The organism is Streptomyces sp. NPDC059443 (genome assembly GCF_042750105.1).
Lineage (GTDB): Bacteria > Actinomycetota > Actinomycetes > Streptomycetales > Streptomycetaceae > Streptomyces.
On the sequence record NZ_JBHYVM010000031.1, the window covers coordinates 33,245 to 80,855 of the forward strand.

Genomic DNA, 47,611 nt, shown 5'->3' on the forward strand with positions numbered 1-47,611 from the left:
TTTTTTGTTTTTTTTCCATTTTTTTTTTTTTCCTCTTGGGCCTCAGGTCGTCGCGGGGGTGGGCGGTCCCCGGGTCGCTCCCCTCCCCCGGCGCGGGCGCGGGGGGGGGCCCGCCGCCCCCGACCCCGCGCGGCGGCCGCCACGCGAAGCGCTAGGCGCGCACGCGGCTCCGTACGCCGGACGCCCCGTGGACCCGAACCGGTCCACGGGGCGTCCGCGTGTACGGGGCCGCGTGCGGCCGCTAGAAGCCGCGGGTGCGCTTCGCCGCGCCGCGTTTGGCGGCGCTGGCCGCGCCCGGGATCCGCATGAACAGGCGGGACATTTCCGAGCCGAGGTTGACGCCGATCGCGATGGCGAGGGCGATGGCCACGGCGTTCGTCAGCGAGGCCAGCCCTTCGTTCAGCCGGTTCTCGGCGATCAGCAGCAGCCCGTAGTACGTCGCCGAGCCGGGCAGCAGCGGGCCGATGGCCGCCGTGACGAAGGGCAGCGCCGAGGAGAGGCGGTGGCGGGACAGGAGCTGTCCGAAGAGGCCCACCAGCCCGGCCGCGATCGCGGTGGACGGCACCGCGGGGATCTTGCCGGCGTAGTGCAGGGCCCCGTAGACCACCCAGGCGATCCCGCCGTTCAGCGTCACGAACCACACGGTGGAACGTTCCTGCTGAAGCAGGATCGCGAACGTGAACACCAGAACCATCGAGGCGGCGATCTGGAGCACCGGCCGCTGGGCGATCTGGAGCACGTCCTCGGGCTGCGGATTGGAGCCGAACTGGAGGCCCATGTAGAGCACCACCAGCACGCCCATGATGATGCCGATGAAGAGGTACATCACCTCCAGCAGCCGGGCGGAGGCGGTGATGTAGTAGCCGGTCAGCCCGTCCTGCACGGCCGCGACCAGGGCCCGCCCCGGCAGCAGTGCGAACAGCCCACCGGTGATCACGGCGGAGGAGCGCACGTCGAGGTCGGTCAGCTTCAGGGCCACGCCCATCGCCGCCGGCGGCATCGCCGCGACCACGAACTGGTAGAACTCCGGCAGCCCGCGCCCCGCGCAGAACCAGGCCAGCCGGTCGCCGAGGATCGCGCCGAGTGCGGCTGCGAAGAACACGAGGACCCCGCCGCCGACCAGCGTGGAGGCCGCCCCCGCGAGCAGCCCGGCCGCGGCGGTGAGCATCCAGCCGGGGTACGGGTGCCGGTTGCGGCGGATCTCGGCGAGACGGCGGTACGCGTCCTCCAGCGAGATGTCGACCTCGTGCGCGCTGATGTCGTTGACGAGGCGGAAGACGGCCGAGAGCCGGTTGTAGTCGGTGCCGCGGCGCCGGACGGTGCGGTTCGCCGAGACCGGGTCGTCCACCAGGGAGGGCTGATAGGTGATCGACAGCATGGTGAAGGTGACGGTCGGCTCGCACCGGTCCAGCCCGTAGCTGCGGGAGACCGCGAACATCGCGGCCTCCACGTCCTCGGCCGCCTCACCGCCCGCGAGCAGCAGCTCGCCGATGCGCAGGGTCAGGTCGAGCACGCGGCCCACGGCGGGCCCGGTCTCCACGGCCTGCTTCTGCGAGACCTCCGGGACCGGCCGGACGTCGACCGGCATGCGCAGCATCGTGCGCATCCGGTCCTGCCACAGGGACTCGTTCATCCGGGTGACGGGGAACCCGGAGCCGGTGTAGGCCGGCGGGGACTGCGAGGCGCTGTAGGTGTGCGGGGTGGCGAAGGCGGAGCCCCCTTCGGGCTCGGGCTGCACCGGCTCCGCGGCCGCCGGACGGGCGAATTCCGAGGTGGGCTGGTCCTCCTCCGGGATGTCCGGCTCCATCCCGGGCGGAGGCGTGAAGGCGCTGCGCGCCTCGTCGGACTGGGGCTTCCTGTCCTCTGCCCCGTCGGCCTCCGCCACGCGTCCTCCAGTTCGTGATCACCCGGGTATCAGTATGCGGAACGCTTTGATCCGCGGCGATGCCGAGCCAAATCCAGCCTCGCCGGCGTTTGAGGCGCGGGGGTCCGGGGGCTGGCCCCCGTGCAGCGGACCCGCACCGGGACACGACAGCGGGCGGCACCCCCGAAGGGATACCGCCCGCGGTGTCAGGGAGGGCCGACGGGACTTCCCGCCCGCCCCGTTGCCCGGCGGAGCCTAGTGGTGGCCGCCCTGCGCCTCAAGACGCTTGAACGAGGCCTCGATCTCGGCCTCGGCCTCGGTGCGGCCGACCCAGTTCGCGCCCTCGACGGACTTGCCCGGCTCCAGGTCCTTGTAGACCTCGAAGAAGTGCTGGATCTCCAGGCGGTCGAACTCGGACACGTGGTGGATGTCGCGAAGGTGCTCCACGCGCGGGTCGGAGGCCGGCACGCACAGAAGCTTGGCGTCGCCGCCCGCCTCGTCCGTCATGTTGAACATGCCGATGGCGCGGCACTTGATCAGGCAGCCCGGGAAGGTCGGCTCGTCAAGGATGACCAGCGCGTCCAGCGGGTCGCCGTCCTCGCCGAGGGTGTTCTCGACGAAGCCGTAGTCGGCCGGGTAGCTGGTCGAGGTGAAGAGGCGACGGTCCAGGCGGATCCGGCCGGTCTCGTGGTCCACCTCGTACTTGTTCCGCGAACCCTTGGGGATCTCGATGGTGACGTCGAACTCCACGTCCTGCTCCTCCATGATCAGCTTCATTGCTTCGAGACTGCGTTGGTTCCACCGCGTGCGCGGCCGGCCCAGCCCTGTCGGGTGGGGTGCCATGCTCGCGGCGAGACGCAGTGGTTAAGTGTCCCTCACGCATATGTGTGATCGCGAAAGGGGCTGGTCCGAGGTGCCATTGGCCAAGACGTGGCAGCTCATCGCGGTGTCGGCCGTTACCGGCCTCGCCCTGTCGGCCGCGACGGTCGCCGCCGCCGGTCCATGGGACTCCGGTCAGCGTAAGGCCGAGCGGGACAGGGCCGCCTCCTGGAGCCGTACGGGTGGCGCAGATCACGGTGGGGACGGGGCCCGCGACCTGCCGCGGGCCGCCCCCAGCGCCCCCGGAGTGCTCGCCGCGGTCCGCTCCGCCGGAGCCGGCTCCGACGGTCAGACCGGAGCGGTGGACTCCGGGCCGCTCGGCGCCGCGCTGCGACCGCTGCTCGCCGACCCCGCGCTCGGGACCGTCCGCGCCGCCTCGGTGATCGACACCGCCACCGGCCGGGTGCTGTACGAAGCCGGGGCCGACCAGGCGATGACCCCCGCCTCCACCATCAAGATCGCCACGGCTTCGGCTGCGCTCGCCGCCCTCGGGCCCGACCACCGGATCCCCACCACCGTGGCCTCCGGAGCGGGCCCCGGCCGGATCGTCCTGGTCGGCGGCGGGGACCCCTCGCTCACCGCCAGGAAGAAGGCCCCGGCCGGCTCCGGCGGCAGCCTCGTCGCCCTGGCGGCCGACACCGCCCAGGCGCTCAAGGCCGCCGGCACCGACTCGGTGGTCCTCGGCTACGACGACTCCCTCTACACCGGCCCGGCCCGCCACCCGATCGGCGCCAACGACAACATCGCCCCGGTCACGGCCCTGACCGCCGATGAGGGCCGCACCGACGACTCCTTCTCCGGACCGGCCGGCCGCACCGACGACCCCTCCGGGGACACCGCCCGCGCCTTCGCCGCCCTCCTCAAGGAGCGCGGGATCCAGGTCACCGGCGAACCCGCCAAGGCCAAGGCCCCGGCGGGCGCGGCCCCGCTCGCCGTCACCCTCTCGACCCCGCTCGCCGGGCTCGTCGAGCGGATGCTGACCAACAGCGACAACGACATCGCCGAGGCGCTGGCCCGCCACACCGCCCTCGCCTCCGGGCAGCCCGCGAGCTTCGAAGGCGTGGAGAACGCCCTCGGCGCCAAGCTCGCCTCGCTCGGCATCGACACCTCCGGTACCCGCTTCGCCGACGGCAGCGGCCTCAACCGCGCCGACAAGGTCAGCGCCGGCCTGCTCACCGCCCTCCTCGCCAAAGCCGCCGACCCGCAGCGGCCCCAGCTCCGGCCCGTCCTCACCGGACTGCCCGTCGCCGGATTCACCGGGACCCTGCGCACCCGCAACGCCGGAACCTCCCCGGCGGCCGGCCTGCTCCGGGCCAAGACGGGCACCCTGACCGGCGTGAACTCCCTCGCCGGGACCGTCGTGGACCCCTCCGGCCGACTGCTGGCCTTCGCGTTCCTGACCGCGAACGCCGCCGACCCGGGCGCCGCCGAGAAGGGCCTCGACAAGCTCGCGGCGGCGGTGGCCACCGCCTCGTAGCCGGACCGCGTCCGTCTCCTAGGGGCTCCGCCGGCGCGCGAGTCCACGTACGGTTGACGCATGACGAGCATCGGTGGTGCGGAGATGGTCGACTGGAACCTCGCGGTGGCGACCGCGACCCGGCTGGTGCGGCCCGGCCCGGAGGTCAGCCGGGACGAGGCCCGGGCCGTCGTCGCGGAACTGCGCAGGCACGCCAAGACCTCCGAACGGCACGTGCGCGAGTTCACCCGGATGATGCCGGAGGGCATGACCCCGCCCGACACCCCCGTCCTCGTCGTGGACCGGGCCGGCTGGGTCAAGGCCAACGTGGCCGGCTTCCGCGAGCTCCTGGCCCCGCTGCTCGGCAAGATGCAGGACCGCCGCGCCGGCACCCCCGGCTCCGCCGTCCTCGGCGCCGTCGGCGGCAAGGTCACCGGTGTGGAGCTGGGCATGCTGCTGAGCTTCCTGGCCTCCCGCGTGCTCGGCCAGTACGAGACCTTCGCGCCCCCGGCCCTCGACCTGCCGGGCGCGGCGGGCGGCGGCCGGCTGCTGCTCGTCGCGCCGAACATCGTGCACGTGGAGCGGGAGCTGGAGGTGGACCCGCACGACTTCCGGCTCTGGGTCTGCCTGCACGAGGAGACGCACCGTACCCAGTTCACCGCCGTCCCGTGGCTCCGCGAGCACATCGAGGGCGAAATCCAGACGTTCCTCGGCGCCACCGAGATCGACCCCGCGACCGTGCTGGAGCGGCTGCGCGAAGCCGCCCAGTCCTTCGCCGGGGCCCGCCCCGAAGCGGAGCGCGGCGACGAGGGCCGCTCGCTGGTCGAGCTCGTCCAGACCCCCGAACAGCGCGAGGTGCTGGCCCGGCTCACGGCCGTGATGTCCCTGCTGGAGGGCCACGCCGACTTCGTCATGGACGGGGTCGGGCCCGCGGTGGTGCCCTCGGTCGCCGAAATCCGGGAGAAGTTCCAGCAGCGCCGGGCCAGCGGCGCGGGCCGCCTCGACGCCGCCCTGCGCAAACTGCTCGGCCTCGACGCGAAGCTGCGCCAGTACCGCGACGGCGAGCGGTTCGTGCGCGGGGTCGTCGGCCAGGTCGGCATGGAGGGCTTCAACCGGGTCTGGACCTCGCCGAACACCCTCCCCACCAAGGCGGAGATCGCCAAGCCCGCGGACTGGGTGGCCAGGGTGCACCGGAAGGGGAGCGAACCGAGCGAGCGGAGCGAACAAGCGTGACGCGAGAGGCGTGAAGATGTCCCTCTGGGGGAAACAGCGTCACCCGTCCGAGGGACCGTGGGGCGTGGAAGGGCGTGCGATGCTCAGGGAACGGCTCGGTTCTGTCACCATCATCGCACTCTGAGTGACAACCCCCGTTCTGCTCATGGACCGGGCCGGCCGGGCAGCAGCCCAGTGCACCACCCTCCCCCAACTTCACCGAAGGGCACCGGACATGGGTCCCCATCCTGCGGTCGCGGCGATACGCCTGGCGGTCCGCCGCGTACTCCACGACGTCCTCACCGACCTCACCGACCGTCCCGCCTCCGCCCCCGCTCCCCGAGTCGGCGGCGACCGCGGCGAACGGGGCCCCCGCGGCCTCCGCGGCCTTGAGGGGGGCGCCTTCCGCGACGGCCTCCCCGACAGTGCGCCGCTGGTCCTCGTCGCCTGCTCCGGCGGCGCCGACTCCATGGCGCTCGCCTCCGCCCTCGCCTTCGAGGCCCCCAAGCTCGGCATCCGGGCCGGCGGCATCACCGTCGACCACGGGCTCCAGGCCGGCTCCGACCTGCGCGCCGCCGAGGTGGTCACCCGCATGACCGCCCTGTGCCTCGACCCGGTCGAGGCCGTCGCCGTGCGCGTGGGCCGCGAAGGCGGACCCGAGGCCGCCGCCCGAGACGCCCGCTACGCGGCCCTGGACGAGGCCGCCGACCGCCTCGGCGCCGCCGCCGTGCTGCTCGGCCACACCCGCGACGACCAAGCCGAAACCGTCCTGCTGGGCCTCGCCCGCGGCTCCGGCATCCGCTCGCTCTCCGGCATGCCCGAGGTGTCGGGAGGTCCGGGCGCCTCCGGCCGCCGCCACCGCTACCGCCGCCCCTTCCTGCAAGTCGACCGGCAGACCGCCCGCAAGGCCTGCATGGTCCAGTCCCTCGCCGTCTGGGACGACCCGCACAACGCCGACCCCGCCTACACCCGCTCCCGGCTGCGCCACGAGGGACTGCCCGCCCTGGAGAAGGCGCTCGGCAAGGGAGTCGTGGAGGCGCTCGCCCGCACCGCCCAGCTCTCCCGCGACGACGCCGACGCCCTGGACGCCTGGGCCGCCGAGGCGGAGGGCCGCGTACGGGACGAGGACGGCCGCCTGGAGTGCGCCAAGCTGTACGCGCTGCCCCCGGCGGTACGCCGCCGGGTACTGCGCCGGGCCGTCGTCGCGGCCGGGTCTCCGGCCGGCTCCCTCTTCGCCCGCCACATCGAGGAAGTCGACCGGCTCATCACCGGTTGGCGCGGTCAAGGTGCCATCAACCTGCCCGGCCGGGTCGAGGCCCAGCGGCAGGGTGGCAGACTGGTCATCCGGCAGGGCTGATTGGTGCTGAAACACGGCTGAGTCCTCCGGGGTCACCCCCGGAGCCCCGGCCGCAAACGAAAGTGATGCGGGTGGACGAGAAGGACATGGGCAACGACCTCCAGTCGGTGCTCATCACCAAAGAAGAGATCGACGCGAAGCTGGCCGAGCTGGCCGCGAAGATCGACGCGGAGTACGCGGGCAAGGACCTGCTCATCGTCGGCGTCCTCAAGGGCGCGGTGATGGTGATGGCGGACCTGGCGCGCGCCTTGTCCACCCCGCTCACCATGGACTGGATGGCGGTGTCCTCGTACGGCGCCGGGACCCAGTCCTCGGGCGTGGTCCGGATCCTCAAGGACCTGGACACCGACATCAAGGACAAGCACGTCCTGATCGTCGAGGACATCATCGACTCCGGTCTGACGCTGTCCTGGCTGCTGTCGAACCTGGGCTCCCGCCAGCCGGCCTCCCTGGAGGTCGTCACGCTGCTTCGCAAGCCCGAGGCAGCGAAGGTCGCGATCGACGTGAAGTGGGTCGGCTTCGACATCCCGAACGAGTTCGTCGTCGGCTACGGCCTCGACTACGCGGAGAAGTACCGCAACCTGCCGTTCGTGGGCACGCTCGCCCCGCACGTCTACGGCGGCTGAACGCCCGTACCCGGCCGGGGTTCCGGCCGGATCCCGGCGGAGGAACTCTCCGCGCCGGGGAACCCTGGAACGATTCCCGCCGTTGGAGCATGGAAAGGCGGGTCTGTCAGCCGTCCCACGAGGCCGCGGGTGACAATACAGGGGTACATTCCGAAGAACAGTCTTTACTCACAGCAGCATTTACCTACGGGCAGGAGGGACGGGGTGCCTAGCGCCCCGTATGGATGGACGTGAAGCGATACTTCCGTGGGCCGGTCATGTGGATCGTGCTGGCCGTCCTCGCCGTGGTCGTGTTGATGAACGTCGTCGGCTCCGGCGGCGGCTACAAGTCGGTGGAGACCAGCGAGGTCATCAAGGCGATCAACAGTGGCCAGGTGCAGAGCGCCAAGCTCACCACCGGCGACAGCCAGATGGTCAAGATCGAGCTGAAGAAGGACCAGAAGCTCGGCGACAACGACGGCACCAAGTTCCAGGCCAACTACATCGGGGACCAGGGCGTACAGCTCGCCCAGAACCTCCAGACCAAGTACGAAGCCGGTCAGATCCCTGACGGATACTCCGTCACTCCGGACAAGACCAGCCCGTTCCTGAGCGTGCTGCTCTCGCTGCTGCCGTTCGTGCTCATCGTGGTCGTCTTCCTGTTCCTGATGAACCAGATGCAGGGCGGCGGCTCCCGGGTCATGCAGTTCGGGAAGTCCAAGGCCAAGCTCATCACCAAGGACACCCCGAAGACGACCTTCGCGGACGTCGCGGGCTCGGACGAGGCCGTCGAGGAACTCCACGAGATCAAGGAGTTCCTCCAGGAGCCGGCGAAGTTCCAGGCCGTCGGCGCCAAGATCCCCAAGGGTGTGCTGCTGTACGGCCCGCCCGGCACCGGAAAGACCCTGCTCGCGCGTGCCGTCGCGGGCGAGGCCGGTGTCCCCTTCTACTCGATCTCCGGTTCCGACTTCGTCGAGATGTTCGTCGGTGTCGGTGCCTCGCGCGTCCGCGACCTGTTCGAGCAGGCCAAGGCCAACGCGCCGGCGATCGTCTTCGTCGACGAGATCGACGCCGTCGGCCGGCACCGCGGTGCGGGCCTCGGCGGCGGTCACGACGAGCGCGAGCAGACCCTCAACCAGCTGCTGGTCGAGATGGACGGCTTCGACGTGAAGGGCGGCGTCATCCTGATCGCCGCCACGAACCGTCCGGACATCCTCGACCCGGCCCTCCTGCGCCCCGGCCGCTTCGACCGCCAGATCGCGGTCGACCGTCCGGACATGCAGGGCCGTCTGGAGATCCTCAAGGTCCACCAGAAGGGCAAGCCGGTCGCCCCGGACGTCGACCTCTCGGCCGTCGCCCGCCGCACCCCCGGCTTCACCGGTGCCGATCTGGCGAACGTCCTGAACGAGGCGGCCCTGCTGACCGCCCGCTCGGACATGAAGCTGATCGACAACCACATGCTGGACGAGGCGATCGACCGCGTCGTGGCGGGTCCGCAGAAGCGGACCCGGATCATGTCGGACCGGGAAAAGAAGATCACCGCGTACCACGAGGGCGGCCACGCCCTGGTCGCGGCGGCTTCCCCGAACTCCGACCCGGTCCACAAGATCACGATCCTGTCCCGCGGCCGGGCCCTGGGCTACACCATGGTCCTGCCCGACGAGGACAAGTACTCGACCACGCGCAACGAGATGCTCGACCAGCTGGCGTACATGCTGGGTGGGCGTGCGGCCGAGGAACTGGTCTTCCACGACCCGACCACGGGCGCCGCGAACGACATCGAGAAGGCCACGGCAACGGCCCGCGCGATGGTCACCCAGTACGGCATGACCGAGCGCCTCGGCGCGATCAAGTTCGGCGGGGACAACACCGAGCCGTTCCTGGGACGCGAGATGTCGCACCCGAGGGACTACTCGGAGGAGGTCGCGGCGCTGGTCGACGAAGAGGTCAAGAAGCTCATCGAGACCGCGCACAACGAGGCCTGGGAAATCCTGGTCGAGAACCGCGACGTGCTCGACAACCTGGTCCTCGCCCTCCTTGAGAAGGAGACGCTCAACAAGGAGCAGATCGCCGAGGTCTTCTCGACGATCGTGAAGCGCCCGGCCCGCCCGGCGTGGACCGGCTCCTCGCACCGCACCCCGTCGACCCGTCCGCCGGTGCTCTCTCCCAAGGAGCTCCAGCTGACGAACTCGGCGAACGGCACGTCGGCGGCGTCCTCGACCGCCGTGTCGGTGGAGAAGGCCCCGGAGCCCTCCCCGGAAGACCGTTCCGAGTAGTTTGCGGACGACCCTCCCGGAATGGATGCCGCGCCCCCCAGGTTCTAGCCTGGGGGGCGCGGCACTTTCACGTGCCCGCGTGTAGGCACACAGGAACGAGGAAGAGATGACCGACCCAGTGACCCTGACCGGTGGCGAGGGCACGATCGGCGAGTTCGACGAGAAGCGCGCCGAGGCGGCCGTCCGCGAGCTCCTGATAGCGGTCGGCGAGGACCCGGACCGCGAGGGACTCCTTGAGACGCCGGCGCGGGTGGCGCGGGCGTACCGGGAGATATTCGGGGGTCTGTGGCAGAAGCCCGAAGAGGTGCTGACCACGACGTTCGACCTCGGCCACGACGAGATGGTCCTGGTGAAGGACATCGAAGTCATGAGTTCCTGTGAACATCACCTGGTGCCATTTGTCGGAGTTGCCCATGTTGGGTACATTCCGTCCGTTGACGGCAAGATCACTGGCCTGTCGAAGCTTGCCCGCCTGGTGGACGTGTTCGCCCGTCGCCCCCAGGTCCAGGAACGGCTGACCACCCAGATCGCCGACTCCCTGATGGAGATCCTGGAGCCGCGCGGGGTCATCGTGGTCATCGAGTGCGAGCACATGTGCATGACCATGCGCGGTGTCCGCAAGCCCGGCGCGAAGACCATCACCTCGGCCGTCCGCGGCCAGCTCCGTGACCCCGCGACCCGCAGCGAGGCGATGAGCCTGATCATCGCGCGCTAGCCGGATTGTCAGACCCGCCCGATAATGTCCTTGACCAGGTGATTTCACTTGGTCAGGGGGCGGGATGGGCGGGCTGCCGAGCAAGCAAATGGTGAACGGCGTGGGTGGGGCGGCTCAGGCGAGAACCGTGAGTGTGGGCGACCGGCTCTGGACGCTGGACGGGGACAGGACAGTACACACGTCCGTCCGGCGGGTGACGGCTGTGAAGGCTCGCGAGGTCGTGGACGTGGTCACGGACGGGAAGACGTTCACCGTGGCGCCGGACCAGTTGCTGAGTACGGGCGACGGGTGGATTCCGGCCGGAGACGCCGCAGGCGGCGTCCTGGCCTGGAGCCGTCCGGCTTCCTCCAGCGCGACGTTCCCGGATTCCGGGTGCGCGTGGTCTCCTCGTACCTTGCGGACGTCCTACGGCAGTACGTGGGGGGCGACGCACACCACATGCGGCAGGGCTTTCCACGCGTCGTGCTCAGGGACCTTGCCACGTTCGAAGGTTTCCTGGACGGATATGCGGACGGCGACGGCTGCCGCATCAAACGCTGGGACGCGCGGATGATCACCAGCGCCAATGTTCCGTTCTTGGCGGAGTTGGCCACGATCATTGGCGCCCGCTTCACCCCGCTGAGCGGGAAGGTATCGCAGCTGGTCGTCACCGACCGCTGGCAGCAGCGCGGCACTTTCGTGGCGGAGGAGCATGCCACGTACCTCGTGGAGCGGCTGTCGGCGACGGTAGCCGAGGTCCGGCACCACACCGCCACCGGGGCGAAGCCCTTCACGCTCTACACCTACGGCCTCGACCCCCACCCCGGATTCCTGGTGAACGGGCACCTGGTGCGTGCCCCCGGGTGACCGGTCAGGCGCGGGCTGCGGACTCGGGGCCCGTGTCTTCGTCGTCCGGGAGTTTCAGGACGTGTTCCAGGAAGAGGGCCGCGGCGATGACGGCCGCGCCCGTCAGGACCGAGAAGCCGGCGTACCAGGTCTGGTCGCGGCGGGCCGGGACGTCCAGGGCGGTGGTCAGGAGGAAGACTCCGACGCCGCCGTAGGCGCCCGCGACCAGGGCCGCGACCAGGGCGCTGGACTGGCCGAAGACCAGCGCGCGGGCCGCCATCAGCGGCTCCACGCCCTTGGCGCCCGGCACGCGCTCGCGCTGGGCCTTCAGACGGGCGCGCAGGGAGAGGGCCGTGGCCAGCAGGACCACCGCGATGGCCCCGAGCACGATCGGTGCGGCGAGCGGGACGCCCGGCAGGGAGCCGTAGGAGTTCCACAGTCGCGCGCCGGCCCACGACAGGACCCCGGCGACCGCGAAGATGCCCGCCAGGACCGCCGGCCTCAGTTGCTTCACGTGCGCCTCTCCCCGCTCCCGCTCGCCGTCTGTACCTGGTGATCTTAAGTGTTCGGACCGGCGGGGGCCGGTTACTCCGGGAGCCGCAGTTCCAGGTCCTGGCGGCGCGTGACGCCCGTCAGGCCCACGGAGGCCAGCAGCGCGGCGACCGGCCCGTGGCCCGGGATCTGCGCCTCGGGGTCGATGTCGTGCCAGGGGGCCAGCACGAAGGCGCGCTGGTGGGCGCGCGGGTGCGGGAGGGTGAGGACGGGGTCGGCGGAGACCACGTCGGCGTACGCGATGATGTCGACGTCGATCGTGCGGGGACCCCAGCGCTCCTCGCGGACGCGGTCGAAGGCCTCTTCGATGGCGTGGGCGCGCTCCAGCAGGGAGCTGGGCGGCAGGGTGGTCTTCACCGAGATGACGGCGTTGAAGTACGAGGGCTGCGAGCCCGGGTCCACGCCCCAGGGTGCGGTCTCGTAGACCGGGGAGACGGCCTTGACCCGCAGGCCCGGGGTGTCGCCGAGGGCGTCGATGGCGCCCTGGAGGGTCTCCAGCCGGTTGCCGAGGTTCGCGCCGAGCGCGACGACGGCCCACTTGGGGTTGGACAGGGTGGTGTCCGCGGCGTCGACGGCTTCGACGACGGAGGCGGGTACCGGCTGGACGGTGGGGTCGCTCTGGGCGTTCATTCCGTTGTTCATGCGCGGCTCCGGGTGATCGTGATGGTCACGTCGTCGAAGGGCACGGTGATCGGCGCGTCCGGTTTGTGGACGACGACCTCCACCTGTGCGACGGCCTCGTGCTTGAGGCACTGCTGGGCGATCCGCTCGGCGAGGGTCTCGATCAGATCGACCGGCTCTCCCTGGACCACGTGGACGACCTCTTCGGCGACGACCCCGTAGTGCACGGTCTTCGCCAGGTCGTCGCCGGCCGCCGCCGGTCGGGTGTCGAGGTGCAGCACCAGGTCGACGATGAAGGTCTGGCCTTCCTCGCGCTCCCGGGGGAAGACGCCGTGGTGCCCGCGAGCCTTGAGGCCGCGCAGCGCGACACGATCCACGCGAATCACTCCTGCTTTTCGTAGGTTCTTCCGGTCCGGGACTCCCCGGATCCATGGGCCTACGCCGAGTGCGGTCGGCGTCGTCCATCTTCGAATTTACCTGCGAAATACTCCGGACCCCGACGGAGGGGTCAGGAGGGCTCCTCCTCTTCGTCCTCATCGGAGTCCGTGAGCACGGGAGAACCGTGGTGTGACCACAGCCGCCAGCCCTCCGATGTGCGTCGGAACACATTCGTGGCGACGACGAGCTGCCCGACGAGCGGACCCAGTTCCCCGCTGTCCTCGGCGGGCCCGCCGCTGAGGATGTTCTCCGTGCACGTCACCAGTGCGGTGTCGCCGATGACGGCGACCTTGGTGTCGGTGAGGAAGAACTGGATGTACTCGGTGTGGGACATGATCAGCGCGTACGAGCGCAGCACCTCGCCGCGTCCCGAGAGCACCGGCCAGCCCGGATGCACGCAGGAGATCTCGTCTTCGAGCCAGAGCGCCGACAGTGCGTCGAAGTCCCCCCGCTCCATGGCCTCGTAGAAGGCCGTGTTGACCTCTTCGACGGCTTCGATGTCGGTACGGCTCACCTTGCCCCTTCCTCGGTGCTACGGGTGGTACCCAGTGCCCCTTCCACGGCGCGGGCCACCCGAACCGCGTCGGCGCTCGCCCGTACCTCGTGGACCCGTACGGCCCAGGCGCCCTGGTGGGCGGCGATCGCGGTGACGGCCGCGGTGGCGGCGTCGCGTTCGCGGGCGGGCGGCGGGGAGGCGTCGTCGGCGCCGGCCAGCACCCGGCCGAGGAAACGCTTCCGCGAGGCGGCCACGAGCAGCGGGAAGCCCAGTGCGCGCAGCTCGGAGAGGTGGGCCACGAGGGCCAGGTCGTGCTCGGCGTTCTTGGCGAAGCCCAGACCGGGGTCGACGAGGATCCGCCCGGGGGAGATCCCGCCGGACACCACGGCGTCGATGCGGGAGCGCAGCTCGGCGGTGACCTCGGCGAGGACGTCCTCGTAGACGGCGAGGCTGTTCATGCCGTCGCTGAAGCCGCGCCAGTGCATGACGACGAACGGCACCTCCGCGGCGGCCACGGCCGGGATCATGCCCGGGTCGGCCAGCCCGCCGCTGACGTCGTTGACCAGCACCGCGCCGGCGGCGACGGCCTGCGCGGCGACGGAGGCGCGCATGGTGTCCACGGAGACGGCCACGCCCTCGGAGGCGAGGCCCCGCACGACGGGGACCACCCGGCGCAGCTCCTCCTCCTCGTCGACGCGGGAGGCGCCGGGGCGGGTGGACTCGCCGCCGACGTCCACGAGGTCGGCGCCCTGGGCGACGAGGTCGAGGCCGCGCTTGACGGCCGCGGTGGTGTCGAACCAGCGGCCGCCGTCGGAGAAGGAGTCGGGGGTGACGTTGACGACGCCCATGACCCCGCAGCGGTCCCATTCCGGGAGCCCTGTGACCCGGCCCCGGCCGGCGCCCGCGTGCTTCGTGTTCATGGGTCCAGGGTATGGGTTGCCCCGGATACGGCGGGGCCCCCGCAGCCGGGCGGCTGCGGGGGCCCTGGACGGCGTACGGGGGCTCGCGTACGGGGGCTCAGGCGGCCCGGACCTTGCGGTCGGCCTGGGCGGGCACCGAGTGCGCGTGGTCGTGCGTGGAGTGGTGCGCGCAGGTGTGGACCGGCTTGGGCCGACGGCGGCTGGCGAACAGGCGGGGCAGGGCCAGCGTCACGAAGCCCTCGGCCTGCATCACGGCGAAGCCGATGCGGGGCAGGTCGCGGCTGTTGCGGTAGACCATGAAGCGCGGCTCCCAGCGGGGGCGGAACTTCTCGTTGAACTTGTACAGCGACTCGATCTGGAACCAGCGCGACAGGAAGACCAGCAGGCCGCGCCACATCCGCAGCACCGGGCCGGCGCCGATCTTCTCGCCGCGGGCGAGCGCCGCGCGGAACATCGCGAAGTTCAGCGAGACCTTCTCGATGCCGAGCGCCGGGGCGGCCTCCAGGGAGGCGACGATCAGCAGCTCGTTCATGCCGGGGTCGGCGGCGCGGTCGCGGCGCATCAGCTCCAGCGACATGCCGTCCTTGCCCCACGGGACGAAGTGCAGGACGGCCTTGAGGTCGCGGTACGGGCTGGTGTCGCCCTCCTCCACGCGGTGCGCGGTGGCGATGAAGCAGTCGCCGTCGCCCTCCTCGCCGACCCGGCCCAGGGCCATGGAGAAGCCGCGCTCGGTGTCGGTGCCGCGCCAGGCCTCGGCCGCGCCGCGGACCTGCTCCAGCTCCTCCTCGGTGAGCTCGCTGACCCGGCGGACCTTGGTGGTGTAGCCGTTGCGCTCGATGCGCTTCACCATCTGGCGGACGTTGCGCATGGGCCGGCCGGCGAGGGAGAAGTCTTTGACGTCGACGATCGCCTCGTCGCCGAGCTCCAGGGCGTCCAGGCCGGTCTCGCGGGTCCAGACCTCGCCGCCGGTCTCGCTGCAGCCGACGACGGCGGGGGTCCAGGAGTGGGCCTTGGCCTCCTCCATGAACCGCTCGATGGCGCCGGGCCAGGCCTCGACGTCGCCGACCGGGTCGCCGGAGGCGAGCATCACGCCGGAGACGACGCGGTAGGTGACGGCGGCCTTGCCGCTGGGGGAGAAGACGACGGCCTTGTCGCGGCGGAGCGCGAAGTGGCCCAGGGAGTCGCGGCCGCCGTGCTTGGCGAGCAGCTCGCGCAGCTTGGTCTCGTCGTCGGCGGTCAGCCGGGCGGCCGGGTGCTCGGGGCGGAAGGCCAGGTAGATGGTGGTGACGGCGGTCAGCATGCCGAGGGCGCCGAGCGAGTAGCCGACGGTCCAGGACACCCGGCCTGCGTAGTCGACGGGGCCCTCGAAGCCGAAGAGCCCGTAGACGACGTGGCTGATCTGCTCATAAACACCCGGATTGCCGACGACCTTGCCGGGGTGCGAGTTGACGATGACCAGGCCGAGGCCGATGGACCCCGCACTCATCAGCACGAAGTTCGCGAGCGCCTTCCAGCGGCTGCGCGGGTCCGGGAGCGCCTTGAATTCACTCTGGTGGCGCAGCAGGAGTCCCAGCAGCACCGCCGCGATGACCACGCCGATGATGGAGTGGCGGTACGCGAACTGCGCCACGGCCCCGGCGGGCAGCAGCACGACGGAGGCCCGCCAGGCCCGCCGCTTGCGGCGCTTGAGCCCGTGGGCCAGCAGCAGGATGAGTACGCCCGCGCTGATGGCCAGGGCCGCGGCGAAGGGGCCGAGGGAACCCGGAAGCACCTCGGTCACGGCATGGATGCGGCTGTGCCTGAAGCGGGGGAAGACCCCCGCGGCGATGTCGAGCAGGCCGACGACCATGACGGCCGTACCCACCAGACCCGGGACGGACTCCGGTCGTGGGCCCCGGAAGATTCGGCGGACCCGCTCCGGAACCTGTCCCGACTTATCGCCATCTATCCTGCTAGACATCGCTTCCCGTTGCTCCGCGAGAGATCATGTGGCCGAAGGCCGCGACAGCCTCCGGTGTGTGGTGCGTCCCCTAGGACGACATCGAGGGGGAGCGGGTTCACTCATCCGTCGAGAAAAAACTAGTCCTGCCATAGAAAGTCGACTGACTGCTCATGGGTCTCACCAGTAATACGGTCCTGGCGCTGGCCATCATCGCCGGTGTGCTGCTCTTCGCGGCCACGGTGTGGTTCTGGCCGAAGCTCTCGGGCCGCTCCTGGCGCTCGGTCCTCGGCCGTATCGGCCTCCTCCTGGCGACGCAGCTGGCGCTGTTCTCGGCGGTGGGTCTCGCGGCCAACAAGTCCTTCCTCTTCTACGGGTCCTGGGCCGACCTCTTCGGCCAGGAGACGTCGATCGGCAAGGTGGTCGACCGCGGCATGAGCAGCGCCGACATCAAGGTCGTCGACAAGCAGAAGCTGGACGTCCCCGGCGGCGCCAAGCCGCAGGTCGCCGGACAGATCCTCAAGGTCGCCATAACGGGCCAGAAGTCGAAGATAACGAGTCCCGGGTACGTGTGGCTGCCGCCGGAGTACTTCCAGCCGCAGCACAAGGACCAGAACTTCCCGGCCTCCATCGTCCTCACGGGCTACCCGGGAACGGCCGAAAACCTGATCAAAGGGCTGAACTACCCGATGACGGCCTTCAAGGAGTCCAAAGCGGGCAAGATGAAGCCGATGATCCTGGTCATGCTCCGCCCGACGGTGGCGCCCCCGCGCGACACCGAGTGCGTGGACATCCCCGACGGCCCGCAGACGGAGACCTTCTTCGCCAAGGACCTGCCGCAGGCCATCACGGACACCTTCCGGGTCGGCAAGAAGCCGCAGAACATGGGCTTCATCGGCAACTCCACCGGCGGCTACTGCGCCCTGAAGATCGCCGCCCACTACCCGGAGACCTTCGGCGCCGCCGCGGGTCTGTCCGCGTACTACGAGGCCGCGGACGACGCGACGACCGGCGACCTGTTCCACGGGGACGCGAAGCTGAAGGCGCGCGCGAACGTCCTGGAGTCGATCAAGGCGAAGAAGCCGACCGGCACGTCCTTCCTGGTCACCAGCAGCGAGAAGGGCGAGCCGAACCTCGCGGACACCCGGAAGTTCGTCAAGCTGGTCAAGGCCCCGGACCGGGTCTCGTCGATCATCCTCGACAGCGGCGGCCACAACTTCAACACGTGGCGCCGCGAGATCCCGCCGATGCTGGTGTGGATGAGCGACCGCATCCAGGCCTGAGGAGCGGGAGGCGCTCACGCCTCCTGGAGCTGGGCCCGGCGCAGCGCCCGGTGGACCCCCTCCGGGGTGAGTACGCCGACCAGCGCGCCGGAGTCCGGATCCGTGACCCCGATCCGGCCCGAGTCCTCCTGGAGCAGCAGCGCGAGCGCCTCGCGCAGCGTCGCCCCCAGCGCCACCGCGGCGGTGGGGGCTTTTGCGTCCGCCGCCGCGAGGTCCGCCGCCGCCACCAGGGTGACGGAGAGCCGCTTGAGCCCCCGGTCGGCGCCGACGAAGCCGGCCACGTACTCCGTGGCCGGAGCGGCCAGCACCTGGGCCGGGCGGGCGAGCTGCTCGATGGTGCCCGCTCCGTAGACCGCGATGCGGTCCCCGAGCCGGATGGCCTCCTCCAGATCGTGCGTGACCAGCAGGATCGTCTTGCGCACCGTCTTCTGGAGGGCCAGGAACTCGTTCTGGAGCCGTTCGCGCACCACCGGGTCCACCGCGCCGAACGGCTCGTCCATCAGCAGCACCGGCGGATCCGCGGCGAGCGCGCGGGCCACGCCGACGCGCTGGCGCTGCCCGCCGGACAGCTGCTCCGGGTAGCGGCCCCCGTAGACGGCCGGATCCAGCCCCACCAGTTCGAGGAGTTCGGCGGCCCGCGCGCGGGCCTTGGCCTTGGGGGTGCCGATCAGCTGCGGCACGGTGGCCGTGTTCTCCAGCACCGTCTTGTGCGGGAACAGCCCGACCTGCTGGATGACGTACCCGATGCGGCGGCGCAGTTCGACGGGATCGGCGGCCGCGATGTCCTCGCCGTTCAGCAGGATCCGGCCGGAAGTCGGCTCGATGAGCCGGTTGACCATTTTCATCGTGGTCGTCTTGCCGCAGCCGGACGGGCCCACCAGGGTGACCAGTTCCCCCTCCGCGACCTCGAAGGACAGGTCCGCGACGGCCGTCGTCCCGTCGGGGTACCGCTTGGTCACTTGCTCGAATCGGATCACATCGACATCCTTCCCTACCCGCACAGCCGGTTTGTAAAGGGTGTGTTGCCCGCGTGCGAAGGTTTCCGGCCATTGACGGTGGCGGGGGTTATGGTCGCTGTACGTACGTTCGGTGACGGGGGGTGAGGAACGGATGGCCGGGCAGAGCTGCCTGGTGGCGAACGACTGGATCTGCTGGGAGTACGTCACGTCCCGGTCCCAGGAGCTCACCGACGCCACCCTCGAACACGTCTGGATCACGGGCGTGTCGGTTCTGATCGGCCTGGCCGTGTCCGTCCCGCTCGCCCTGCTGGCCCGCCGCGGCCGCCGCTGGGCGGCCCCCGTGCTCGGCATCACCACCCTGCTCTACACGATCCCCTCGCTCGCCATGTTCTCCCTGCTGCTGCCGGTGTTCGGCCTCTCGGCGGCCCTCGTGGTGACCGGCCTGGTCCTGTACTCGCTGACCATCCTGGTCCGCAACGTGCTGGCCGGCCTGGAAGCCGTCCCCGAGGAGGTACGGGAAGCCGCGCGCGGGATGGGATACGGGCCGGGCCGGCTGCTGTGGCAGGTCGAACTGCCGCTGGCGCTGCCCGCCCTGCTGGCCGGCGTCCGGATCGCCACCGTCTCCACGGTCGCGCTGACCACCGTCGGCTCCATCGTGGGCAAGGGCGGCCTCGGCAATCTCATCGCACCCGCCGTGAACAGCTCCTTCAAGGCCCAGGTGCTCACCGCCTCGGTGCTGTGCGTGCTGCTCGCGCTGGCCGCCGACCTGGCTCTGCTCGGCGTCCAGCGGCTGCTCACGCCCTGGACGCGGGCGGCGCGCGCGAACGGGGAGGGCTGATGGGAGTGCTGGGACAGGCCTGGGACTGGCTGGCGGACGGCGCCCACTGGTCCGGGGAGAGCGGGGTCTGGCACCGCCTGGGCGAGCACGTGTACGTCAGCGGCATCGCCCTGGCCCTGGCCTGCGCGGTGGCCCTCCCGACCGGGCTGTGGCTCGGCCACCTGGGCAAGGGCGGCGGCCTCGCCGTCAACGTCTCCAACATCGGCCGGGCCGTCCCGGTCTTCGCCGTGCTGGCGCTGTTCATGGTCTCCCCGCTGCGCAACGCCGGGTACGTGCCCACCATCGCCGCGCTGGTCCTCTTCGCGATCCCGCCGCTGCTGACCAACGCCTACGTGGGCATGCGCGAGGTCGACCGCTCGGTGGTGGAGGCCGCGCGGGGCATGGGCATGTCCGGCGGCCAGCTCTTCTGGCGGGTGGAACTGCCGCTCGCGCGCGCTCTGGTGATGACGGGTCTGCGCTCGGGCGCCGTCCAGGTCATCGCCACGGCCACCATCGCCGCGATGGTCGGCCAGGGCGGCCTCGGCCGGATCATCACCGCCGGCTTCAACACGTACAACACCCCGCAGGTGGTCGCGGGCGCCCTGCTGGTCGCGGCACTGGCCCTGCTGGTGGAGGGCGCGCTCGTCGCGGCCGACCGGCTGCTCCCGGGCGCTGCCGCCCGCTGACCCCGCGCCCCCTGCCCGTCCGGCGGCCGCCCGCCGGCTTCCCGGACTCGACTTCCCGGACTCGACTTCCCCGTTTTCCCCGAAGGAGCAGACAGATGAGCAAGTCCACGCGCGTCCTCGGCGCGGCCCTGGGGGCCGTCGCCCTGACCGCCTCGCTCACCGCGTGCGGTGGCGACAGCCTGGAGAAGTCCAAGGACGGCGGCTCCTCCTCCGCGCCGGCCTCGGCCGAGGGCGGCAAGGGCGGCAAGCTGGTGATCGGCGCGGCCGGTTTCACCGAGTCCAACGTCCTGGCCGAGCTGTACGCGCAGGTCCTCAAGGACGCCGGTTACTCGACCTCGATCACCACGGTCAACAACCGCGAGCTGTACGAGCCCTCGCTGGAGAAGGGCGAGATCGACGTGGTCCCGGAGTACGCGGCCACCCTCGCCGAGTTCCTCAACGCCAAGGTGAACGGCGCGAAGGCGCCCACCGACAAGCCGGTCGCGTCGAGCGACGTGGCGGCCACCGTGGCGGCCCTGGACAAGCTGGCGGCCCCGCTGGGCCTGAAGGCGCTGCCGGCAGGCTCGGCAGTCGACCAGAACGCCTTCGCGGTGAGCAAGGAATTCGCCCAGAAGAACAATCTCAAGACCCTTTCCGACCTCGGTAGGTCCGGTCTCAAGGTGAAGATCGCGGCGGGCGACGAATGCTCCGTACGGCCCTTCTGCGCGCCCGGCTTGCAGAAGACATACGGAATCGAAGTTTCCGGTATTGACCCGAAGGGCGTCGGAACCCCCCAGGCCAAGCAGGCGGTCAAGGACGGCGCGGACCAACTGGTCCTCACCACCACCACGGACGCCACGCTCGACAGCTTCGGCCTGGTCCTGCTGGAGGACGACAAGAAGCTCCAGAACGCCGACAACGTCCTCCCGGTCGTCAATGCCAAGGATGCCGGAGCCCCGGAGATCGCGGCCGCCCTCGACAAGATCACCAAGGCCCTGACGACCGCCGATCTGGTCGAGTTGAACCGGAAGGTCGACGCCGAGCGCGCCAAGCCGGCGGATGTCGCGAAGGCCTACCTGGAGTCCAAGGGACTGGTGAAGAAGTAGGAGTTGGGCCTTTGGTGTGGAAAGTCGAGTGGGGTAACGGGTAACTGCTCGGAAACAGATTGCCGGGCGGCTACCCAACACCCTGTCCACGCCCTGTAAATTTCAGGCCATGCCCCGTGGACGCCACCGAAATCCCGAACCTCTTCACCGGCTGCTCACGCCGACGACCGTGGCCGGTGTGTCCGCCGCCGGCGCCGCGGCGGCCTGGCTGCTCGCGGAACCGATGGCGCTGCGGCTGCTCGTCGCGCTCACCGCGGCAGCCGGGGTCGCCGGGGCCGTCGTCATGCGGTCCTGGGACCGCGCGGCCGGACGCCGGGTCGCGGAGCTCGGGCGCGAGCGGGTCAAGGACGAGTGGCGCACCGAAGAGCGGATAGCCGAGCTCGAATCCGACCTCGAAGAGGCTCGGGTGCTGCGCGGCAAGCTCGACGCCAAGCTGCGGGCCAAGCGGGTCGAACTCGCGGGCCTGCGCGGCGAGCACGCGGCGCTGCTGCGGCGCTACGCCACCGCCGAGACCGAGCGGGCGAGCGCCCTGGAGCGCCGCCGGCTGCTCGCCATCGAGGCCGCCGCCGCGCCGGCCCCCGTGGCGCCCAAGGAGCTTCCGGCCGTCTCCGAGGAGCGCACCTCGGCCGGCGCGCCCACCACGGTCGGCTTCGCCCGCGCCAACGCCGCGCTGGTGGCGCTGGCCCGCAAGACGCAGGCGCCCGCGACCCCTGCGGTTCCCGCGGCCCCCTCGGCCCGCGCGGTGTCCGCCGCGCCCGCGCCGGCGCAGGAGGCGCACGCCCGACCCGCGCTCGCCGGTCCCGCGCCCGCAGGTCCCGCTCCCGTCGGTCCGGCCGCCGCCGTCCCGGCGCGGCGCCTCGCGGCCGCGGTGGCCCCGTACTCCCAGCAGCGCCGTCCCGCCTCGCGCGTCGAGGGCGGCTTCGACTTCTTCGGCACGAAGACCGCGGCGCAGGCCCGCGCGGTCATCGAGTCCGTCCAGAACGAGGACCTGGCCGACGTGGTCGGCGCGGAGGTCCTCGCGGCGCACAAAGCGGAGTCCGCGCAGGGCGGCGTGGAGCCGCCCGTCAAGGAACAGGGCTTCAAGCCGGCCACCGCCGAACAGCGCGCCGTGGGCCAGGTCATCGACCTGACGGCCCACGACGAGACGGAGCCGATCGACGTGGCGCAGCTGCGGACCGCGATCTCCTAAGTACCGCGATCTCCTGGCACCGCCTCACCAGTGCTGTAGCCGGGCATTCGGACGGCTCAGCGCAGGCTGTCGAACCAGCGGACCGCCTGCGGGGCGGAGCGGACCGCCGTGACCACGTGGGTGGCGTCCGCCCCCTGGTCCACGACGGTCGCGCGGACCCCGTGCCGGGCCAGGTCGGCCGCGCAGGCCCGGGCGTTGGCTACGGGGACGTCCGTGTCGCCCGCGCCCGCGTAGAGGCGCACGGGGACGGCGGGCTTCCAGTCGCAGCTGCCGTCGTTCGCGACCAGGGCCGTACGGAAGGCTCCGCGCGGATCGCGGAGGTTCGCGGCCCACTCCGGGGTGAGCAGCTCGTCGGGGGTGGCGGGGAGACCCGCGACGATCTCCTCCTCCGTGTGGTTCCCGTCGAACAGGTTTTCCACAGCCTGTGCGTACGGTGCGCGGAACACCTCCGCCGGGTCCTTGTAGAGCGGGTGCAGGCGGTTCTGCGCGGTCAGGAAGTAGGAGAGGTAGAAGACGGCCGTCCTCGGCTCGACACGGCCGTCGACGATCCCGGGGATCTCCGAGCCCGACAGATCGTACGGTCCGGCCATGGGCGCGAGCGCACGCAGCCGGAAGCCGTCGCGGCCCCGGGACAGCTCGCGGCCCAGCGCCATGGCGACCTGGCCGCCCTGGGAGAAGCCGGTCGCGTACACGTCCCGGGTGACGGGCCGGCCGAGCCGCTCGGCGGCGCTGCGGGTGGCCTTGAGCATGTCCACGGACGCGGTGACGGCGGACGCGGTGTCCATGTACGGGTGATTGCCGGGCCCGCCGCCGAGGCCGAGGTAGTCGGGGGCGGAGACGGCACGGCCGGCGGCGGCGTGCAGGTACGGGGTGAGCCGGTTGTCCCCGGGGCCGCCCGAGGGGGCGGAGGCGCGGTACGCGACCGTGCCGTGGGTGTCGGAGACCAGGTCGAGGCGGGCGGGTCCGCCGGATCTACCGGGTCCGCGCCGGGGAAGGACCAGGAGCCCAGTGGCGGTGGTGGGGTGGCCCTGGGGGTCGACGGTGGCGTAGGTGAGCCGGTGGGCGGTGATTCCGTAGCGGACGGTCGATCCGTCGATGCCGAGCTCGGAGAGCCTGGAGACGACCTCGTCGCGGGTCAGGGTCTCCACGGGGGTGACGGAGATCAGGCGGCCGCGGGTTCGCTGTGTGGCGTCGGCGTGGCCACCGTCGGCGTGGGTGCCGGTGCCGCTGCCTGCGGCGGCGTAGGCCGGGGCGGCGAGGCCGCCGAGGACGGCGGTGAGGGCCACGGCCGCTGCGCCGCGGCGCAGCCACTGGCGGCGGCCGTGCCGCTGCCTGCCCGTCGGCTCGTTCGCCGGGGTGCTCGGTGTGGTGTTCGTCGGTGTGATCATCGTGTTGATCGGCATGCCCCGAAGCTACGGCCGCCCCGGCGCCCCCGACATCCGGCCGCCCCCACCCCCGTTACGGGGGTCAACCCCCGGCCGCGGCAGGCCAGTCGGGCCGGCCCCCGCCCCGCCGGGGGTGCCGGCCTCGGACCCGCCGCCCCTACGAGGGCCAGTTCTCGATGCCCACCGGCTGGATCAGCCAGCCGAAGTCGCCGAGGCCGCCGCGGGCGGTGAGTTCCGCCGCCTCGCCCGCCGCCGACAGGGCGCGGACGTACGCCGCCGGGTCTGTCGAGGCCAGGGTCAGCGGGGGGCGTGATCCCGAGACGCCCAGGGCGGTCAGGGCCTGGCGCTGGGTCAGCAGGGCCGCGCCCGGGCCCGCGCAGGCGTCCAGTGCCACGTGAGCGGTGACATCGCAGCTGCCGTCCGGGACCGGCGGGACCTCCCGGCCGGCCCGGAATCCGGTGAGCGTGCCGTACGGGGGCCGGGTGTCCCGGGTGTGGGCGTAGTCCACCGCCACGGCGAGCCCCCGCTCCACGGTCGCGACGGCCGCCGTCCAGGCCTCGTCACGCGGCCTCCCGATCTCGGCCCGGCCCGCGCCGGGCCACCACCGGTCGAGCCAGGCCCGGTCCCGCCCGTCCACAGGGCCGCCCTCGCTCTGCGTACCGTCCCGGGCGACCTCCACGTAACGTCCGTTCTCGGCGAGGTCCAGGGGGACGTTGTCGAGCCACTCATTGGCGAAGAGCAGGCCCCTCGTGCCCCCGGGCGGCTCCTGGACCCACCGGATCCGCGGGTCGAGCCCGTCCGGCCGCCCCGCGCGCTCCACCCCGTACGGACGCACCCGCGCCGCCGTCCGGGCCGGCAGCGCCGCCAGCACCCCGGCCAGCAGCTCCCCCCGGCCGGCCCCTACGTCGACCAGGTCCAGCTCCTCCGGAAGGCCGAGCCGCTCGTCCACCCACAGCAGGAGCCGGGCCACGGCCCGCGCGTAGAGCGGCGAGGCGTGCACGGAGGTGCGGAAATGCCCGGCGGGGCCGGGCCCGCCGGGGCGTACGTAGAACCCGTCCGGCCCGTACAGCGCGTGCTCCATCGCCGTCCGCCAGCGGACGGGACGCTCCGCCGGCCGCTCCGCCGGATCCATCGGATCCATCGAATCCCTGGCTTCACCCTGAGTGCTCATCGCAGAAAGGTTATGGTCGCCTCCACCTCCGGTAGTACTCACCCGGGATGCGGATCGCCCCTGTGGTTGACTCCAGCACCTATCGGCTTTCCCTACTCTGGGTTACGTGCAGCGCCTCTACGACTTCCTCCGCAGACACCCGACGGGCGTCGACAGCTTCTGGGCTGTCCTCCTCTTCGGGTTCTCGATGGCTGTCGTCGCCTCGGACACCGGCGCCGGCCGCCACAACCTGATCGTGGTCCCGTGCGTGGTCGCCCTGTCCACCGCCGTGGCCCTGCGCCGCAAGCACACCGTGCCGATGTTCTGGCTCGCGGTCGCGGCGGGCCTCTACCAGCTGGTCATCGGAGCCCAGGCGAGCCTCTACGACTTCGCGATGCTGGTGGTCCTCTTCACGGTCGCCGCCGCCGACGTGGCGCGCTGGGTCTCGCGCACCGCCCTCGGCTGGGGGCTGCTCGCCTCACCCCTGTACTTCCTGATCCACGGGGTGGACAAGGACCAGTCGGCCTCCGGCGACGTCTTCTTCGTCTTCTTCATGGCGATCCCCTTCGCCCTCGCCTGGGTGATGGGCGACTCCCTGCGGACCCGCCGCGCCTATTACGCCCAGCTCGTCGAGCGCAACCAGCGCCTGGAGAACGAGCGGGCGGCCCAGGCCAAGGTGGCCGTCGCCGCCGAGCGCGCCAGGATCGCCCGCGAGCTGCACGACGTCGTCGCGCACAACGTTTCGGTGATGGTGGTCCAGGCCGACGGCGCCGCCTACGTGATGGACGTGGCCCCGGACCAGGCCAAGGAGGCCCTCCAGACCATCTCCGCCACCGGCCGCCTCGCGCTCGCTGAAATGCGCCGGCTGCTCGGCGTGCTGCGCACCGGCGAGCCGCAGGAGTCCGAGGACTACGTGCCGCAGCCCGACGTCGAGCAGATCGAAGTGCTGGTCGAGCAGGTGCGGGCGGCCGGGCTCTCGGTGGACTTCGAGGTCGAAGGAGCCCCGCGCAAACTGCCCAGCGGGGTGGAGCTGACGGCGTACCGCATCGTGCAGGAGGCGCTGACGAACACGCGCAAGCACGGCGGCCCCGACGCGAAGGCCAGCGTGCGGCTCGTCTACTTCGACGACGGGCTCGGCCTGCTCGTCGAGGACGACGGCCGGGGCGCGGCCCACGAGCTGTACGAGGACGGCGGTGCGGACGGCGCCGGACACGGACTCATCGGTATGCGGGAACGCATCGGTATGGTCGGAGGCACCCTGGACGCGGGCCCTCGGCCCGGTGGCGGTTTCCGGATCAGTGCCCTGCTCCCGCTCAAGAAAAGGTGATCATGTCCTACCCCTCCAGCTCCTCCATCCGCGTGATGCTGGTCGACGACCAGGTGCTGCTGCGCACCGGCTTCCGGATGGTGCTCGCCGCCCAGCCCGACATGGAGGTCGTCGCGGAGGCGGGCGACGGCCTGGAGGCGCTGGAGGTGCTGCGGGCCACCAAGGTGGACGTGGTGTTGATGGACGTCCGCATGCCCCGGCTCGACGGGGTCGAGGCCACCCGCCGCATCTGCGAGCCCGACGAGCACCCCAAGGTCATCATCCTGACCACCTTCGACCTCGACGAGTACGCGTTCTCGGGCCTGAAGGCGGGCGCGAGCGGGTTCATGCTCAAGGACGTCCCGCCGGGCGAGCTGCTGGCCGCGATCCGCTCGGTGCACAGCGGAGACGCGGTCGTGGCCCCGTCCACGACGCGCCGGCTGCTGGACCGCTTCGCGCCGATGCTGCCGTCGGCCTCCTCGGAGCCGCAGAACAAGGAGGTCGAGCGGCTGACGGAGCGCGAGCGCGAGGTCATGCTGCTGGTCGCCCAGGGCCTGTCGAACGGCGAGATCGCCGCCCGGCTGGTCCTGTCGGAGGCCACGGTGAAGACCCACGTGGGCCGCATCCTGACCAAGCTGAGCCTGCGCGACCGCGTCCAGGTCGTGGTCCTCGCCTACGAGACGGGCCTGGTCCGCGCGGGCGGCGGCGGGTCGCTCTAGCGCGCCGCCGCCGCGCCGCGCCGCACGGACTCGGGCCGGACGGCCGGACGGTCAGGTCATCCAGCGGTCCGGCCGCGCCGAGGCCCGGGAGGTACGGGAGCGGGCCGCCTGGGCGTGGAGCAGCCCGGCGGCCTCGGCCGCCCCGCGCAGGCGGGCCGTGACGGTGCCGTTCGCTCCGGTGTCCACATGGACGTCGGCCACGCCGAAGGCCCGCTCCCAGGGGCCCTGGGAGTAGCGCACGCTCTGCACCTTGGCGTGCGGGACGATCTCCGTACGCCGGCACAGGCGGCCCTTGCGGGTCGCGAACACGTCCTCGGAGACGGCCAGCCCGTACCCCTTCCACCACACCGGCACCACCCAGCGGGATCCCCGCCCGGGCGACGGGGCGAAGACCAGCCCGGCCAGGTCCACGCCGGGCAGCACGCGGGCGACGACGGCGTAGGCGGCGGCCCGGGTGGCCACCGGGACCAAGACGTCGTTGTGCGAGCCGGCCACCGCCAGCTCCACCCGGACCCAGCCGAGCCGCCGCCACAGCAGCGGCTCGACGATCCGTACGGTCTGCACGCGCCCCGGCGGCACGGTCTCGTGGGCCCGGTCCAGCAGCCCGTGGTCGAGGCGCAGCCCGTCCGGGGATTCGGCGACGGTCCAGTCGTACTCGGTGAGGAACCGACCCCCGGTGCCCTTCCAGACCCCGCCCAGGACCGGGAGCAGGGCGACGGCCGCGGCCCAGGGGCTGGAGCTGAACCACCACACCATCACCGGAGCGGTGAGCCCGCCGAGCACCGCCGCCGAGGTGGAGAGGGTGAGCAGCATCGACACCGCGAGGTCGCGGGGGGTCACGCGCAGCAGCTCCCGCTCGGGGGCCTCGCCCAGGGCCACGGCCTCGGCCGGGGTGAATCCGGCCGCGCGGGCCAGCAGCTCGGCGCGCAGCCGGCCGGCGTCCTCCTCGCCGAGGAAGGCCAGCTCGTCCTTCTCGTCGGTGCCGATGACGTCGAGGCGGAGCTTGGCCACGCCGGCCACGCGGGCCAGCAGCGGGCGGGTGACGTCGATGGCCTGGATCCGGTCCAGGCGGATGTGCGCGGTCCGGCGGAAGAGGAGCCCGCTGCGGATGCGCAGTTCGGTGTCGGTGACGGCGTAGTGGGTGAACCACCAGCTGAGGAACCCGTAGACGCCGAAGACGAGGACCAGCGAGACCAGGGCGACGGCCCGCAGGACGAGGGAGAGGGCGCCGACCCACTCGGCGAGGTTCTCGCCCTGCTGGACGGCGACGCCGAGGATCGCGGCGAGCGGCACCCAGGCGCGGCGCAGCGGCGTGAGGAAGTGCAGCCGCCGCTCCGTGGGCGACGCGGGGGACTGAGCGGTCGCCGCTCCGAGATCCGCCGCTCCGAGATCCGCCGCTCCGGGCTCCAACGCTCCGGGCTCCACCGCTCCGGACTCGGCGGTCACAGCCCCGCCGACCTTGCCTCGCCGAGCTCGGTCAGCCGGTCGCGCAGCCGCTCGGCCTCCTCGGGCGCCAGCCCGGGGATCTTCGCGTCGGTGGCCGCGGCGGCCGTGTGCAGCTGGAGGGAGGCCAGCTTGAAGCGCCGCTCCAGCGGCCCCGAGGTCACCTCGACCAGCTGCATCCGCCCGTAGGGGACCACGGTCTCGGCGTGCCACATCACGCCCCGGGTGATCAGGAGGTCGTCGGCGCGTTCGGCGTAGCGCCAGGAGCGCCAGTTCCGCCCGAGCAGCCACCAGCCCCAGGCCCCGACGAGCAGCCAGAAACCGCCGGCCGCCGCCCACACCGGACCCACCGCCAGCCCCAGCACCAGGGCCGTCACCAGGGTGAACAGTCCTATCCACAACACCAGCAGCAGTCGCCGCAGAGTGAGCAGCCCGCCCGGCAGCCCCACCCACTCGGGCCGCTCCGTCTCACCCAATGTCCCCGTTTCCATTCCCCCACCCTAGGGCTGAGACAATGCCGCCATGACGGAGACCACGGTCGGCATCGGCGGCGCTGCGGAGAGCACCGACATGGTGCTCAACATCGGCCCCCAGCACCCTTCCACGCACGGCGTGCTGCGCCTGCGGCTCGTCCTGGACGGCGAGCGGATCGTCAGCGCCGAGCCGGTGGTCGGCTATATGCACCGCGGCGCCGAGAAACTCTTCGAGGCCCGCGACTACCGGCAGATCGTGATGCTCGCGAACCGCCACGACTGGCTGTCCGCGTTCTCCAACGAGCTGGGCGTGGTCATGGCCGTCGAGCGGATGCTCGGCATGGAGGTCCCCGAGCGGGCCGTGTGGATGCGGACCCTGCTCGCCGAGCTGAACCGGGTGCTGAACCACCTGATGTTCCTCGGCTCGTACCCCCTGGAGCTGGGCGGGATCACCCCGATCTTCCACGCGTTCCGCGAGCGCGAGGAGCTCCAGGCCGTCATGGAGGAGATCTCCGGCGGCCGCATGCACTACATGTTCAACCGGGTCGGCGGCCTCAAGGAGGACCTCCCGGCCGGCTGGCTCGGCCGCGCCCGCGAGGCCATCGCCGACGTGAACACCCGCATGCACGTCTACGACGACCTGGTCCGCGGCAACGAGATCTTCCGCGGCCGCACGCGCGGCGTCGGCGTCCTGTCCGCCGAGGCCGTGCACGCGTACGGGGTCTCCGGCCCGATCGCCCGCGCCTCCGGCGTCGACTTCGACCTGCGCCGCGACGAGCCCTACCTCGCCTACGGCGAGCTCCAGGACGTCCTCAAGGTCGTCACCCGCACCGAGGGCGACTGCCTCGCCCGCTTCGAGGTCCTGCTGGAGCAGACCCACAACGCGCTCGACCTGGCGGTCGCCTGCCTGGACCGGATGGACGAGCTGGCGCCCGGCCCGATCAACCAGCGCCTGCCGAAGGTGCTGAAGGCGCCCGAGGGCGAGACGTACGCGTGGACCGAGAACCCGCTCGGGATCAACGGCTACTACCTGGTCTCCAAGGGCGAGAAGACCCCGTACCGGCTCAAGCTGCGCTCGGCCTCGTACAACAACATCCAGGCCCTGGCCGTGCTGCTGCCCGGACAGCTGGTCGCGGACATGGTCGCGATCCTCGGCTCGCTGTTCTTCGTGGTCGGCGACATCGACAAATAGCCGCGACCGTGTCCTGGGGGGTGTCTACGCTGCCCGCATGACCTCTGGCATATACGCCGCCTACCTGCGGCGGCTCGGCATCGGCGATCCCGGCGTCCCGTCCGCCGAGGGGCTGTTCGCCCTCCAGCGGGCGCACCTGGAGCGCGTCCCGTACGAGAACCTCGACATCCAGCTCGGCCGGGCGCCCGGCCTCGACCCCGAGCTGTCGGTACGCCGCTTCGCGGCCGGTCGCGGCGGCTACTGCTTCCACCTCAACGGGGGCCTCGCCGCGCTCCTGGACCACCTCGGCTACGACGTGACCCGCCATGTCGGCGGCGTGTACAAGGAGTCCGAGGCCGAGGCCGCCGAGCGGGGCGAGGGCGGCGACCACCTGGCCCTCACCGTCCGCGTGGAGGGGGCCGAGTACTACGTCGACGCCGGGCTCGGCGACGGCCCGTACGAGCCGCTGCCGCTGCGCGAGGGCTCGTACGGGCAGGGGGCCTTCACCTACTCCCTGGAACGGCTCGCCGCGGGGGGCTGGATCTACCGGCATCCGGGCAGCTCCGCCCCGATCGTGACCTTCCGTCCGGAGCCGGCCGCGACGGCGGACTTCGAGGCCGAGCACGTGCGGCTGTCGACCTCCGAGGACTCCGGCTTCGTACGGGCCTTCGCGGCCCTGCGGCGCGACGCGGACGGCATCGACGCGCTGCGCGGCCGGGTGCTCAGCCGGACGGACCCGGTGAACGGGACCACGGAACGGGTGCTGGACGGCCCGGAGGAGTTCTACGCCGTCCTGGAGGGGGTCTTCGGACGGGAGCTCGACGATCTGACCCCCGCGGACCGGGCCGCGCTGTGGACCCGGGTCGCCCTCGCGCACGAGGCCTGGCTGGAGACCCGCCGCGGCTGAGGGCAGACTTGGGAGCATGTCCCACTCACCGCGCAGAGCTTGCCCCACCTGCGGCCGCGACTGCGCCGTCACCGCAGGGCGGATCGCCCGCCACGACCCGCCGTCCGGGCGGGGCCGCGGCGACCTGGTGTCCTGCCCCGGCTCCCGGGCCCGGGTGATGCTCGGCGCATCCGCCCCGACGCTGGACGGGTTCACCCTGGCCCCGCACCCGGGCCAGCTCCCGCTGTTCTAGCCGGGGAGGGGTGGGCGGGGGCCACGGCCCCGCCCACCCCTCCGTACCGACTGCCTGGTGCCTTTTACTCCGTCACGTCGTGGTCGTGGCCCGGACGCAGGCCGCCGCCCTCGCCGGAACCGGTGCTCGGCTTCGAGGTGACCGGCTGCGACAGCGGCGCGAGGTCGTACGCGTAGTGGCCGACGGCGTTCGCGATGACGTCGACGTTGATGTCGAGCGCCTTCTGGTCGATGTTCGCGATCGTGTCGCCCTTGGCGTGGTAGTTCACGTCGTACGCGACGCCCGCCTGGCCGCCGAACTTCGCGGCCTGCGCGGCCGTCTTGATGCCCTCCGCGCCCGTGTCGGTACCACCGGAGGGGATCCCGGCGGCGATGAACGGGCCGTAGTCCGAGCGCCCGGTGAAGTCGGAGCCCTCGTGCGGGATGCCGCGGCCGTCGAGGAAGTCGGTGATGCCCTTCTCCAGCTGCGCCGAGCCCTCGGGGCCGGGGCCCGAGCCGACCTTGTCCGAGTCGTCGCCGTCGTAGACGAAGTACGCGGCGTTGGGCGAGGCGATCATGTCGAAGTTCAGGTAGAGCCTGATCTGCTTCTTCTGCGCGTCCGTCAGACCGCCGACGTAGGCCTCGGAGCCGAGCAGGCCGAACTCCTCCGCCGACCACCAGGCGAACTTGACCTTGTTCTTGACCTTCGTCTGGCTGCTCGCGAGGCGCTGCGCGACCTGGAGGATGCCGGCCGAGCCCGAGCCGTTGTCGTTGATGCCCGGGCCCGCCGCGACGGAGTCGAGGTGCGCGCCGAGGAAGACGGTGTTGTTCTCGTCGCCGCCCCGGGTCTCGGCGATGACGTTGTACGTCTTGCGGTCCTCCCTGAACTCGCGGATGTCGAGGGTGGCCTGGACCGGACCGGCCGTCGCCTCGGCGGCGAGCTTCTGGCCCTCCTCCTGCGAGAGGCCGCCGGTCGGGATCTTGCCCGCGTCCGGCCCGCCGAGGGTGCCGTTGAGGGCGCCCGCCGTGTTGTTGTAGATCACCGCGCCGACCGCGCCGGCCGCCGCCGCGTTCTGCTGCTTGGCCGCGAAGGTGCAGCCGCCGCGCTTGATCAGGGCGATCTTGCCGGTGAAGGCGCCCGCGGCGAAGTCGCCGGGGTCGCAGCCGTTGGTCCCGTCCGCGTCGACGGGGGCGACGGCGATCTGGGCCGTGATGCCGTTGGCCGGGCCGCTGGCGGTGTACGTCATCAGCTTGATCGGGATGTCGCGGCCGCCCGCGCCGTTGACCTTCAGGGTCTCGGCGATCGTCTCGACGTAGACGAAGCCGAACTCGTTCCTGGTGACCTTGTACCCGGCCGCCTTCATGACGGCCTCGACGTACCGGGCCGACTGCTCGTGGCCCTTGGAACCCGCCACGCGGGTGCCCTTGTTGTAGTCGGCGATCGCCTGCAAGACCTTCAGGTGGTTGTAGGCGCCCTGGCCGGTCGCCTCCCTGACCAGCTTCTTGGCCAGCGCGTCGCCCTTGGCGGCATCGCTCTGGGGGCTGCCGGTGGCGCCGGCCGGCCCGGCGATGAGCAGAGGGGAGACGAGGGCCGCGGCGGCCAGGGCGGCGGTGGCAGCGGCTATACGGCGTGAGGGCATGCAAAGTCCTTCCACGGTATGGGCGTTACGTGGGGGGATCGGTGGACGCACGTTAGGCACCAAACGGCTGGTATGGCCAGGGTTTTCGCTGATACCGGTTTGTGAAATCCGTATATCGGTGAATCCGGGCCACCGGAAACCGGCCAACGCCCGCTGTTCGGACTGCCGGCGGACTAGCGCAGGATGCCCTCGATGAAGTCCGAACCGATCCGCGCGACCGCCGCCAGCTCCAACTGGTACTGGACGTAACGGCCCTGACGGCACGTCTTGAGCAGCCCGGCCTTCTTCATCACCGCCAGATGGCGCGACACCTCCGGCGCGCTGATCCCGTACGCGGCCGCGAGCTCGCTGGTCGTGTACGGAGCGCGCGCCATGCTGCGGCACAGCATCATCCGCATCGGATGGGCCAGCGCCTCCATGCGCCGCTGCAACAGCTCCACCGACCCCGGGGAGGAAGCCAGTTCGGGAGAGCCGAGCGGGTAGTGGATGACCGGACGCCAGCCGGGGGCGTGCAGGACCAGCAGGTGCGGCCAGCCGAAGTTCGTCGGCACGAACAGCAGGCCGTCGCCTATTCGGGCATCGGTGGCGGTGGTGGACCCCGTCGTCATCTTGTCCACCGTGACGGTGGTCAGCCCCTCGTCGACGCTCAGCGCCGAGGAGACGTCCTTGAGCACGGCGGGCAGTCCCTTGCGCCGCAGCAGCTCCGTCTTGTGGCGGACGTCCGCGCTCTGCCGGGGCTCGATCCGCCGCCAGGTCTCCGCGAAGAAGGCCTCGTCGCAGTCCTCCGCCAGCCGCCGCAGCCACACCCGGACCGCGGCGGTGTCATCGAGCACCCGCACCGCGAAGTCCAGCTGGCGCGGCCCGCGCGCCGAGGCCGACTCCAGCGCCCTGGCCCGGGCCAGCGGGTCCGAGAGCGGGGACGGCCCGCCGCTCTCCGCGTAGAACGCCAGCCGGCAGTTCTCCAGCGCCGCCGTCACGAACCGCTCGTCGTCCAGCCGGTCGAGTACGTCGAGCTCGGCGGCCAGCGTCGCGCCGGGCCGGCCGGAGCCGCCCGGGATCCCCGCGTACGCCATGAAGAGGTCGGCGAAGGAGCTGCGCCACATGAAATCGCCCTCCAGCAGCCGGTCCGCGATGTCCGGGTCGAGGGAGGCGGCGGTGGTGGCGGTCCAGGAGGCGAGCCCGGGGTGGTGACCGGGCTGGGAGAGCGCGTGCAACGCCATGCAGAGCTCCGCGAGCGGAGACGGCGCGAAGCCGATCCGCTCCGCAGGGAGCCCGGTGATGTCGATGGTCACGCTCACCGCATCATTCTGCCGGTGCCCCGGCCGCGCGAATGACGTGACGCACCCGCCTTCGCCCGCACGGGCCAGCCGGTAGGGAGCTTCCGGGCTAGGTCAGCCGGGCTGGGTCAGCCGGGCTGGGTCAGCCGGGCCACGAAGCCCCGTACCGCTTCCGTCACGTCGGCCGGGGTCCAGGACAGGCCCGGCTCGGTGACCTCCAGCTCCGTCACCGACAGGCCCGGCGGGCCGTCGGGGGACCAGCAGCGGAAGAGGACCGTGCCCGTCTCCTCCGCCAGCCGGACGCCCGCCTCCGTGAGGCGGTCCGCGTCGTACGGGAGCCACACCTGGAACTGGTGGGTGTGCGGGACCTCCGGGTTGATCCGGAACCAGGGGACCTCGGGGGAGGAGCCCAGCGCGGCGGAGAGGGCGGACGCCACCACGCGCGCCTGGGCGACGTAGGAGGGGAGCTTCGGGAGCTCGCGTTCCAGCCCGGCCAGGGCGGAGAGCGCGGCCGGGAACTGGCGGAAGACCTGGCCCCCGTACCGGTGGCGCCAGACCCTGGCCTCCGAGACCAGGGAGGCGGACCCGGCGAGGGCGGCGCCGCTCAGGCCGCCGAGCGACTTGTAGAAGGAGACGTACACCGAGTCCGCCAGCTCCGCGATCTCCGGGAGGGTCCGGCCGAAGTGGACCGTGGACTCCCACAGCCGGGCACCGTCGATGTGGACCACCGCCTCGCGCTCCCGGGCGGTGGCCACCAGCGCCGACAGCTCCTCCCACGTCGGCAGCAGGAAACCGGCGTCCCGCAGCGGCAGCTCCAGCATCAGCGTCCCGAACGGCTCCGGCAGCTCCGCGATCTCCGAGGCCGTCGGCTGGCGCGGTTCGCCCGTCGTGTGGACGGTCCGCAGCCCCGACACCGCGGACAGCGCCCCGCCCTCCCAACGCTCCGGATGGCTCATCGGGTGCAGGGCGACCACCGGGTTCCCGGTCCGGCCGGCCCAGCAGCGCAGCGCGATCTGCTGGGCCATGGTCCCGGTCGGGAAGAACGCCGCGTCCTCGGTCCCCAGCAGCTCCGCGACCCGCCGCTCCAGCCGGGCCACGACCCCGTCGCCGTAGATGTCGCCCGGCTCGTCGGGGTCCGGAGCCAGCCCGCCCAGGTCCGCCAGCAGCCCGGCTACGGTCGCCTCCCGCAGGCTGTGCGACAGCTTGCGCGCAGCCGCCCGGCCGGCCACCGCGAGCCGCTTCGCCACCGCTTCCGCACCCTCGTCCGTCACCGGCTGCGCATCCTCGTCCGTCACCGGTTCCGCATCCTCGTCCATGCCCCGATCATCGCCGACCGGCCACCCGGCCGGGGGGCCGGTGGGTGTCCCGGCACCGCATCGGCCGACGGGCGAACGCACCCCACCTCCCCGGGACGGCTTAGCATGGCGACGTATCGTCCGGTACCCCCCGCGGACTGGAACGGAAGGCCTTCCCCGCGTGAACACAACCCCCCAGGCGGAGCGCCCGGCCAGGCTCTCCGTCGGCGTAGTCGGAGCGGGCCGCGTCGGCCCCGCGCTGGCCCGCGCCCTGCAGCAGAGCGGCCACCGGCCCGTCGCCGTGTCCGGAGTCTCCGACGCCTCGCGCCGGCGCGCCGAGCGGATGCTCCCGGACGTGCCGGTCGTACCGCCCGCGCAGGTCCTCCAGGCCGCCGACCTGGTCCTGCTGACCGTCCCCGACGACGCCCTGCCCCCGCTGGTCCAGGGCCTCGCCGAGACCGGCGCGGTCCGCCCCGGCCAGCTCCTCGTCCACACCTCCGGGCGCTACGGGGTCTCCGTGCTGGACCCGGCCCGCCGCGCGGGCGCGCTCCCGCTGGCCCTGCACCCCGCGATGACCTTCACCGGCACCGAGGTGGACGTGCAGCGCCTGGCCGGCTGCTCCTTCGGCGTGACCGCCCCCGACGAGCTGCGGCTCGCCGCGGAGGCCCTGGTCATCGAGATGGGCGGGGAGCCCGAGTGGATCGCCGAGGTGAACCGCCCGCTCTACCACGCGGCCCTCGCCCTCGGCTCGAACCACCTGGTCACCCTGGTCGCCCAGTCGATGGAACTGCTGCGCAAGGCGGGCGTCGAGCACCCCGACCGGATGCTCGGCCCGCTGCTCGGCGCGTCCCTCGACAACGCCCTGCGCTCCGGTGACGCCGCCCTGACCGGCCCGGTGGCCCGGGGCGACGCCGGCACCGTCGCCGCGCACGTCTCGGAGCTGCGCAAGCACGCCCCGGGCACGGTCGCCGGATACCTCGCGATGGCCCGCACCACCGCGGACCGGGCGCTCGCGCACGGGCTGCTCAAGCCCGAGCTCGCCGAGGACCTCCTCGGCGTCCTCGCGGACAGCGCCGAGCAACTCGACCGCGACGGCCTCGGAGGCGATGACCGGTGATCCTCCTCGACACCGCCGCCGAGCTTCACGAGCTTCCCCGCGCCGCCGCCACCGGCCGCCGCGCCGTGGTCATGACCATGGGCGCCCTCCACGAGGGCCACGCCACCCTGGTCCGCGCCGCCCGCGCCCAGGCCGGCCCCGACGGGCAGGTCGTGGTCACCGTCTTCGTCAACCCCCTCCAGTTCGGGGCGAACGAGGACCTGGACCGCTACCCCCGCACCCTCGACGCCGACCTGGCCCTCGCCGAAGCGGCGGGCGCCGACGCCGTGTTCGCCCCCGCCGTCGAGGAGGTCTACCCCGGCGGCGACCCCCAGGTGCGGATCAGCGCCGGCCCGATGGGCGAGCGCCTCGAAGGCGCCACCCGCCCCGGCCACTTCGACGGAATGCTGACCGTCGTCGCCAAGCTGCTCCACCTCACCCGCCCCGACCTGGCCCTCTTCGGCCAGAAGGACGCGCAGCAACTCGCCCTGATCCGGCGGATGGTGACCGACCTGAACTTCCCCGTGGAGGTGGTCGGCGTACCGACCGTCCGCGAGGAGGACGGGCTCGCGCTGTCTTCGCGCAACCGCTACCTCTCGCCCCTGGAGCGGCGCACCGCGCTCGCCCTGTCCCGGGCCCTGTTCGCCGGCCGCGACCGGCTCGCCGCCCAGGCCGCGCTGCTGGACCGCGCCGAGGCCCAGGGCCCCCCGGCCGGCGACGAGCGGGCCACCGGCCTGGCCAGGCTCGGCGAGATCCGCGCCTCCGCCGACGCGCACGCCGTCTCGGCGGCCGTCGCGGGACTCCCGGGCGCCGGACTGCCGGACGCCGTACGCGCCGCCGCGCGGCACGTCCTGGCGGAGGCGGGCCGACACGAGCCGCCCCTCGTACTGGACTACCTGGCGCTGGTGGACCCACAGGACTTCACCGACGCCGGCCCCGGCTTCAGCGGGCGGGCCGTGCTGGCCGTCGCCGCGAAGGTGGGCACGACCCGGCTGATCGACAACATTCCATTGGAGTTCGGAGCACACGCGTGAGCACCCCAGGCAGAGGTCCCGCAACGGCGGGCACCAGCACCGGCACCGGCCACGGCACCGACGAGGCCCCCGGGACCGACAAGGCACCCGGCCCCGGCACCGGCATACGGCTGCACGCCCCGGCCCCCGGCTGGTCCGTGGACGCCGACGTCGTGGTCGTCGGATCCGGAGTCGCGGGCCTGACCGCCGCACTGCGCTGCGCCGCCGCCGGCCGCCGTACCGTCGTGGTCACCAAGGCCAGGCTCGACGACGGCTCCACCCGCTGGGCCCAGGGCGGCATCGCCGCCGCCCTCGGCGACGGGGACACCCCCGAGCAGCACCTCGAAGACACCCTCGTCGCGGGTGCGGGCCTGTGCGACGAGGCCGCCGTCCGGCTCCTGGTCACCGAGGGCCCGGGCGCCGTACGCCGCCTCATCGAGGCCGGAGCCGTCTTCGACACCTCCGCCGAGACCGGCGAGATAGAGCTCACCCGCGAGGGCGGCCACCACCGCCGCCGCATCGCGCACGCGGGCGGCGACGCCACCGGCGCCGAGATCTCCCGCGCCCTCGTCGAAGCCGTCCACGCGGCGGGCATCGAGACCGTGGAGAACGCCCTCGTCCTGGACCTCCTCCAGGACGCGCAGGGCCGTACCGCGGGCGTCACCCTGCACGTCATGGGCGAAGGCCAGCACGACGGGGTCGGCGCCGTCCACGCGCCCGCCGTGATCCTCGCGACCGGCGGCATGGGCCAGGTCTTCTCCGCGACCACCAACCCCTCCGTCTCCACCGGCGACGGGGTCGCGCTCGCGCTGCGCGCCGGAGCCGAGGTCTCCGACCTCGAATTCGTGCAGTTCCACCCCACCGTGCTGTTCCTCGGCCCCGACGCCGAAGGCCAGCAGCCCCTGGTGTCGGAGGCGGTCCGCGGCGAAGGCGCGTACCTCGTCGACGCCGACGGCGTCCGCTTCATGCTCGGCCAGCACGAGCTCGCCGAGCTCGCCCCCCGCGACATCGTCGCCAAGGGCATCACGCGCCGCATGCAGGAGCAGGGCACGCTCCACATGTACCTGGACGGCCGGCACTTCGGGGCCCAGATGTGGGAGCAGCGCTTCCCGACGATCCTCGCCGCCTGCCGCTCGCACGGCATCGACCCGGTCACCGAGCCCATCCCCGTCGCCCCGGCCGCGCACTACGCCTCCGGCGGCGTACGGACCGACCTGCACGGCCGCACCACCGTCCCCGGCCTGTACGCGTGCGGCGAGGTCGCCTGCACCGGAGTGCACGGCGCGAACCGGCTCGCCTCCAACTCCCTGTTGGAGGGCCTGGTCTTCGCGGAGCGGATCGCCGAGGACATCATCTCGAACCCGCCCGCGGGCAACGGCCCCGGCATCCCCGTCCCGGCCACCGGCCCCCTCCAGCCCGCCGAGGCGCGCTACGAGGTCCAGCGCATCATGACCGACGGCGCGGGCGTGCTCCGCTCCGCCGAATCGCTGAGCCGGGCCGCCGCCGCGCTCGAAGCCCTGTACGCCACGGCCCTCACCGAGCTGGAGACCCAGGGCAAGACGGCCGTCCCCGGCACCGAGACCTGGGAGGCCACCAACCTGCTGTGCGTGGCCCGGGTCCTGGTCGCCGCCGCCCAGCGGCGCGCGGAGACCCGCGGCTGCCACTGGCGCGAGGACCACCCCGACCGGGAGGACGCCGACTGGCGCCGCCACCTCGTCGTACGCCTGTCGGCGGCGGAGCGGCGGGCGCTGGTCGTCACCCCCACCGACTCGGCGGACTTCCCTTCCGTACAGATCCCCCTGAGCACCGACAGCCTGGAGCAGTAACCGTGAGCACGCACGAGCAGGACTCCCACGAGCACGACCACAACGAACTTCCCCTCGTCGGCCAGAGCGAGGGCGGCTGCGGCGACGACTGCGCCTGCGGCGAGGGCGAGGAGACCGGTCTCGACCCGGCGCTGGCCCAGCTGCTCGCGGACGCGGGCCTGGACCCCATCGAGGTCGAGGACATCGCGCACATGGCGATCTCCGAGGACCTGGACGGCGGGGTCGACGTGACCACCGTCGCCACCGTTCCCGAGGACGCGGTGGCCACCGCCGACTTCACCGCCCGCGAGGCGGGCACCGTCGCCGGCCTGCGCGTCGCCGAGGCCGTCCTGTCCGTCGTCTGCACCGACGCCTTCGAGGTGGAGCGGCACGCCGAGGACGGGGACCGCGTCGAGCCCGGCCAGGTCCTGCTGTCGGTACGGGCCCGCACCCGCGACCTGCTGACCGGCGAGCGCAGCGCCCTGAACCTGCTCTGCCTGATGTCGGGCATCGCCACGGCCACCCGTGCCTGGGCCGACGAGCTGGAGGGCACCAAGGCCAAGGTCCGCGACACCCGCAAGACCACCCCCGGCCTGCGCTGCCTGGAGAAGTACGCGGTCCGCTGCGGCGGCGGCGTCAACCACCGGATGTCGCTCTCCGACGCGGCGCTGGTCAAGGACAACCACGTGATCGCGGCTGGCGGCGTCCGCGAGGCGTTCAAGGCCGTGCGCGAGCAGTTCCCCGACCTGCCCATCGAGGTCGAGGTGGACACCCTCCAGCAGGTCCGCGAGGCCCTGGAGGCGGGCGCCGACCTGATCCTGCTCGACAACTTCACCCCGATCGAGACCGAAGAGGCGGTGGCGCTGGTCCACGGCCGCGCGGTGCTGGAGTCCTCGGGCCGCCTGACCATGCACAACGCCCGGGCGTACGCCGAGACGGGCGTCGACTACCTCGCGGTCGGCGGCCTCACGCACTCCTCCCCGATCCTGGACATCGGCCTCGATCTGCGCGAGGCGGTGTAACCCGTGCTCCTCACCATCGACGTAGGCAACACCCATACGGTCCTGGGCCTGTTCGACGGTGACGAGATCGTCGAGCACTGGCGCATCTCGACCGACCCGCGCCGCACGGCCGACGAGATGGCCGTGCTCATGCAGGGCCTGATGGGCATGCACCCGATGCTCGGCAACGAGCTGGGCGACGGCATCCACGGCATCGCGATCTGCTCGACGGTGCCGGCGGTCCTGCACGAGCTGCGCGAGGTGACCCGCCGCTACTACGGGGACGTCCCGGCGGTGATCGTGGAGCCCGGCACCAAGACGGGCGTCCCGATCCTCATGGACAACCCGAAGGAGGTCGGCGCGGACCGCATCGTCAACGCGGTCGCGGTCGTCGAGCTCTACGGCGGCCCGGCGATCGTCGTCGACCTCGGTACGGCGACCACCTTCGACGCCGTGTCCGCGAAGGGCGAGTACGTGGGCGGGGTGATCTCCCCGGGCATCGAGATCTCCATGGAGGCCCTCGGCGTACGCGGGGCCCAGCTCCGCAAGATCGAGCTGGCCCGCCCGCGCAACGTCATCGGCAAGTCCACGGTCGAGGCGATGCAGTCGGGCGTGGTCTACGGGTTCGCGGGCCAGGTCGACGGGATCGTGACCCGCATGGCCAAGGAGCTGGCCGGCCCGAACGGTGTCCCGGACGACGTCCGCGTCATCGCCACGGGCGGCCTGGCCCCGATCGTCCTCGGCGAGGCCTCGGTCATCGACGACCACGAGCCGTGGCTCACCCTGATCGGCCTGCGGCTGGTCTACGAGCGCAACGCGCCCAACTTCGAGTAGCCGAGCAGCCCCGCCCCGGCGGGCCCGCACCCCATGCGAGGTCCCGCCGGGACCGGGCGCTGCCCCGGCCCTGCCCTTACCTGCAGCTGAGGTCCGGCGCAGTAATTTCCACGGAAATGGCCGGAGTGGACCCATCGCGGGGTTACGGTCGCCCCTGGAGAAATACCGGGAGCTCGTCCACGGCGCCGCAAGCGCCCGTGAACGGAGGAGACACGATGACAGCTCGGCCCGCTCAGCCCGAATGGCAGAAGTCGTCCTACTGCGGCGACGGCGCCGCCTGCGTGTACGTCGCCGCCGCTCCCGGAGCCCTGGTCCGCGTGGCGGACCGCGCCGACCCCGCCCACCTGGTCATGGCCGCCACCCGCGCGGCCTGGACGGAATTCCTCCGGACGGTCAAGGAGACGGTCTAGCCCCCGGCGATCGCTCGACGCCGCGCCGCGCGCGTGTCCACTCAAGGGATTTTGTCCGATTAGCGCGTATCTTCGGCCCATGCCCACGCCCTACGGATCCCGCGGCGGCATGGCGTTCAGCGCTGATGAGCTTCACGTGCTCAGGCGTTCGCTCGCTCACGCCCTTCAGTCCTCGACGGCCCCTCTGACGGCCGTCGAGGTCCAGGACTGCCTGCGCCTCGCGGCGTCGGTGGACGACGCGGTCCAGGAGGCGGGGCGGCTCAGAACCTTCCTCCTCGACGACCTGGCCCGGTACAGAACCGCGTTGCCCGGAAGCCTCTCCGGCTACCTGGAACTGCTCCAGGACGCCCTGGCCGCCGGGTACGAGCCGGTGCCCGACGACCTCGCCGCCCTGCGGGCGCTGCGCGCCAACCCGGTCGCGGGCGCCCTGCTGGACCGGGCGCAGGGCATCGCGGAGCGCTCGGTGCGCCGCCGCCTGTCCACGACGCCCGCGCCGCGCACCCGGCTGCTGGCCCTGGCGGGCGGCGGGGGCGCGGATGCCGGTGCGGACGGCTCCGCCGGCTCGGGGTCAGGCTCCGGCTCCGGATCAGGCTCGGGCTCCGGCTCCGGCTCCGGCAAGGAGAAGGAACCCGCGCAGCCGCGGCCCGACGACCGGCCCGCGCGGCCCATTCCGACCCCGGGCGAGGTGTTCCCGCCGCGCCGCAAGCCCACCCCGCCCCCGGCGGCCGGGCGCGCGGTGGGATAGCTAGGCTGGGGGCATGGACTACGTTTCCGCGCTCGTGCCCCCCTTCGTGATGGCCGTGTTCTTCATCGCTCTCGTCGTGACGATCGTGAAGAGCCAGGGCGGCGCCAACAAGGCCAAGGAGGACGCGGCGGTCGACGCCGTGCTCTCCCGCGCCGAGGCCGCCCGGCAGTCGCAGGCCTCCCCCTCCCAGCAGTAGGCCCCCAGCGGTAAGCCCCCGCGAGAGGGCCGGGCGTACGGCCTCAGCGCCGTGCGCCCAATTTTTTGCGCCTTGCCGCCCGAATGGCCGGGCAATTCGCCACATCCCGCACTATCGTGCTGCTGTGCCTCGCCCCTTGGGAGAACTCGAAGACGCAGTCATGACGCGGGTGTGGCAGTGGAACCGCCCGGTCACCGTTCGCGAAGTCCTGGAAGACCTTCAGCAGGAACGGTCCATCGCGTACACCACGGTCATGACCGTTATGGACAATCTTCATCAGAAGGGCTGGGTCCGCCGGGAAGCGGAAGGCCGCGCCTATCGATATACGGCGGTCTCCACCCGCGCCGCCTACTCGGCCGCACTGATGAACGAAGCGTGGTCGACGAGCGACAACCCCGCCGCCGCCCTCGTGGCCTTCTTCGGCATGATGTCGGCGGAGCAGCGCGAGGCGCTCCGGGATGCCGTACGGATCGTGCAGCCGGCCGAGGAGACTCCCGATCCCGCGGAGTCCGCCGAAGGCGACTCCGGCGGGCAGCGGACCGACCGGGGACGATAACGTCCGGGCATGGGTGAGTTTTCCGCTGCACATGCAAAAACAGTGACGATCCGCCGAGCGCGCACCGGTGATGTTCCCGCGCTGCGCCGCCTGCTCGACCAGTACGTGCAGCAGCGGATCCTGCTCGACAAAGCCCCCGTGGTCCTTTACGAGGACATCCAGGAGTTCTGGGTCGCCGAGCGCGATACCGACGGCCAGGTCGTGGGCTGCGGCGCACTCCACGTGATGTGGGAAGACCTGGCCGAAGTCCGCACTCTCGCCGTCGACCGGGAGTTGAAGGGCGCTGGAGTCGGTCATCTGGTGCTCGACAAGTTGTTGCAGACGGCCCGCCGGCTCGGTGTGAGCCGGGTTTTCTGCCTGACCTTCGAAGTGGACTTCTTCGCCAAGCACGGGTTCGTCGAGATCGGCGAGACCCCGGTGGAGACCGATGTCTACATGGAGCTGCTGCGTTCCTATGACGAGGGCGTCGCCGAGTTCCTCGGTCTCGAACGGGTGAAGCCGAACACCTTGGGCAACAGCCGGATGCTTCTGCACCTCTGACCGATCAAGCGCGATTTTCCCCGGGTCCCCGTACGTGTGGCCTATGTCCGAATCGCGTATGTTTCCCAACCCGTTGCGGACCCGAACCTCTCGCCGGGGGTTTGTGTTTTCCAGGCAAAAGCGGTTTCCTTTCCGCGTACTGCTTTTCGATGAAAGGAAATCCCGGTGGCACAGAAGGTTCAGGTCCTTCTTGTCGACGACCTCGACGGCGGCGAGGCGGACGAGACGGTGACGTTCGCTCTGGATGGCAAGACCTACGAGATCGACCTCACCACCGCCAACGCTGAAAAGCTCCGCGGCCTGCTCGACCCGTACACCAAGGGCGGTCGCCGTACCGGTGGCCGCGGCGCCGCCACCGGCCGCGCCAAGGGCCGTGCCGCGGCGGTGGCCGGCAACCCCGACACCGCCGTCATCCGCGCCTGGGCCAAGTCGAACGGCTACAGCGTGAACGACCGCGGCCGCGTTCCCGCCGAGATTCGCGACGCCTACGAGAAGGCTTCGGCCTGACCGTTCCGGTCAGTCCGGCCAGGCCGGTCCGCCCGGCCGGTCCGGACGGCGCGCCGAAGCCGCGCCCGGTGGCATTCCGTCGCCGCCGCCGCGACCAGGCGTACGAGATCGGGCCCGCCCGCGGGCCCGGAGCCCTGCCCCGCCGCGGGCAGGGCGGGTAGCAGTACCTCACACCCCTGCTCGGGGGGCCGCAGCCACACGGCGGCCCCCCGAGGGCTTCCCTCCGGGCCCGCAGGGTGTCCCGGAGGCACCGGAGCCGTGATCCGGCCGCCCGCACCCAGGGCGGCGAGATCCAGGGCGACCCCGCCCCACTCCAGCCAGTCGAGCAGCCCGTCCAGCTCGTCGGCGGCCCCCGCGGCCACCAGGAACCGCATCCTGCGGCCCATGACCGCCACCGGACCCGTGGCGACGCGTCTGCGCAGCAGCGCGGTCCCGGCGTCGGCCGGCAGCTCCAGTACGTCGAACCGCACTCCGGTCACCAGCTGCGCGGGCGGCCCCCCGGCGACGGTCCAGCCGAGCACCCGCTCGTACCAGGACGCCGGGTCCTCCTCGCCGCCGAGCGGAGCGCGGGGGAGCGGGACGGTGACGGGCGGCGCGGTGAGAGCCATGACCGGAGCAACTCCCGAAACGCTCCGGGGTTACGCACGATGTGACGTACCGCACACGGATGAATGCGGAACGTAAACATCCGGGGGGCCGGAGTCTCACATTCGGGACGGAAACGTGTTCGCCCGTAGCGGAGGGAACCGGCGTCACCGGGCGTGGACTGTCAGTCCTTACGGGTAAGACATTCCTAGTGGATCGGGGCGACACGCTGTTTTACGGGGTCTCGGACCGGCTTCCGTTCGCCATCGGCGTACACATGTGACGGGTATCTGCCTGGCCTGCGGGAACATCGTCTCCCACCATCGGGTTGGAGCAGTTGTCGGCACTTACAACCGGGTTTTCCCACGGACGTGAGGGTGAGCCGCGGACGGATGTCGGCAGTTGGAATGAGCTGTCCCGCCCCGCGGGACTAGCATGCGGAAGGACAGGGCGGGGACCGACCCCGAACTGCCCGACCGCTCTGAGGAGCGATAAACGATGTTCGAGAGGTTCACCGACCGCGCGCGGCGGGTTGTCGTCCTGGCTCAGGAAGAAGCCCGGATGCTCAACCACAACTACATCGGCACTGAGCACATCCTCCTGGGCTTGATCCACGAGGGTGAGGGTGTCGCCGCTAAGGCCTTGGAGAGCCTCGGGATTTCGCTCGAGGCTGTTCGCCAGCAGGTTGAGGAGATCATCGGCCAGGGGCAGCAGGCCCCGTCCGGCCACATCCCCTTCACCCCGCGGGCGAAGAAGGTCCTGGAGCTTTCGCTCCGAGAGGCCCTCCAGCTCGGCCACAACTACATCGGCACCGAGCACATCCTGCTCGGCCTGATCCGCGAGGGCGAGGGCGTCGCCGCCCAGGTCCTCGTGAAGCTGGGCGCCGATCTCAACCGAGTCCGGCAGCAGGTCATCCAGCTGCTCTCCGGCTACTCCGGCGGAGGCAAGGAGTCGGCCACGGCCGGCGGCCCGGCCGAGGGCACGCCCTCGACCTCGCTCGTCCTGGACCAGTTCGGCCGCAACCTGACGCAGGCCGCTCGCGAATCCAAGCTCGACCCGGTCATCGGGCGCGAGAAGGAGATCGAGCGGGTCATGCAGGTGCTGTCCCGCCGGACCAAGAACAACCCGGTCCTCATCGGCGAGCCCGGCGTCGGCAAGACCGCCGTCGTCGAGGGCCTGGCCCAGGCGATCGTCAAGGGCGAGGTTCCCGAGACCCTCAAGGACAAGCACCTCTACACGCTTGACCTGGGTGCCCTGGTCGCCGGTTCCCGCTACCGCGGTGACTTCGAAGAGCGCCTCAAGAAGGTCCTCAAGGAGATCCGCACCCGCGGCGACATCATCCTGTTCATCGACGAGCTCCACACCCTCGTGGGTGCGGGCGCCGCCGAGGGCGCGATCGACGCCGCCAGCATCCTGAAGCCCATGCTGGCCCGTGGTGAGCTCCAGACCATCGGTGCCACGACGCTCGACGAGTACCGCAAGCACCTTGAGAAGGACGCGGCCCTCGAACGCCGCTTCCAGCCGATCCAGGTGGCGGAGCCTTCCCTCCAGCACACCATCGAGATCCTCAAGGGCCTGCGCGACCGCTACGAGGCCCACCACCGTGTTTCCATCACGGACGAGGCCCTCGTGCAGGCGGCCACCCTGGCCGACCGGTACATCTCGGACCGCTTCCTCCCGGACAAGGCGATCGACCTGATCGACGAGGCCGGCTCCCGGATGCGCATCCGCCGGATGACCGCGCCGCCGGACCTCCGCGAGTTCGACGAGAAGATCGCGAACGTGCGTCGCGACAAGGAGTCGGCCATCGACTCCCAGGACTTCGAGAAGGCGGCTTCCCTCCGTGATTCGGAGAAGCAGCTGCTGGCGGCGAAGGCCAAGCGCGAGAAGGAATGGAAGGCCGGCGACATGGACGTCGTCGCCGAGGTCGACGGCGAGCTCATCGCCGAAGTCCTGGCGACCGCGACCGGCATTCCGGTGTTCAAGCTGACCGAGGAGGAGTCCTCGCGGCTCCTGCGCATGGAGGACGAGCTCCACCGTCGCGTCATCGGCCAGAAGGACGCCATCAAGGCGCTCTCCCAGGCGATCCGTCGTACCCGTGCGGGTCTGAAGGACCCGAAGCGTCCCGGTGGCTCGTTCATCTTCGCCGGCCCGTCCGGTGTCGGTAAGACCGAGCTCTCCAAGACGCTCGCCGAATTCCTCTTCGGCGACGAGGACGCGCTGATCTCCCTCGACATGTCGGAGTTCAGCGAGAAGCACACGGTTTCCCGTCTCTTCGGTTCGCCCCCCGGCTACGTGGGCTACGAAGAGGGCGGCCAGCTGACCGAGAAGGTCCGCCGGAAGCCGTTCTCCGTCGTCCTCTTCGACGAGGTCGAGAAGGCGCACCCGGATATCTTCAATTCCCTTCTCCAGATCCTGGAAGACGGTCGTCTGACCGACTCCCAGGGCCGGGTCGTGGACTTCAAGAACACGGTCATCATCATGACGACCAACCTGGGTACGCGGGACATCTCGAAGGGCTTCAACCTGGGCTTCGCGGCCCAGGGCGACACGAAGACCGGATACGACCGGATGAAGGCGAAGGTCAACGAAGAGCTCAAGCAGCACTTCCGGCCCGAGTTCCTCAACCGTGTCGACGACACCGTCGTCTTCCACCAGCTCACCGAGGAAGACATCGTCCAGATCGTCGACCTGATGATCGCCAAGGTGGACGACCGCCTCAAGGACCGCGACATGGGCATCGAGCTCAGTGCCGAGGCCAAGGCGCTGCTCGCCAAGCGCGGCTACGACCCGATCATGGGTGCGCGTCCGCTGCGCCGCACGATCCAGCGCGAGATCGAGGACATCCTGTCGGAGAAGATCCTCTTCGGCGAGCTGCGCCCCGGTCACATCGTGGTCGTCGGCAAGGAGGGTGAGGGCGACGAAGCCAAGTTCACCTTCCGCGGCGAGGAGAAGACCCCGATCTCGGACCTTCCCCCGATCGAGGCGACGGGCTCCGGCCCGGACCTGTCCAAGGGCGCGTAAGCGCTAGCCGCTTGCAGCAGCACGAAGGGGCGGGCGCCGGGCGGCCCGAGGGGGGGGGGGGCGCCGCCGGAGGGGGCGGGGGGGGGGGAAGGGCACCCCCCGGGCCCGCGCCCGCGGGGCGCGCGCCCGCCGGGGGGCGCCGCGCCGGG

The 47,611-nt window shown here is 71.7% G+C and carries 46 protein-coding genes; 29 read left to right on the forward strand and 17 right to left on the reverse strand.

Features of this window, described 5'->3' with window-relative positions; genetic code table 11:
• Positions 1–241 precede the first annotated feature (241 nt).
• Complete coding sequence (locus tag ACFXDJ_RS26565) at positions 242–1,885, reverse strand: threonine/serine exporter ThrE family protein (RefSeq protein WP_384662281.1); 1,644 nt, start codon at positions 1,883–1,885, stop codon at positions 242–244.
• A gap of 234 nt (positions 1,886–2,119) precedes the next feature.
• On the reverse strand, positions 2,120–2,614 hold the full coding sequence (locus tag ACFXDJ_RS26570; protein ID WP_030756147.1) for an inorganic diphosphatase: 495 nt from the start codon (positions 2,612–2,614) through the stop codon (positions 2,120–2,122).
• Between the two features lie 133 nt (positions 2,615–2,747).
• On the opposite strand from ACFXDJ_RS26570, the gene dacB reads away from it, so the two are divergent.
• The 7 genes from dacB (at position 2,748) to ACFXDJ_RS26605 (ending at position 11,210) form a co-directional block, all read left to right on the forward strand.
• Positions 2,748–4,220: a D-alanyl-D-alanine carboxypeptidase/D-alanyl-D-alanine-endopeptidase gene (dacB, locus tag ACFXDJ_RS26575; RefSeq protein WP_384662284.1), complete on the forward strand. Its 1,473-nt coding sequence runs from the start codon at positions 2,748–2,750 to the stop codon at positions 4,218–4,220.
• Between the two features lie 60 nt (positions 4,221–4,280).
• Positions 4,281–5,432 carry a zinc-dependent metalloprotease gene (locus tag ACFXDJ_RS26580; RefSeq protein WP_384662287.1) on the forward strand — a complete coding sequence of 384 codons (1,152 nt, stop codon included), beginning with the start codon at positions 4,281–4,283 and terminating at the stop codon, positions 5,430–5,432.
• 214 nt (positions 5,433–5,646) lie between these two features.
• Entirely contained in the window at positions 5,647–6,768 is a 1,122-nt protein-coding gene (gene tilS, locus ACFXDJ_RS26585; protein ID WP_384662289.1) for a tRNA lysidine(34) synthetase TilS, read from the forward strand.
• 65 nt (positions 6,769–6,833) lie between these two features.
• Positions 6,834–7,394 (forward strand): hypoxanthine phosphoribosyltransferase, encoded by a 561-nt coding sequence (hpt, locus tag ACFXDJ_RS26590; protein ID WP_030010907.1) that lies wholly within the window; start codon positions 6,834–6,836, stop codon positions 7,392–7,394.
• A 224-nt stretch (positions 7,395–7,618) separates the two neighbouring features.
• Positions 7,619–9,649 (forward strand): ATP-dependent zinc metalloprotease FtsH, encoded by a 2,031-nt coding sequence (gene ftsH, locus ACFXDJ_RS26595; protein ID WP_384850499.1) that lies wholly within the window; start codon positions 7,619–7,621, stop codon positions 9,647–9,649.
• Between the two features lie 106 nt (positions 9,650–9,755).
• Positions 9,756–10,364 carry a GTP cyclohydrolase I FolE gene (folE, locus tag ACFXDJ_RS26600; RefSeq protein ID WP_384655010.1) on the forward strand — a complete coding sequence of 203 codons (609 nt, stop codon included), beginning with the start codon at positions 9,756–9,758 and terminating at the stop codon, positions 10,362–10,364.
• A gap of 462 nt (positions 10,365–10,826) precedes the next feature.
• Entirely contained in the window at positions 10,827–11,210 is a 384-nt protein-coding gene (locus ACFXDJ_RS26605; protein ID WP_384655013.1) for a hypothetical protein, read from the forward strand.
• Between the two features lie 4 nt (positions 11,211–11,214).
• On the opposite strand, the gene ACFXDJ_RS26610 is transcribed toward ACFXDJ_RS26605, so the two are convergent.
• The 6 genes from ACFXDJ_RS26610 to ACFXDJ_RS26635 all read right to left on the reverse strand — a co-directional run bounded on the left by ACFXDJ_RS26610 (position 11,215) and on the right by ACFXDJ_RS26635 (position 16,176).
• Entirely contained in the window at positions 11,215–11,703 is a 489-nt protein-coding gene (locus tag ACFXDJ_RS26610) for a DUF3180 domain-containing protein (protein WP_384655016.1), read from the reverse strand.
• A gap of 71 nt (positions 11,704–11,774) precedes the next feature.
• Positions 11,775–12,383 carry a 2-amino-4-hydroxy-6-hydroxymethyldihydropteridine diphosphokinase gene (gene folK, locus ACFXDJ_RS26615; RefSeq protein ID WP_384655019.1) on the reverse strand — a complete coding sequence of 203 codons (609 nt, stop codon included), beginning with the start codon at positions 12,381–12,383 and terminating at the stop codon, positions 11,775–11,777.
• On the reverse strand, positions 12,380–12,739 hold the full coding sequence (gene folB, locus ACFXDJ_RS26620) for a dihydroneopterin aldolase (protein ID WP_330297854.1): 360 nt from the start codon (positions 12,737–12,739) through the stop codon (positions 12,380–12,382). Before folB ends, folK begins: the two co-directional genes overlap by 4 nt.
• Positions 12,740–12,870: 131 nt before the next feature.
• Entirely contained in the window at positions 12,871–13,314 is a 444-nt protein-coding gene (locus ACFXDJ_RS26625; protein ID WP_384655021.1) for a nuclear transport factor 2 family protein, read from the reverse strand.
• Complete coding sequence (gene folP, locus ACFXDJ_RS26630) at positions 13,311–14,216, reverse strand: dihydropteroate synthase (protein WP_384655024.1); 906 nt, start codon at positions 14,214–14,216, stop codon at positions 13,311–13,313. The genes ACFXDJ_RS26625 and folP overlap by 4 nt, the downstream gene beginning before the upstream one ends.
• A gap of 97 nt (positions 14,217–14,313) precedes the next feature.
• Complete coding sequence (locus ACFXDJ_RS26635; RefSeq protein ID WP_384655027.1) at positions 14,314–16,176, reverse strand: phosphatidylglycerol lysyltransferase domain-containing protein; 1,863 nt, start codon at positions 16,174–16,176, stop codon at positions 14,314–14,316.
• 152 nt (positions 16,177–16,328) lie between these two features.
• Here ACFXDJ_RS26635 and ACFXDJ_RS26640 point away from each other — a divergent pair, with 152 nt between their 5' ends.
• Entirely contained in the window at positions 16,329–17,438 is a 1,110-nt protein-coding gene (locus tag ACFXDJ_RS26640; RefSeq protein ID WP_384655030.1) for an alpha/beta hydrolase, read from the forward strand.
• A gap of 14 nt (positions 17,439–17,452) precedes the next feature.
• On the opposite strand, the gene ACFXDJ_RS26645 is transcribed toward ACFXDJ_RS26640, so the two are convergent.
• On the reverse strand, positions 17,453–18,415 hold the full coding sequence (locus ACFXDJ_RS26645) for an ABC transporter ATP-binding protein (RefSeq protein WP_384655033.1): 963 nt from the start codon (positions 18,413–18,415) through the stop codon (positions 17,453–17,455).
• Positions 18,416–18,548: 133 nt separating this feature from the next.
• On the opposite strand from ACFXDJ_RS26645, the gene ACFXDJ_RS26650 reads away from it, so the two are divergent.
• The 4 genes from ACFXDJ_RS26650 to ACFXDJ_RS26665 all read left to right on the forward strand — a co-directional run bounded on the left by ACFXDJ_RS26650 (position 18,549) and on the right by ACFXDJ_RS26665 (position 22,174).
• Positions 18,549–19,235 carry an ABC transporter permease gene (locus ACFXDJ_RS26650; RefSeq protein WP_384655036.1) on the forward strand — a complete coding sequence of 229 codons (687 nt, stop codon included), beginning with the start codon at positions 18,549–18,551 and terminating at the stop codon, positions 19,233–19,235.
• Positions 19,235–19,900, forward strand: a complete 666-nt coding sequence (locus tag ACFXDJ_RS26655) for an ABC transporter permease (RefSeq protein ID WP_384655039.1) — start codon at positions 19,235–19,237, stop codon at positions 19,898–19,900. The genes ACFXDJ_RS26650 and ACFXDJ_RS26655 overlap by 1 nt, the downstream gene beginning before the upstream one ends.
• A gap of 95 nt (positions 19,901–19,995) precedes the next feature.
• Entirely contained in the window at positions 19,996–20,985 is a 990-nt protein-coding gene (locus ACFXDJ_RS26660) for a glycine betaine ABC transporter substrate-binding protein (protein WP_384655042.1), read from the forward strand.
• A 109-nt stretch (positions 20,986–21,094) separates the two neighbouring features.
• The gene (locus ACFXDJ_RS26665) at positions 21,095–22,174 is read left to right on the forward strand and encodes a hypothetical protein (protein ID WP_384655045.1); all 1,080 of its coding nucleotides are present in this window, start codon (positions 21,095–21,097) and stop codon (positions 22,172–22,174) included.
• A 56-nt stretch (positions 22,175–22,230) separates the two neighbouring features.
• Here the strand turns inward: ACFXDJ_RS26665 and ACFXDJ_RS26670 are convergent, their stop codons facing one another.
• Together ACFXDJ_RS26670 and ACFXDJ_RS26675 are read right to left on the reverse strand one after the other, a co-directional pair.
• Positions 22,231–23,577, reverse strand: coding sequence for an alpha/beta hydrolase (locus ACFXDJ_RS26670; RefSeq protein WP_384655048.1), 1,347 nt, complete (start codon positions 23,575–23,577; stop codon positions 22,231–22,233).
• A gap of 139 nt (positions 23,578–23,716) precedes the next feature.
• Positions 23,717–24,700 (reverse strand): SAM-dependent methyltransferase, encoded by a 984-nt coding sequence (locus ACFXDJ_RS26675; RefSeq protein ID WP_384655069.1) that lies wholly within the window; start codon positions 24,698–24,700, stop codon positions 23,717–23,719.
• 136 nt (positions 24,701–24,836) lie between these two features.
• Here ACFXDJ_RS26675 and ACFXDJ_RS26680 point away from each other — a divergent pair, with 136 nt between their 5' ends.
• Positions 24,837–26,036, forward strand: a complete 1,200-nt coding sequence (locus ACFXDJ_RS26680) for a sensor histidine kinase (protein WP_384655051.1) — start codon at positions 24,837–24,839, stop codon at positions 26,034–26,036.
• A 2-nt stretch (positions 26,037–26,038) separates the two neighbouring features.
• Positions 26,039–26,734 (forward strand): response regulator, encoded by a 696-nt coding sequence (locus ACFXDJ_RS26685; RefSeq protein WP_384655053.1) that lies wholly within the window; start codon positions 26,039–26,041, stop codon positions 26,732–26,734.
• Between the two features lie 51 nt (positions 26,735–26,785).
• Here ACFXDJ_RS26685 and ACFXDJ_RS26690 read toward each other — a convergent pair whose 3' ends face one another.
• Together ACFXDJ_RS26690 and ACFXDJ_RS26695 are read right to left on the reverse strand one after the other, a co-directional pair.
• On the reverse strand, positions 26,786–28,180 hold the full coding sequence (locus ACFXDJ_RS26690) for a PH domain-containing protein (protein ID WP_384850503.1): 1,395 nt from the start codon (positions 28,178–28,180) through the stop codon (positions 26,786–26,788).
• On the reverse strand, positions 28,177–28,668 hold the full coding sequence (locus ACFXDJ_RS26695; protein ID WP_384655060.1) for a PH domain-containing protein: 492 nt from the start codon (positions 28,666–28,668) through the stop codon (positions 28,177–28,179). The genes ACFXDJ_RS26690 and ACFXDJ_RS26695 overlap by 4 nt, the downstream gene beginning before the upstream one ends.
• Positions 28,669–28,699: 31 nt before the next feature.
• On the opposite strand from ACFXDJ_RS26695, the gene ACFXDJ_RS26700 reads away from it, so the two are divergent.
• The 3 genes from ACFXDJ_RS26700 to ACFXDJ_RS26710 are packed head-to-tail and all read left to right on the forward strand — an operon-like array spanning position 28,700 to position 30,960.
• Positions 28,700–29,842 (forward strand): NADH-quinone oxidoreductase subunit D, encoded by a 1,143-nt coding sequence (locus ACFXDJ_RS26700; protein ID WP_384655061.1) that lies wholly within the window; start codon positions 28,700–28,702, stop codon positions 29,840–29,842.
• A gap of 37 nt (positions 29,843–29,879) precedes the next feature.
• Positions 29,880–30,728, forward strand: coding sequence for an arylamine N-acetyltransferase (locus ACFXDJ_RS26705; RefSeq protein WP_384850506.1), 849 nt, complete (start codon positions 29,880–29,882; stop codon positions 30,726–30,728).
• A 16-nt stretch (positions 30,729–30,744) separates the two neighbouring features.
• Positions 30,745–30,960, forward strand: coding sequence for a hypothetical protein (locus ACFXDJ_RS26710; protein ID WP_384655066.1), 216 nt, complete (start codon positions 30,745–30,747; stop codon positions 30,958–30,960).
• A 64-nt stretch (positions 30,961–31,024) separates the two neighbouring features.
• Here the strand turns inward: ACFXDJ_RS26710 and ACFXDJ_RS26715 are convergent, their stop codons facing one another.
• The 3 genes from ACFXDJ_RS26715 to ACFXDJ_RS26725 all read right to left on the reverse strand — a co-directional run bounded on the left by ACFXDJ_RS26715 (position 31,025) and on the right by ACFXDJ_RS26725 (position 35,171).
• Positions 31,025–32,578: a M28 family metallopeptidase gene (locus ACFXDJ_RS26715; RefSeq protein ID WP_384657621.1), complete on the reverse strand. Its 1,554-nt coding sequence runs from the start codon at positions 32,576–32,578 to the stop codon at positions 31,025–31,027.
• Between the two features lie 173 nt (positions 32,579–32,751).
• On the reverse strand, positions 32,752–33,870 hold the full coding sequence (locus ACFXDJ_RS26720) for a DUF5937 family protein (RefSeq protein WP_384657654.1): 1,119 nt from the start codon (positions 33,868–33,870) through the stop codon (positions 32,752–32,754).
• Positions 33,871–33,983: 113 nt separating this feature from the next.
• The gene (locus ACFXDJ_RS26725; RefSeq protein WP_384657623.1) at positions 33,984–35,171 is read right to left on the reverse strand and encodes a threonine aldolase family protein; all 1,188 of its coding nucleotides are present in this window, start codon (positions 35,169–35,171) and stop codon (positions 33,984–33,986) included.
• A 160-nt stretch (positions 35,172–35,331) separates the two neighbouring features.
• Between ACFXDJ_RS26725 and ACFXDJ_RS26730 the strand changes: the two genes are divergently transcribed.
• The 11 genes from ACFXDJ_RS26730 (at position 35,332) to ACFXDJ_RS26780 (ending at position 43,853) form a co-directional block, all read left to right on the forward strand.
• Positions 35,332–36,267 carry a Rossmann-like and DUF2520 domain-containing protein gene (locus tag ACFXDJ_RS26730; protein ID WP_384657626.1) on the forward strand — a complete coding sequence of 312 codons (936 nt, stop codon included), beginning with the start codon at positions 35,332–35,334 and terminating at the stop codon, positions 36,265–36,267.
• Complete coding sequence (gene panC / locus ACFXDJ_RS26735) at positions 36,264–37,280, forward strand: pantoate--beta-alanine ligase (RefSeq protein ID WP_384657628.1); 1,017 nt, start codon at positions 36,264–36,266, stop codon at positions 37,278–37,280. Before ACFXDJ_RS26730 ends, panC begins: the two co-directional genes overlap by 4 nt.
• A 104-nt stretch (positions 37,281–37,384) precedes the next feature.
• Complete coding sequence (locus ACFXDJ_RS26740) at positions 37,385–39,085, forward strand: L-aspartate oxidase (protein ID WP_384657657.1); 1,701 nt, start codon at positions 37,385–37,387, stop codon at positions 39,083–39,085.
• Between the two features lie 2 nt (positions 39,086–39,087).
• Positions 39,088–40,086 carry a carboxylating nicotinate-nucleotide diphosphorylase gene (nadC, locus tag ACFXDJ_RS26745; protein ID WP_384850509.1) on the forward strand — a complete coding sequence of 333 codons (999 nt, stop codon included), beginning with the start codon at positions 39,088–39,090 and terminating at the stop codon, positions 40,084–40,086.
• Between the two features lie 3 nt (positions 40,087–40,089).
• Positions 40,090–40,899, forward strand: coding sequence for a type III pantothenate kinase (locus ACFXDJ_RS26750; RefSeq protein ID WP_384657633.1), 810 nt, complete (start codon positions 40,090–40,092; stop codon positions 40,897–40,899).
• Positions 40,900–41,114: 215 nt separating this feature from the next.
• Positions 41,115–41,309: a DUF397 domain-containing protein gene (locus ACFXDJ_RS26755; RefSeq protein ID WP_384657635.1), complete on the forward strand. Its 195-nt coding sequence runs from the start codon at positions 41,115–41,117 to the stop codon at positions 41,307–41,309.
• A gap of 79 nt (positions 41,310–41,388) precedes the next feature.
• Complete coding sequence (locus ACFXDJ_RS26760; RefSeq protein ID WP_384657637.1) at positions 41,389–42,054, forward strand: hypothetical protein; 666 nt, start codon at positions 41,389–41,391, stop codon at positions 42,052–42,054.
• Positions 42,055–42,067: 13 nt separating this feature from the next.
• Positions 42,068–42,250 carry a hypothetical protein gene (locus tag ACFXDJ_RS26765; protein WP_384657640.1) on the forward strand — a complete coding sequence of 61 codons (183 nt, stop codon included), beginning with the start codon at positions 42,068–42,070 and terminating at the stop codon, positions 42,248–42,250.
• Positions 42,251–42,374: 124 nt separating this feature from the next.
• Positions 42,375–42,806: a BlaI/MecI/CopY family transcriptional regulator gene (locus tag ACFXDJ_RS26770; protein ID WP_384657643.1), complete on the forward strand. Its 432-nt coding sequence runs from the start codon at positions 42,375–42,377 to the stop codon at positions 42,804–42,806.
• 9 nt (positions 42,807–42,815) lie between these two features.
• The gene (locus ACFXDJ_RS26775) at positions 42,816–43,346 is read left to right on the forward strand and encodes an amino-acid N-acetyltransferase (protein ID WP_384657646.1); all 531 of its coding nucleotides are present in this window, start codon (positions 42,816–42,818) and stop codon (positions 43,344–43,346) included.
• Positions 43,347–43,511: 165 nt separating this feature from the next.
• Entirely contained in the window at positions 43,512–43,853 is a 342-nt protein-coding gene (locus ACFXDJ_RS26780; RefSeq protein WP_384657648.1) for an Lsr2 family protein, read from the forward strand.
• Here the strand turns inward: ACFXDJ_RS26780 and ACFXDJ_RS26785 are convergent.
• Positions 43,832–44,461: an SCO3374 family protein gene (locus tag ACFXDJ_RS26785; protein WP_384850512.1), complete on the reverse strand. Its 630-nt coding sequence runs from the start codon at positions 44,459–44,461 to the stop codon at positions 43,832–43,834. The two genes, ACFXDJ_RS26780 and ACFXDJ_RS26785, sit on opposite strands and share 22 nt — an antisense overlap.
• Positions 44,462–44,936: 475 nt before the next feature.
• Between ACFXDJ_RS26785 and ACFXDJ_RS26790 the strand changes: the two genes are divergently transcribed.
• Entirely contained in the window at positions 44,937–47,462 is a 2,526-nt protein-coding gene (locus ACFXDJ_RS26790; RefSeq protein WP_371617258.1) for an ATP-dependent Clp protease ATP-binding subunit, read from the forward strand.
• The last annotated feature ends 149 nt before the right edge of the window (positions 47,463–47,611 follow it).

Bases quoted from the DNA above. Each gene is read 5' to 3' on its own strand.
- ACFXDJ_RS26665 (WP_384655045.1), top strand. From the start codon at position 21,095: ATGCCCCGTGGACGCCACCGAAATCCCGAACCTCTTCACCGGCTGCTC.
- ACFXDJ_RS26695 (WP_384655060.1), bottom strand. From the start codon at position 28,668: ATGGAAACGGGGACATTGGGTGAGACGGAGCGGCCCGAGTGGGTGGGG.
- ACFXDJ_RS26650 (WP_384655036.1), top strand. From the start codon at position 18,549: ATGGCCGGGCAGAGCTGCCTGGTGGCGAACGACTGGATCTGCTGGGAG.
- ACFXDJ_RS26580 (WP_384662287.1), top strand. From the start codon at position 4,281: ATGACGAGCATCGGTGGTGCGGAGATGGTCGACTGGAACCTCGCGGTG.
- ACFXDJ_RS26705 (WP_384850506.1), top strand. From the start codon at position 29,880: ATGACCTCTGGCATATACGCCGCCTACCTGCGGCGGCTCGGCATCGGC.
- ACFXDJ_RS26790 (WP_371617258.1), top strand. From the start codon at position 44,937: ATGTTCGAGAGGTTCACCGACCGCGCGCGGCGGGTTGTCGTCCTGGCT.
- ACFXDJ_RS26785 (WP_384850512.1), bottom strand. From the start codon at position 44,461: ATGGCTCTCACCGCGCCGCCCGTCACCGTCCCGCTCCCCCGCGCTCCG.
- tilS (WP_384662289.1), top strand. From the start codon at position 5,647: ATGGGTCCCCATCCTGCGGTCGCGGCGATACGCCTGGCGGTCCGCCGC.
- ACFXDJ_RS26675 (WP_384655069.1), bottom strand. From the start codon at position 24,700: ATGGATCCGATGGATCCGGCGGAGCGGCCGGCGGAGCGTCCCGTCCGC.
- ACFXDJ_RS26715 (WP_384657621.1), bottom strand. From the start codon at position 32,578: ATGCCCTCACGCCGTATAGCCGCTGCCACCGCCGCCCTGGCCGCCGCG.
- dacB (WP_384662284.1), top strand. From the start codon at position 2,748: ATGTGTGATCGCGAAAGGGGCTGGTCCGAGGTGCCATTGGCCAAGACG.
- hpt (WP_030010907.1), top strand. From the start codon at position 6,834: ATGCGGGTGGACGAGAAGGACATGGGCAACGACCTCCAGTCGGTGCTC.
- ACFXDJ_RS26760 (WP_384657637.1), top strand. From the start codon at position 41,389: ATGCCCACGCCCTACGGATCCCGCGGCGGCATGGCGTTCAGCGCTGAT.
- ACFXDJ_RS26660 (WP_384655042.1), top strand. From the start codon at position 19,996: ATGAGCAAGTCCACGCGCGTCCTCGGCGCGGCCCTGGGGGCCGTCGCC.
- ACFXDJ_RS26755 (WP_384657635.1), top strand. From the start codon at position 41,115: ATGACAGCTCGGCCCGCTCAGCCCGAATGGCAGAAGTCGTCCTACTGC.
- folE (WP_384655010.1), top strand. From the start codon at position 9,756: ATGACCGACCCAGTGACCCTGACCGGTGGCGAGGGCACGATCGGCGAG.
- ftsH (WP_384850499.1), top strand. From the start codon at position 7,619: ATGGACGTGAAGCGATACTTCCGTGGGCCGGTCATGTGGATCGTGCTG.
- ACFXDJ_RS26655 (WP_384655039.1), top strand. From the start codon at position 19,235: ATGGGAGTGCTGGGACAGGCCTGGGACTGGCTGGCGGACGGCGCCCAC.
- ACFXDJ_RS26710 (WP_384655066.1), top strand. From the start codon at position 30,745: ATGTCCCACTCACCGCGCAGAGCTTGCCCCACCTGCGGCCGCGACTGC.
- ACFXDJ_RS26775 (WP_384657646.1), top strand. From the start codon at position 42,816: ATGGGTGAGTTTTCCGCTGCACATGCAAAAACAGTGACGATCCGCCGA.
- folP (WP_384655024.1), bottom strand. From the start codon at position 14,216: ATGAACACGAAGCACGCGGGCGCCGGCCGGGGCCGGGTCACAGGGCTC.
- folK (WP_384655019.1), bottom strand. From the start codon at position 12,383: ATGAACAACGGAATGAACGCCCAGAGCGACCCCACCGTCCAGCCGGTA.
- ACFXDJ_RS26725 (WP_384657623.1), bottom strand. From the start codon at position 35,171: ATGGACGAGGATGCGGAACCGGTGACGGACGAGGATGCGCAGCCGGTG.
- ACFXDJ_RS26640 (WP_384655030.1), top strand. From the start codon at position 16,329: ATGGGTCTCACCAGTAATACGGTCCTGGCGCTGGCCATCATCGCCGGT.
- ACFXDJ_RS26685 (WP_384655053.1), top strand. From the start codon at position 26,039: ATGTCCTACCCCTCCAGCTCCTCCATCCGCGTGATGCTGGTCGACGAC.
- ACFXDJ_RS26670 (WP_384655048.1), bottom strand. From the start codon at position 23,577: ATGCCGATCAACACGATGATCACACCGACGAACACCACACCGAGCACC.
- ACFXDJ_RS26700 (WP_384655061.1), top strand. From the start codon at position 28,700: ATGACGGAGACCACGGTCGGCATCGGCGGCGCTGCGGAGAGCACCGAC.
- ACFXDJ_RS26635 (WP_384655027.1), bottom strand. From the start codon at position 16,176: ATGTCTAGCAGGATAGATGGCGATAAGTCGGGACAGGTTCCGGAGCGG.
- ACFXDJ_RS26765 (WP_384657640.1), top strand. From the start codon at position 42,068: ATGGACTACGTTTCCGCGCTCGTGCCCCCCTTCGTGATGGCCGTGTTC.